This is a genomic window from Epilithonimonas lactis (assembly GCF_900110605.1).
In the GTDB taxonomy this organism is placed as follows: Bacteria; Bacteroidota; Bacteroidia; order Flavobacteriales; family Weeksellaceae; genus Epilithonimonas; species Epilithonimonas lactis.
The window spans coordinates 346,028-403,698 of record NZ_FOFI01000004.1 but is presented as its reverse complement, the minus strand read 5'-3'; the positions used below and the strand labels follow the sequence as shown (position 1 = coordinate 403,698).

The following is a 57,671-nucleotide window of genomic DNA, read 5'->3' as shown; positions in this document are numbered from 1 at the left end:
GTCTGATTATGTATAATCCTGACGGCTTTATGTCGGCACAAATTATGGATACGCATCGGGAAAACTTTCATCAGGAACATTGGACCAATGCTACGCCGGAAGAATATACACAGGAAGGTTCAACCTATCTTGCGTATTCGGGGCCGTTCAAAACGGATGATGAAAAACAGCTGGTGAGTCACACGATGTATATCTCACTTTTTCCCAACTGGACGGGGCAAACGCAGAATAGAATCGTTATCTTTAAAGATGGTTTTCTGCATCTAGAAAGTGAGAAACCATTCACCAGCAATTTACGATTGGTGACTCATCAACTGACCTGGAAGAGAGTTTGAAAGAATCTGATATTAAAATTAAAAAAATGAAAGCAATCGTTATTACAAAACCTGGAGGTCCTGATGTATTGGAATTGCAGGATTACCCTACTCCAGAAATATCCAGAGACGAGGTTTTAATCGAAGTGAAAGCCGCAGGAATCAACCGTCCAGATGTTTTCCAGCGTGAAGGAAATTATCCTGCTCCTGAAGGTGTTGCTGCAGAAATTCCAGGATTGGAAGTCGCCGGAACCATTGTAAAATGCGGACCCGATGTCGTAGATTTTACCGTTGGCGACAAAGTCTGTGCACTTCTCTCTGGTGGCGGTTATGCAGAGTACGTTAGCGTGAGAGAAGGTCAATGTTTACCGGTTCCGGCAGATTTAAATTTTGCTGAGGCGGCAAGTTTACCAGAAACAGTCTTTACCGTTTGGTCTAATGTTTTTCAGAGAGGAAATCTTCAACCTGGAGAAACCCTTTTGCTCCACGGCGGAAACAGCGGAATTGGAATCACGGGAATTCAGATTGCTCACGCATTGGGTTCAAAAGTAATTGTCACGGTTGGTTCGGATGAAAAAGGCCAGAAATGTATTGAACTTGGCGCAGATTCTTACATTAATTATAAAACCCAGAATTTTGAAACTGAATTGCAAGATGAAGGCGTCGACGTCATTCTGGATATGATTGGCGGTGATTATCTTGCTAAAAACATCAACATTCTGAAACCTGAAGGCAGATTGGTTCACATCAATGCGGTAAGTGGCAGTCACGTAGATTTAGACATTTGGAAAGTGATGACCAAACGCCTAACCGTTACAGGAAGTACTTTGAGAAGCCGTGAATATGAATTCAAAAAACAATTGGCTAAAGAAATTCAGAAAAATGTCTGGCCTTTGATTGAATCTAAAAAATTCAAACCTGTCATTTTCAAAACATTTCCTTTTTCAGAAGCTGCGGAAGCGCACAGATTGCTTGAAGACGGTTCTCACACAGGAAAGATTATTCTTGTGAGATAGTAGAAATTTAAAACTGATAACCAATGAAAAGAGATGCGGTCTTCTATTCGTCCCTGATTATGGCTTTCAGTGCAGGTTTTGTGGATACAAGCACCTTTACGGTTGCAGATGGATTATTCTCTGCCCATATCACAGGAAATTTTGTGGTTTTTGCTTACAAATTATCGAACCACCCGCAATTGCGTGATTTTAGCAATCTTGCCAGCTTTCCCGTTTTCATAATGGCAGTCATCTTGACCAGAAAAATGGATAGCCTTTATAAAAATGAAAAAGGAATATTTGCAGCCATCGGCATATTTTTGATTGTTGCAGGTTGTATTGCTTTTTTATTAAAACAAAATCATATTGCAACAGGATTTACGTATCATTCTATGCTGATGCTGATTGTCTTTTCGATGGGAATCCAGAATACGGTAACCCGTTTATACGCCAATTCTGCTTTTGGTCCGACGACAGTAATGACAGGCAATGTAACCAAAGCCATCCTTGATTTTTTCAATTACATCTCTACACAACATACCCTTGAAAAATTAGTAGAACTAAGGAAATCATTGGTACTTCTGACAGGTTTTTTGATTGGATGTGTCTTTGGCGCTTTGATTTCTGCTCGTTTCGGATTGGTTTCAATGTTGATTCCGGGTATTTTGATTTCTGCTTACTACATAATACCTACAAGAAAAGAATCTTTATCATTGCAATAAATTCTTTTATCATTTAAATAATCGTCCTTCTCAAGTAAAATTGTGAAGGATTTTTTTATTGTTAAAAATCAACATCATTAGGAGTTTTTCAATTAATAAAATTTGAAGTGAAAGTCTTTTTATCTCTCATCAATTTTCTTTACCTAAAGACACCAACTACTCCTTTCAAATTCCCACCGACTCATTTTGCCTATTCACCGAAAAGCACTTCAAAACCCCTTGATTCCGAGGTAGCTTTACAGTAGAAATAAAGACAAACTATCATTCATCACAAAAACTTATCATTATGAATACTGCATCATTAAGTTTCAAATACGAATTAGAAAAAAAAGAACCAAGAACCAACGACGGCGGAACTACAAGAGGTGCGTCCGTAAAAGATTTCCCAGCATCTATCGGTATTGCAGGCGTTTCTATGAGACTGCAACCGGGAAGTATGCGAGAGTTACACTGGCACGCCAACGCGGCGGAATGGGCTTACGTGATTTCGGGAACGGTTCGTACCACGATTATCCATCCGGACGGACATAGCTATACAGACAATTTTGAGCCGGGCGATGTTTGGTATTTTCCAAAAGGTTACGGTCACTCGATTCAGGCAACAGGAACGGAGGAATGTCATTTCATTTTGATTTTTGACAACGGTAATTTTTCCGAAGACCATACGTTCAGCGTGACTGATTTTGTTTCGTCTGTACCACCGGAAATTGTCGCTCAGAATTTAAATTTAACTTTAGAAGAAGTAGCGGCCTTGCCTCAGAAAGAAGCGTATTTCGCAGCCGGAATTGTTCCTGACGAGATGTCTTTCGTTGCTGAAACTCGCCCGAACGAATCTGACATCGAATTGACGAGTTTTCACCGTTATCCTTTGCATTCTCAACAACCGAGAATTGTTCCGGGCGGAGGTTTGCAAAGATTGGTGACGAGTAAAGAATTCCCAATCAGCAGTACAATGTCTGGTTCTATTTTGGAACTTCAGCCGGGCGCTTTGAGAGAAATGCACTGGCATCCGAATGCGGACGAATGGCAATATTTTATTTCAGGACAAGCTGAGATGTCAGTTTTTCTTGCAGAATCCAATTGTGTTACCGAGCAGTTCAGTGCCGGAGATGTAGGTTATGTTCCAATGGGAGCCGGACATTACATCAAAAATACAGGCGACACGGTTTGTAGAATTCTGATTGGTTTCAACAGCGGAAAATACGAATCGATTGATTTGAGTGAATGGCTGGCGGGAAATCCAAAAGATGTCGTCATTACTAATTTTGGTTTGAAAGAAGGTGAAATTGAGAACTTCCCGGCTGAGAAAGTTTTTATTCAGCCTAAGAAATAAGATTAGAACTCAATCTCTCTAAAGAATGGATAATTCCGGCATCAAAACAACCTCTTCCGTTTCATCTGATTCGATTAAGATGCAGGAGAGATTGGCCGTATTTCTGGCTTTGATTGCAGGATATATCGATGCAACAGGATTGATTCAGTGGAAAACGTATGTCTCTTTTATGAGTGGAAATACCACTTCATTGGGAGCCGCACTTTCAACAGGAAAGTACGGAATCATTATTACATCAATTACAGTCATAAGTTGTTTTCTAACAGGAATTTATGTTGGAACCTGCGTTTCATTATGGAAGCGGATTAAGAACCAAATATTAACATTTTATATAGTTTCCGGAATTCTAATTTTCTATTCAATTATTGCTTATTTTTATGATATCAATAATCTGTTATCCATTGCAATCGTCGGATTTTCAATGGGAATGATGAACACGATTGTAACTTCTGTAGGAAACCAAAAGGTGAATACAGATTTTGTGACTGGAACTTTGAACAGCCTGGCAAAGAACACCGCAATGCTGACGATGACGAAAGATAAAGCAGAAAAAAAGGAATATCAATCCAATGCCATTCATCTCTTGCTTTTGTGGATAGGATTTTTATCGGGTGCGTTTATCGCTCCTTTCCTACTCGATTATTTTGGAAAATGGTCTTTGATGATTCCTGCATTACTACTGATGATTTGCGGAGTATTGATTTCAAAAATTAACGCTAAAAACTAATATTATGTTACAGAAAAACGATGTTGCTCCAGATTTTACATTGTACGCAACGCCAGACCAGAAAATTACACTCTCCGAATTCAAAGGAAAGAATGTCATCCTTGCTTTTTATCCCGCCGACTGGAGTCCGGTTTGCAGCGACCAGATGGCTTTGTACAATGAAACTCTGAAGTTTTTTAAGAAATACGATGCAGAGATTTTCGGAATTTCTGTGGACAGCAAATGGTGTCATCTTGCATTTGCCCAATCCAGAAATTTACACTTCCCTTTACTCGCAGACTTTGAAGCGAAAGGAGAAATTGCCAAGAAATATGGTGTTTATGATGAGGAAGAAGGTGAATGTAAACGCGCACTGTTCGTCATCAACAAAGATGGCATCATCGAATGGAGTTATCTATCACCAACGGCCATCAATCCTGGTGCAGACGGAATTTTAGACGCTTTAGAAACCCTTAACACAAAATAAATTATGTCACTAAAACCATCGGTCAGCAACACTGACCACGCACAAGGCAACTTAGAAGCCTACCTCGTTATCGTAGAGTACGGCGATTATCAATGTCCATACTGTGGCGCCGCTTATCCGGTTCTGAAAGAATTGATGAAAGAATTTGGAAGTCAAATCAAATTTGTTTTCAGAAACTTTCCATTGTCTGAAATGCATCAATACGCGAGACCGGCGGCCATCGCAGCGGAAGCGGCCAATCTTCAGGGGAAATTCTGGGAAATGCACGATGCCATTTATGAAAACCAGAGAGATTTGAATGAGAACTTATTAGTGAAATTGGCGGAACATTTAAAACTGAACATTCCTCAATTTGAAAAAGATTTGGAAAGTACTGAACTGGCAGATAAGGTTGCCTCAGATTTTGAAAGCGGAATTATGAGTGGCGTGAACGGAACGCCTTCTTTCTTCGTGAATGGAAAGAAATTCGATGGTGGCGCGGAGGATTTGTTTGAACTTTTGAGGGAGAATACTGAGAGTTAAAATCACGAGAACTTTTGACACTTGAGAAATTTTAAGTTTCTATCATAACGTAAAGAAGAACACCTAAGCTACTTTCTGAAATCAAATCGTGTTTTACACTGAAACTGCAGCCCGACTTGAGTGGAAATCCTTTTTTGCGTGGCTTCGAGTTCTACTGAACTGAAATCGTCGAGCAAAAAAGATTGGGAACGGAAGGCGGAAATAGCTGCCCAAATAAAAATCATCAAAAAATGTACGATATTAAACTAGATGAACGGGAAACGAATTGAAGCATCCTACATTTGCTAAAGAATTAAGACAACAAAATATTAAAATAAATTAATCACAACATTAAAAAATTAAATTATGAGCACACTAAAATTAAAAGACGGAACAGAGATCTTCTACAAAGACCAAGGCGAAGGACCAGTTTTGATGTTTCACCACGGCTGGCCTTTATCATCAGATGACTGGGATGCACAGGTGATCTTCTTCCTTCAAAGAGGTTACAGAGTGGTGACGCACGACAGAAGAGGTCACGGCCGTTCCAGCCAGGATATTTACAATCACACGATTGAGCAGTATGCTTCTGACGCAGCAGAGTTGGTAGAATTCCTTGACCTGAAAGACGTGGTTCACATCGGTCACTCAACAGGTGGTGGTGAAGTTATCCGTTATGTGAATAAATATGCGAATGGAAGAGCGAAAAAGGCAGTTTTAATCAGTGCTGTTCCGCCAATTATGGTAGCGAGCGATAGTAATCCTGATGGTGTTCCGATGTCCGTTTTTGATGGTATCAGAGACCAGACTTTAAACAACAGACAGCAGTTTTACATCGATTTGACCATTCCTTTCTACGGCTACAACAGAGAAGGCGCAGATGTGAAAGAAGGTATACAAAGAAACTGGTGGAGACAGGGAATGATGGGCGGAATCTTAGCGCATTACGACGGAATCAAGGCGTTTTCTGAGACTGATTTCAGAGATGATTTGAAAAATGTTGATATTCCGGTTTTGGTGCTTCACGGTGAAGACGATCAGATTGTGCCTTACCAAAATGCCGCTTTGAAATCAATTAAATTATTGAAAAACGGAACGATAAAAACCTATCCGGGTTTCCCTCATGGAATGCCGACTACGGAAGCAGCGACGATTAATAAAGACCTTTTGGAGTTTATTGAGGCGTAGTTTAAATTCCAGCCTCTCTTTGGGCTCGATAAAAAATAAACCCTTGAATATCAGTGTATTCAAGGGTTTTGTTGTGGTCCCACCTGGGCTCGAACCAGGGACAACCTGATTATGAGTCAGGGACTCTAACCAACTGAGCTATAGGACCTCGTAAAATTGGTTAAATTTTGTGTTTGCAAAAATAGCAAAATTTCTCTATCTACAAAACGTTTTATGGTTTTTCTTGACACAATTCTATCAACACGCCATTGGTAGATTTTGGGTGCAGGAAGACAACTAATTTGTTATCAGCACCTTGTTTCGGTTCTTCGGAGATGAAAATGAAGCCTTCTTTTTTTAATCTTTCTATCTCTGCTTGGATATTTTCTACACCGAAGGCAATATGATGGATTCCTTCGCCTTTTTTGTCGAGGAATTTGGCGATTGGACTTTCGGGGTTTGTGGCTTCCAGAAGTTCTATTTTGCTTTCGCCAAGTTCATAAAAAGAGGTGGTAACGCCTTCTCTTTCTACGGATTCCTGTTTGTAATTTGATTTTCCCAAAAGTCGGGCAAACAAATCATCTGAATCTGAAAGAGACTTCACAGCGATGCCAAGGTGTTCTATTTTCATATTGTTTTAATTTTAAAAATAGTAAGGAGATAAATTTTTGATATGCTGATGCTGAATAAAAAAATTAACGAAAAGTTCGCTAAGATTTTTTTTAAATTAATTGAAAATATTTTTAAGGCTCGCAAAGAGGCTGACGCTCAACAAAGAAAAACAATAATGGTTCAATTAATAAATATCTGAATGCTAACTATTGGATGACAAAATTTGTTTGGATGACAAAACCCCTAGCCCCGATAGTAGTGGAAATCCTTTTTTGCTTTGACTTCCCTTTCTTTCGGATGACCAAATGTGGTGCAAAAAAGATTGCAACGGATAGCGGGATTAAGCTCCAAAAAAAACTTTGTCAAATCGGATAAACTTTGGCTAAGCCCAATCTTCGATTTGACAAAGTAAGTTTTATTTATGAATTGAATCCTTCTATGATTTTTGTGAAATCTTCGATTTTTAGCGCGGCGCCACCAATCAAACCGCCGTCTACGTCGGGTTGGGAGAAGATTTCTTTGGCGTTGTCTGGCTTCACACTTCCGCCGTAAAGGATGGAAACTTCGTCAGCAACGTCTTTTCCGTATTTGTCAGCAATCAGGCTTCTGATGTAAGCGTGGACTTCCTGCGCTTGCTCTGCAGTGGCTGTTTCGCCCGTGCCGATAGCCCAAACTGGTTCGTAGGCAATCACGACTTTTTTGATTTCCTCTGCGGACAAAGTGAAAAGTGCGGTTTCGGTTTGGTTTTTTACGACTTCGAAATGTCTTCCGGATTTTCTCTCCTCCAACTTCTCGCCGTTGCAATAGATTGGCGTGAGGCCTTTGTCCAAAAGGGCTTTCACTTTTCTGTTCGCGTGGCTGTCGGTCTCGCCGTGGAAAGTTCTTCTCTCGGAGTGCGACACCAAACTTCCGTCTGCATCGATGGATGACAACATATCCACAGAAATCTCGCCTGTGTACGCGCCACTCGCATATTCTGAAACGTCCTGAGCGTAAACGCCTACTTCGCCATTTTTGAATACTTCTTTAGCAGAAGCCAGATACAATGCTGGCGGAGCGATGAAAACCTCGCAGTTGGTAGTGTTGTTTTTTTTGTATTCTAAAAGCTGAGCCATCAATTCTTGTGCTTCAGCGTAGTTTTTGTTCATTTTCCAGTTTCCTGCGACAATGTTTTTTCTCATTTTGATATTAATTTAAATTCCAAAGGTTTTTCAGTAAGATGTAAAATTTGTGCTCGTCGTCGCTCACTTTGTTGTCCGCTTTGATGAGGGATTTTGCGAATTGGATGAAGTCTTTTCTTTCTTGCTCGGTAGAATCTTCTTCGAAACATTTGGCGTGGAACTCGAAGTGGTCTTGCCATTGGTCAGATGTCAGTTGCGCGATGATTTCCAACTCGTCGTCCAAATTGAGACGGAAAGGAAATTCCTCGGTCATATATTCCTGAACTTTGAGTCCTTCTTCTGGTTTTATGATTCCATCGACTGCGGACAAAATCATCAGTAAGTGATAGCCAGCGATTGGTTTGTTTGATTTTCTCATTATATAATATAGATGTTAGATATTAGACTTTGAATGTTAGACTAATACAATATTTATTTTTTGATTTTAAAAGTCACTAATTGTTTTCAGCATTTCAAATTTAAGATTATTAATCCAAATAATCTTTTGCTCCCAATTTTTCAGCCACTTTTCCTTTCTCCAAAATCAAGATGAAAGGATTGCTTCTGGCGATGGTTTTGATGGCAATCTCGTCCATCATATAGTTTGGGACTTGCTTGTAGAAATCAGGTTGTGTGCTTACGCCGATTACTTTTGCTTTTTCTGACAACGCTTTCGTCTCCGTTTTTTTGACCAATTCTGCGTCGGCTTCTTTTGGTTTGTAAGTGAAAATGATGATAACTTTTGGCTCTTTCAGGATTTCGTCTGTGATGTTATTTCCGTTTGTGTCCTCGATTTTAAACTTCGAGATTTCGGATTCGTAGCCTTTTTTCACGATTTCGGAAGTGGTTTTTCCTTTCTCGATTTGCCAAGTCGTATCTTTCCAATATTCCTTATTGATGTATTCGTCCTGGTCCACTTTTTTGACCTCGTTGGTTTTTGAATTTTTCAATGAATAAAAAGTCTTGTATTCAGACGGATTTTTATTGATTTTATCTTTCTCCGAAGCCAAATCTGTCCCAATCGCATAAGCTCGGAAATCAATCATCGGTTCGTGGAAAAGTCCGCGGTACATCACGAAAAACATTACCAAAACGAAAACCCCCAACAACGGTAGTTTTCCAAATCTCACGACTTCATCTTCTTCTCTTTTTCTATATAGAACTGCCAAGATTATCAATAAAACCAAAAGCGTAATATCTTTCCAAAACGATTGCCAAGGCGTGAATTTCAAAGCGTCTCCGAAACAGCCACAATCTGTAACGACGTCAAAGTAAGCGGAATAGAACGTCAGAAATCCAAAGAAAAGACAAAGTGCAATCAAGGCATAAATGGTTTCTTTAAGCTTGATTTTCATTAATAACATAAACCCTAAAATCAGCTCCAGCAAAACCACGATGATTGAAAATACCAAAGCATATTTCTCCAAAAATGGCAAGTCAAAAACGATGGGCGAAAAATATTCTTCCAGTTTGAAAGAAAATCCCTTGAGGTCCACCGCTTTCACAAATCCGGAAGCGATGAATATGAGTGCGACAATGTAGCGTAAAACTGCTTTCATAATTTTAGAGATGGAAGTTAGCGGATGGAAGATGGATGTTGACAATATTATGCATAGATTAATCTTTTAGTTGGTTTCTGAATCCAATGATTTGATTCATTAATTGATATGATTCATTATATAATTCTTTGAATTTTTCTTCTGAAATATAATTCCTATTTTTTGCTTTATATAAACACGTTACGACTTCTGCCAAAGACCGAATCGAAAAACCTAAAAATCTTTTAAACTCAGGATTGGATTGTAAAATTGAGCCCTCAGAAATATTCAGTGCAATAGAATCCACCGCTCTTCTTAGTTGAGAAACCAAATTGAACATTTCATCTTTTGGAAAATCTTTGGAAATTTGAAATATTGTTTCTCCAAAATCCATAGATTTTTGCCAAATTATTAATTTTTCAAATTTAAAACTCATCTTAATACATAAATTACCTTTCCACAGAATTCTTAATCTTCCCGCTTCTGACTTCCCACTTCCATCTTTATTAAACAGAAAACTGCATAATTCAACATATCAAAGTAGTTCGCATCCAAACCTTCCGACACCAAAGTTGCGCCGTTGTTGTCTTCAATTTGTTTGGTTCTAAGTACTTTTTGATAAATCAAATCGGTGATGGATGAGATTCTCATTTCGCGCCAAGCTTCGCCGTAATCGTGGTTTTTGCGTTCCATCAAGTCCTTTGCTTTTTGAGCGTATGAATTGTAAAGCGCCATCGTTTCTTCTGGATTGGCGTTCAGTTCATCAGAAAAACCTTTTTCTAATTGAATCAATCCGATGATGGAATAATTGATGATGGCGATGAATTCGTCTTCCTCACTTTCGTCCACCATTTTCACGTCGGTCATCTGCAAAGTACGAATTCTATTGACTTTGATATAAATCTGGTCGGTAATAGAACTTGGACGAAGAACGCGCCACGCGGTTCCATAATCCTTCATTTTTTTCTGAAATAAGTCCCTGCAAACCGTGATAACGTCGTCAAACTGGGCGGAAGTATTGTGCATAAATCTGTCTAATTGGTCAAAGATACAAATTTTGTTGTTTTCAAATTTTGATTGCCAACCGGAAAAATTAACTATTTTTATGATTCCAAATTTTCCTTAATAAAATCGCCATCTTTTGAAACATCAAAAAAATTTTTAGCGATTGAAAATGAACATCAAACAATTAAATCCAACCAATGAAAATAGCCATTTCACTTTTTCTAATGTCTTCACTTTTTGTCAACGCTCAACAAAAATCGGAACTGACAGCAGAAATGGCAAACAAGCTAGCATCGATGCCTTTGAAATGCATCAACCAAGAATATCCGAACAAGACCGCGCACGTCATCAATTCTGAAAAAGATGCAGTCCTGACGCCGAAAGAATTGCACCCAAGTTTTTACGGCTGTTTCGATTGGCACAGCTCTGTGCACGGACATTGGATGTTGGTGAGATTATTAAGGACGGAACAAAATTTGGAAAATACAGACCAAATCATCTCTATTTTAGAAGCATCATTTTCATCAGAAAAAATTAAAGAAGAAGCGAAATATTTTACAAAATATCAAGTCGCGCAGAATTTTGAAAGAACTTACGGCTGGGCTTGGATTCTCAAACTGGATGAAGAATTGGCAAAATGGAATCATCCAAAAGCTAAAATCTGGCATCAGAATTTGAAACCTTTGACAGACGAAATCCTAAGACTTTGGAAAGCTTATTTGCCAAAACAAACCTACCCAAACAGAACTGGCGTTCATCCAAACACCGCATTTGCAATGTGTTTCGCCATTGATTGGGCGAGAGAAACGGACGATAAAACCTTCGAGAAAGAATTGTCTGAAAAAGCCAAAATTTTCTATTTGAACAACACAAAAACGCCAGCTTATTTGGAGCCTGACGGAAGTGATTTCTTCTCGCCAAGTCTGGAAATTGCAGAATTGATGAGCAGAATTTTGCAACAGAAAGAATTTGAAAAATGGCTCAACGATTTCTACGAGAAAAGAAGTTTGGAAAATATCGAAAAAATTCCCATTATCAGTGATTTGAGCGATTATCAAACCGTTCATCTGGTTGGATTGTCGTTTTCGAAATCTTGGGCAATGAAAAATATTGCGAACGCTTTACCAGAAGGAAATAAGCTTAGAAAAAGATTTGAAATTACGCGGGAAAAATTCATTGAGAATTCGCTTCCGATTATTTTTCAGGGAAATTATGGTGGCGACCATTGGTTGGCGAGTTTTGCGGTTTATGCGATGACCAATTAGAAAAACGATTTTATCATTAAACTTGTTTTAAAATATTCCCTATTTAAAATTTAAAATGAACTTTTCTGTTACCAATTCCCAAAACGATAATTCTTTTTCCATCAATTGCAATGGCAGATTGGTTGATTTGTCGAAGCCAAAATTAATGGGAATTTTGAACCTTACGCCCGATTCTTTTTCGGATGGCGGGAAATTTAATAATGAAAAAAATGCGCTAAAACAAGCAGAAAATCTCCTGAAAAACGGCGCAACTTTCATCGATATTGGCGCACAATCCACGCGACCGAATGCGGAATATTTGAAGGCTGATGAGGAAATCCGAAGAATTGGAAATGTGATTTCATTAATCAAAAAAGAATTTCCGGAAAGTTTGATTTCGCTGGACACATTTTATGCAGACGTTGTGAAATTTGGTTTTGATGAAGGAATTGATTTGGTGAATGACATTTCGGCGGGACAATTTGATTCTGAACTTTTGAGTGTGGTTTCGAAAACGGGTTTACCTTATATATTGATGCACATCAATCCGAGTTACGAATCGATGCACGAGAAAATTAAGTTTGATGATATTATTTTGTCTATCAATCGATTTTTCTCAGAGAAATTATTAGAATTAAATCACAAAGGAATCAAAGACATCATCCTCGACCCAGGCTTCGGATTTGGAAAAACCGTTGATGACCAATACAAAATAATAGATGAATTTGAATACATCGGTTTTGGAAAATATCCTATTCTTGCAGGAATCTCGAAGAAATCATTTATCTACAAACCATTGGGAAAACAACCCAATGAAGTTGAAAAAGAAACTTTAGATTTACATTTAAAATTAATAGAAAAAGGCGCAAAAATCATCCGTTTGCACAATCCAGAAACTTTGAAGCTCTGAGTATGAAAAGATTACTATTGTACATCAGGAAAGTTCTCAAGAGATCTTTTGATAACATTCATAATGAAAGGCTGAAGGAAAACCTTCTGCAGGCTGTTCCATTTTGGATTGGCTCTATCATTACGGGAATCATTGCAGTTTTGTACGCTCAGATATTTGCTTTTGGCGAGCACACACTCAATAAGATATTGAATTGGAATCTTTGGATGATCTTCATTATTGCGCCCATTGGTTTCGTGCTTTCCTGGTGGCTGGTAAAAAAATATGCGCCGTTTGCAAAGGGAAGCGGAATTCCGCAGGTGATGGCCGCTGTAGAACTCGCCAATCCAAAAGACAATCATTTGATCTATAAATTATTGAGTCTAAGGATCATCATTATAAAAATTCTTTCAAGTTTCGTTTTGGTTTCTAGCGGAGGCGCAATTGGACGAGAAGGACCGACCATTCAGATCGCTGGTTCTGTCTTCCGAAAAGTTTATGAGCTCCTACCCGACTGGTGGCCAAAAATTTCTAAGAAAAATATGATTTTGACCGGTGCGGCAGCTGGACTTTCCGCCGCCTTCAACACACCACTTGGAGGAATTGTTTTCGCGGTGGAAGAATTATCGAAGACGCACATCAACTATTTCAAAACTGCTTTGTTCACGGCGGTTATCATTGCTGGACTTACAGCGCAATCTTTTGCTGGATCTTATTTATATCTTGGATATCCAAAAACGAGCGATGTGACACTTTGGATCATGTTCCCCATTATTTTCGTTTCAGGGATCTCGGGGATTCTCAGCAGTCAGCTTTCTGTGGCAATGTTGAAAATCAACAGATTGAAGAAAAAATTAAAGACCGACCTGTCAAACATTATTTTCCTGGTGATCTGCGGATTGATCGTTGCGACCATTGCCTATTTTATCAACAGAGATATTCTTGGTTCGGGAAAAGATATCATAGAACGAGTCCTTTTTACAGATCAAAAGACAGAGGCGTGGTACGTACCGATTCTCAGAATGTTGGGTCCGGCATTAGCTTTTACTTCTGGTGGCGCAGGCGGGATTTTTGCGCCGGCACTATCTACAGGCGCAACTTTAGGAAGTGTCTTTGCAAATGTGATGAATCTTACAGACAATGAAACCAATGTCTTGATCCTTGCTGGGATGGTTTCTTTTCTCACCGGAATTACGCGCGCTCCATTTACATCTGCAATTTTGGTTTTGGAAATGACGGACAGACATTCATTGATATTTCATTTGATGTTGGCGGGCATGATGTCTTCAATATTTTCTGTCTTGGTAAGCCGTAATTCTTTGTACGAGGCACTGAAAGTGAATTTCATTAGTGATATTAAAAGAGAGTAATGGTTGTATTTTGTATTAAGCTATTGTTATTTTTATAAAAAAGTGATAATAAATTAACGCTTGTTAAGTTTTTTTTCATAATTTTGAAATGAATCAAAAAATAAATTTTTATTATGAAAAAAATTCTATTCTCTTTGTTTGCAACGGCAGCACTATTTTCTACCGATGCATTGAAGGCACAAACTGTATTATTCGAAGACAACTTTGAATCTTATACAGACTTTGCGATTGCTAATGTAGGAAATTGGACACTGATAGATGTGGATGCCAAACCTACATTTGGATTTAATGGTGTTACATACCCCAATGCAGGTTCACCAAAAGCCTTTCAGGTTTTTAATTCAACTTTGACAACTCCACCATTAGACCCAACTGAAGCATCTGATTGGACGGCTAGATCTGGAGAAAAAACAATGACTAGTTTTGGTGCAAATTCTGCTCCTTGGAGTAATGACTGGTTGATTTCACCACAAGTTCAGATTACAGCAGGTGCAGGTGCAACTTTAAGTTTTTGGGCGAAAAGTTGTGATGCGACTTATGGCGAAGAAAAATTTAAAGTCTTGGTTTCTACAACAGGAAAAGCAGTTGCGGACTTTACAGCAATCTCACCAGTGATAACAACTCCTGCTGATGTTACGTGGTACGAATATACTTATAGTTTAAATGCATATTCTGGACAACAGATCTATGTAGCTATCCAATGTACGTCTGACGATCAGTTTGGATTTGCAGTTGACGATTTCAAAATCGTAAGTGCAGTTCTTCCAACGGTTGCTCCAAATTGTGCTACTCAAGTCGCACCAGCAAATGCGGCGACAGGTATTAATTATCAAGCTCCAGCAACCTTATCTTGGACGGCACCGACTACTGGTGAAGCACCAGCAAGTTATGATGTGTTTTTAGGAACAGCTGCAAACCCTACAACATTGCTGATCAATACAACAACAACTAACACTACTGCATCTGGACTTTTGCCATCAACTACCTACTATTGGAAAGTGATATCTAAAAATTCTGCAGGATCTGCAACTGGTTGTACAGAATTTTCGTTTACCACGTCTGCTAATCCGGTAGCACCTTATTGTGGTCCTCTTGTTTACTCTAGTGGCGTTGAGCCAATCACCTCAGTTGTATTTGGTGGTATGACGAACACGTCTCCAGCAGCTATTGGCGGAACAGCACATGAAGTATTCTTGGACAAAGTAGCTCAGGTCAATCAGGATGGAACTTTCGAAATTAAGCTACAAGGTAACACAGATGGTGCTTCTTTTACAACTAAATTCATTGTGTTCATCGACTGGAATCAAGATGGTGATTTCTTAGATGCTGGCGAAACTTATTTCGATACTGCTGCAACTACCATTCAGGTCGTTGGTTCTACAGGTGTTGATGGAAAAGAAGCTGTTGGGAACATCGTGGTTCCGGCGAATGCACTCCTAGGAAATACCAGAATGAGAATCAAGAAAAACTTTAGCGCTACAACCTTCTATCCTAATCCATGTTTTTCAGCTGGTACACTAGCTGCAGGGGCAAATACTGGATATGGACAAGCTGAGGATTACACCGTAAATGTGGGAGAAAAATTGGCTGTTTCTGATGTGACTAAAAATAGCATCAAAGCTTATCCAAACCCAGTGAAAGATATCTTCAACATCGAGGCTCAAGGTAAGATCAAATCTATCAGAGTATTTGATGTCACTGGAAAACAATTGTTGACCAAAGAGATCAACGAGGCTAAGTCTCAAATCGATTTCAGCAAATTCAACTCCGGCGTTTATGTTGTAACAACAACTATGGAAGATGGTTCTAGTACTTCTAATAAAGTAATCAAGCAATAATCATTTTTAAAATCAAATTTTAATCCCGTCAATTTTGGCGGGATTTTTTTATGCTAAGTGTTTGTAGTTTAGAAAAAAGTTGTACTTTTGCAACTCGAATTTTTAATTAATAAATTAACATTATGAACAATTACGAAACTGTTTTCATTTTAACTCCCGTTCTATCTGATGCTCAGGTGGAGGAAGCAGTGAAAAAATTTGAAGATCTATTGACTTCAAACAATTGCGAAATCGTTGCCAAAGAAAATTGGGGACTTAAGAAATTAGCTTATCCTATTCAATTGAAAAAGAATGGTTTTTACACACTGATCGAATTCAAAGGAGAAGGAACTGTAGTTGCAGATCTTGAAACTGCTTTCAAACGTGATGAGAGAGTGATCCGTTATTTAACGACTAAACTTGACAAACACGCTATCGACTATGCAGTAACAAGAAGAAGCAAAATCAAATCTGCTAAAGCTTAATTATTAACCTTTTAAAATTTTAAAATCATGGCAATAGATGATATGGCAAAACAAGCCTCTGCTGGAGGTGAATCTGAAGTAAAATTTCTTACTCCACTTGATATCAATACAAAAACTGATAAAAAGTACTGTAGATTCAAAAAATTCGGAATTAAGCATGTAGATTACAAAGATGCTGACTTCCTTTTACAATTCGTAAACGAACAAGGTAAGATCTTACCAAGAAGATACACAGGAACTTCTCTTAAATACCAAAGAAAAGTATCTGCAGCTATCAAAAGAGCGAGACACCTTTCTTTGATGCCTTACGTAGCAGATCTTTTGAAATAACACAAAAATAAATAAAGGAAGTAGGTTCGCCTGCTTCTTTTGTTGCTGAATTAATATTAAATTCTAACGAAGTGATGAGAAACCCGGAATTTAAAATCCGGAACTCAGAACTCTAAAACGGACAACAACAATGGAAATTATCCTAAAACAAGACGTAGAGAACTTAGGACTTGAGTTCGATACAGTAAATGTAAAACCAGGTTACGCTCGTAACTTTTTACTACCTCAAGGTTTTGCTTTATTAGCAACGCCTAAAAACAAAGCAGCTCTAGAAGCTACTTTGGAATCTAGAAAAGAAGAAGAAGCTAAATTGGTAGCTACTGCAAACGGTGTAGTAGATCAATTGAAGAAAACATCTGTAACGATCCCTGCAAAAGTAGGAACTGGAGACAGACTATTCGGTTCTATCAACAATGCTGACCTTGCTGCTGCTTTGGCAAAAGCTGGTGTGAACGTTGATAAAAAATATATCAAAATTCCTGGAAACACGATCAAGAGAACTGGTACAGTAACAGCTCTTATCAGACTTCACAGAAATGTAGAGTACAACTTCGATTTCAACATCGTTTCTGATGCTCCAGTAGAAGCTCCTAAACCAGCTGCTCCTAAAGCTAAAGTTGAAGAAGAAACTCCTTCTGAAGAAGCTTAATCATAAGTTTTCAAACAAATAAAAAAAACCACTTCAATTTTGAAGTGGTTTTTTGTTATAAATAGATTTCTTAAGATTTCTTCGGTTTCCAAGAATTAAAAAATGCTTTCACCTTCTCCAGGCTATAGCCGCTACCCTCTTCCAAAACTGAACTGTCCTGTGTGTGGATCTGTTTTCCATTTTCATCCAAAACGATGAAAACTGGATATCCAAATTTTTCTCCAGGATTTCCGTAGCTGGCAAATGTTTTTTCATTTTTATTCTCAGGCGACCAGTTCAAATGGTAATAGACGAAATTGTCGTCAACCAAATTTTTAAGTTCTGGCGTTTGCTGCACGTAATTATTAAATCTCAAGCACCAGATGCACCAATTCCCGCCCGCTTGTATGATGATATTTTTATGTTCTTTTTTAGCAAGCTTGATGGCATTTTCAATATCTGTACTGGCATTTGCTTCAGGATGATAAGGCTTTGGTAATTTGGCAACTTCTTCTTTTGCCGCTTTCTTTTTTGCCTCAAGCTGTTCTTTCGTGAGTGGTGTTCCCGTAGTCTGTGCATTGGCAACATTGATTGTCACTATGCTACCGACCAAAAGTGACTTTATAATCGTTCTTTTCATTTCCAAATAAATATTGATTTAACAACATCAAATTTAAGCAATTATCCCGCCATTTTCAGTATATTTGCCAATAAACACAATAGTTTGAATCAATTTCTATTCAGCATATTACTACTTATTTCACGATTACCACTGAAAATATTATATGTATTTTCAGATATCATGTTTTTCATCAATTATTATATCGTTGGATATAGAAAAAAAGAAGTTTTGGAAAACCTCAGAAATTCATTTCCCGACAAGTCTGATGAAGAAATAAAAGACATTTCAAAAAAATTCTTCTCCAACTTTTGTGACTATCTTGCCGAAATGCTCAAAGCTTTCACCATCAGCAACGTAGAATCCAGGGTGAGGATGCAACACCTGAATCAAGAACTTTTTCATGAGGCTAAAGCAGAAGGTAAAAATATCATTCTCCTTTCTGGCCACGTTTTCAATTGGGAATGGTTCAATGCATTGGCGACCATCATTCCACAAAAAGATTGTCACCCAGTCTATCGTAAAATGAGCAGCACATTTTGGGAGCAGAAGATCAAAATGATCCGAAACAGATTCAACAACAAATCTTTGGAAGCCAATGATGTGATCAAACATATTTTTCGAAATACAAACGACGGAAATTCTATTTATATGTTTGTCGCCGATCAAACCCCAAATGTTAATTCTGTCAACTACGGACTCAAATTTCTTAATCAAAAAACGCCTGCGTTTGTAGGTTATGATAAGTTATCTACTAGAATGGATATGGTCTTTATCTATTGTGAGATGAAGAAAGTGAAACGCGGATTCTACCAAGTGAACTACCACAGGATCTATCCAGATGGCGAAAAATTTGTGGAGCATGAAGTTGTGAATAAATTCCATAGGTTACTGGAAAACACCATCAACAAGAGACCCGACAATTGGCTTTGGTCGCACAGAAGATGGAAGAACAAAGATTTCATAAAAAATTACCAGGAATAGATGACGTTTGCAATTGCTATACTTAATTGGAATGGTAAAATTTGGCTCGAGAAATTTCTTCCTTCCGTTGTCCAATATTCCCCAAATGCCGAGATCTATGTCATTGATAACAACTCAACAGACGATTCTATTAAGTTTTTAAAATTAAATTTCCCGTCGGTCAAAATCATTGAAAACAAAAGTAATTCTGGTTTTGCAGCAGGTTACAATGAAGGTTTAAAGTTCATTAAAGCTGATGTTTATTGTCTTCTAAATTCTGATGTGGAAGTGACAGAGAACTGGATCGATCCAATTGAAAAACTGTTTGCAGAAAACAAAGATATTGCAGCAATCCAACCAAAAATTCTGGATTACAATCAAAAAGACAAATTCGAGTTTGCCGGTGCTGCCGGCGGGATGATAGATAATTTGGGTTATCCATATTGCCGCGGACGAGTATTCGAAAATATAGAATTTGACAACGGTCAATATGACGACGAAACGGAGATTTTCTGGGCTTCCGGTTGTTCATTGTTTATCCGTTCCGATGATTTTTGGAAGATGAATGGTTTCGATGAGCGGTTCTTTGCGCATCAGGAAGAGATCGACCTTTGTTGGCGATTGAAAAATGAAGGTAGAAAAATATATTATTGTGGGAAATCTACAGTTTATCACGTTGGTGGTGGAACTTTAAAGAAAGAAAATCCAGAAAAAACCTATCTTAATTTCAGAAATAATCTGTCGATGATGCTGAAAAATCTTCCAGCTTCGAAAGTATTTTTTATCTTATTTTTCAGATTGCACCTCGATGGTTACGCCGCTTTTTATTTGGCTTACAAAAATGGATGGCGATTTCTTTGGGCAGTTTTGAGGGCGCATGTCTACTTTTATATTCAGCTTCCCAAGTCGATACAGCTGAGACAGAAACATCAGATCGATCCATATTATCAAACAAAGTGGTTGATGTTCAAACATTTTTTAGGATCAAAAAAAATAATTAAAGAATGAATTTCATTGCCTTAGATTTCGAAACCGCGACACACGAAAAAAACTCGGCTTGCGAGCTGGGAATTTGCATCGTGGAAAATGGCGTCATCAAAGAGACCAGATCTTGGCTGATAAAACCACCTTCATATCCTTATTTCAATTATCACAATGTCGCCGTGCACGGCATCAATCCAGAAGATGTGAGGCACGCTCCTACTTTTGGTGATATTTGGTATGAGATAGAAAATCTAATGTATGGAAATCTCATGATTGCCCACAACGCATCATTTGATGCCAATGTTCTCCGTGGTTGTCTCGAACATTATGGTTTTTTTACTCCGAAAATAAATTATCTCTGCAGCATTGGCGTTGCGAAAAAGGCCTGGAAAAATCTGAAAAGCTATGGACTGAAAAGCCTGGCAGAACAGCATCAGATCAACTTCAATCACCACAGAGCAGACGCTGACGCAGAAGTTTGCGCCAAGATCTCATTATTGAGTTTCGAAAGATTGATGATCTCGAGAAATGATGAGATCAAAGAAGTTTTTGAAAAGAAAATTAAGTTTTTGTAGAATAGTTAAAGATTTGGTTTGATATCAATTACTCAAAACTTCGGAGACCAAATTAAACTTTGGAATTCCAACATTGAAGGTTCCTTTCTCAGCATTTTCAAAAACATAATGTCCTTCCATATTTCCAACACCTGATTTCAAAATCACATTAGAAAAGTAATTGAACTTCTCGCCACCTTCTATCACCGGCGTCAGTCCAATCACACCAGCACCTTCAACTTCTGTAAATCCAAAACCAAGGTCATAGATCATCCACCTTCTCGACAAAAGCTTTACAGGAACAACTCCAAGATTCTCAATCTCGATATTATAACGGAAAACAAAACGGTTCTCAGATGGGTAACTGTTGAAGTTATCGTACTCAGTGGTGACACTGACTCTTATTTCGGATGTATTTTTAGAGACCATTTCTGCTAGATTTTAAAATTGAGATACAAATATCCCGCCGATTATTGGATTAGATAATTACAATTTGGTTAAATCCATCGTCAATGTACATTTTCGTTTTATTCAATCGGTTAATTTTCTTAATTTTGTGTATCTAAAAAAGTAAAAAGAAAGAAATGAATTCCTACAAAAACCCATTGGAAGAGCGCTATTCCAGTGAAGAAATGCTATTTAATTTTTCGCACAACAACAAGTTTCGTACTTGGAGAAAACTTTGGATCGCTCTCGCTGAAATCGAAAAAGACCTTGGCCTAGAAATCACAGACGAGCAGATCGCTGAATTGAAAGCCAATGCAGAAAATATCGATTATGACAAAGCGGCAGAATACGAGAAGAAATTCCGCCACGATGTGATGGCTCACGTTCATACTTATGGTGACGTGGCGCCTTCTGCCAAAGGAATTATCCACTTAGGAGCGACTTCGGCTTTTGTAGGAGACAATACAGATTTGATACAGATCCGTGACGGACTTTTGATTTTAAAGAAAAAATTGGTCAATGTGATGAAGAATCTCGCTGATTTTTCGATTCAATATAAAGACCTTCCGACATTAGGATTCACACATTTCCAACCAGCTCAGTTAACAACTGTTGGAAAAAGAGCAACACTGTGGTTACAGAGTTTAGTGTTAGATATCGAAGAGCTTGATTTTTTCTTAGAAACTCTACGTTTCAGAGGCGTGAAAGGAACAACAGGAACGGCTGCAAGTTTCCTAGAGCTTTTCAATGGCGATTATTCTAAAGTAAAACATCTTGACAAAGAATTGTCAAAAAGATTCGGATTCGAAAAAGTTTTCGGCGTTTCAGGTCAGACTTACGACAGAAAAATTGATGCTAAAGTGGTGGCTTTATTAGGAAATATCGCTCAGTCTGCACATAAATTCACCAACGATTTACGTCTGCTTCAAAATTTGAAAGAAGTTGAAGAACCATTCGAGAAAAACCAAATCGGTTCATCGGCAATGGCTTACAAGCGCAATCCAATGAGAAGTGAAAGAATCGGAGCATTGGCAAAATACGTGATGTCTTTGACAACGAGTTCTGCAATGGTCGCTTCAACGCAATGGTTTGAACGAACGTTGGATGATTCAGCCAACAAAAGATTGACAATTCCACAAGCGTTCTTGGCAGTTGATGCAATCTTGTTGATCTGGAATAATATTATGAACGGAATCGTAGTTTATCCAAACAGAATCAACAAACATATCGAAGAAGAACTTCCTTTTATGGCGACAGAATACATCATTATGGAAGAGGTGAAAGCTGGTGGCGACCGTCAGGAAATCCACGAAGTGATCAGAGTTCACTCAATGGAAGCTTCGAAAAAAGTGAAAGAAGAAGGTAAAGAAAACGATTTGATCGAAAGGATTTTGAATGATGAAACTTTAAAGCTTGATAAGTCAAAATTAAAAGAAGTTCTGGATCCGAAAAACTTTATCGGTTTTGCACCAATTCAAACGGAGGAATTCATTGCGAATGAAGTGCAGCCGATTTTGGATGCGAACAGCGAATTGATCGGTTTGGAATCTGACCTAAAAGTATAATATGTGCAGCTTCGGCTGCATTTTTTTGTTAAAATAAATCTAATAAATGATTTTAGAATGAAAGCTAAAATCTCATATCTATAAAAATGAATAAAAGAATTTTCGTAGAAAAAAGAGGAATTTTCGATGTAGAAAGTCCAAAAATTTTTGATGAAGTAAAAGCGGTGGTTCCGTCGATCCAGAGTCTAAAAGTGTACAACGTTTATGATATTTTTGGATTAAATGACGGTGAATTTGAAAAAGTGGTTAACAGCACTTTCGTAGACCCGGTTACAGATATTTTAATCGAAGAAAATCCTGCAGAAGGAGTTTACTTCGCATTGGAATTTTTACCCGGACAATACGATCAGCGTGCAGATTCTGCTCAGCAGTGTATTGCTTTATTGACCGGAAATGAGAAATCAAAAGTACGAAGCGGTAAGTTGATGCAGTTTGAAGGCATTTCAGAAACTGATTTGACAAAAATCAAAGACCTTTTGATCAATAAAGTGGAATCTCAGGAAAAAGATTTATCAACACTGGATATTCCTGCAGAAGAAGCGCCTGCAAAGGTTTTGGTTCACGAAAACTTCATCGCTTTTGATGATGTTCAGTTGGAAGAATTCTTTAATTCTCACGGCTTTGCATTGGGATTGGATGATTTGAAATTCATTCAGGAATACTTTAAAACTGAAAAGAGAAATCCTACAGAAACTGAACTGAAAGTTTTAGATACATACTGGAGTGACCACTGCCGTCACACAACATTCGAAACAGAGCTGTCAAACATTGAATTTGAAGGTCAGTTTAAACATACATTGGAAACTATTTTCAATGATTACATCGAAAAAAGAAAATTCTTAGGCCGCGAATTAAAACCGATTTCTTTAATGGATTTGGCAACCGTTTGCGGAAGGTATTTCCATAAAACAGGCAACCTGGATAACCTAGTGGTTTCTGACGAAATCAACGCCTGTACGATTCAGATCGAAGCTGAATACGACGGTAAAAAAGAACCTTGGTATTTATTGTTCAAAAACGAAACGCATAATCACCCGACAGAAATTGAACCTTTTGGTGGTGCTTCAACATGTTTAGGAGGTGCAATCAGAGATCCTTTGTCCGGACGTTCATTCGTTTTTCAGGCAATGAGATTAACTGGTGCTGCTGATGTTTTGGAACCTGTAAGTTATACATTACCAGGAAAATTACCTCAAAAAACAATCACAAAACAAGCGGCGAACGGCTATTCTTCTTACGGTAACCAAATCGGTTTAGCGACTACAATGGTTTCTGAAATCTACGATGAAGGCTACAAAGCAAAAAGAATGGAGGTTGGTTTCGTTACCGGCGCCGTTCCTGTGGATTGGGTAAGACGTGAAAAGCCGGAAGCTGGAGATTCGATCATCATTTTAGGTGGTGCGACTGGTCGTGACGGTGTTGGTGGAGCGAGCGGAAGTTCAAAAGAACAGGACGAAACTTCTATCCACACAATGAGTTCTGAAGTTCAGAAAGGAAACGCTGTGGAAGAACGCAAAATCCAGAGATTATTCAGAAATCCTGAAGTAACGAGATTGATTAAAAAATCAAATGACTTCGGAGCTGGAGGTGTTTCCGTAGCAATCGGTGAAATCGCTGATTCTTTGGAGGTTAATCTAGATGTTTTGCCTTTAAAATACGAAGGTTTGAACGGAACCGAGCTTGCCATTTCTGAATCTCAGGAAAGAATGGCGGTTGTGGTTGAACCAAAAGATAAAGACCAATTCATCAAATTCTGTGAAGCAGAAAACATTGTGGCTGTAGAAGTTGCAAAAGTGACAGATTCCGGAAGAATGCAGATGTTCTGGAAAGGCGATAAAATTGTTGATCTTTCAAGAGAATTTTTGGATACCAACGGATGTTCAAAAAGTCAGGAAGTTAAGATCACGCATCTTAATGAAGTGAAAGAAGAAACTCCGGTTTTCAACGAAGAGAATTTCTTGAAAATCCTTGCAGATAAAAACGTTGCCTCTCAAAAAGGTTTGTTGGAAATGTTTGATTCATCAATTGGTGCGACTACAGTTGCGATGCCTTTAGGTGGAAAATACCAGCAGACTTTGATGGAAGGAAGCGCTCAGACGCTACCGATTTTGGGAGCTAAAGATATTGAAACCGTTTCCTTTGCAAGTTGGGGATTTGATGCTGAAATTTCAAAGCAAAACTCACTGCTGGGAGCGTCTTATGCTGTGGTTGAAAGCGTTGCCAAAATCGTTGCGATGGGTGGCGATTATAAAAATATAAGATTAAGTTTCCAGGAATATTTTGAGAAATTAGGTCAGAATCCTGAAAAATGGGGCAAGCCTTTGGCTTCGCTTTTGGGAGCTTATGACGCGCAAATCAACTTCGGTTTAGCGGCCATTGGAGGTAAAGATTCAATGAGTGGAACCTATCAGGATTTGAATGTCCCACCAACGTTGATTTCATTCGCTTGCGCTAATGGAGAAAAGAAAAATGTCATCTCTCCGGAATTTAAACAGGCAGGAAATAAACTGTATTTCTTTAACCATACTCCTCAAGAAAACGGACTTCCAAACTATGAAAATCTGAAGGCAGTTTTTGAATTGATTTTCGAAAATATCAAGGCTGGAAAAATCGTTTCTGTGAAGACTGTGAAAGAAGGTGGCGTTGCTGTTGCCTTAGCCAAAATGAGTTTTGGAAACAGATTGGGTGCTGATATTACAGTTGATGAGAAATTATTATTAGCGAAAAATATTGGAAGTTTAATCATCGAATCCAAAGAAGAATTAAGCACTGTTACACTTCAATTCATCGGTGAAGTTAAAGATTCTAATATTCTTAAAATCAATGATTCTGAATTTGCGATTGAAAAATTATTAGCAGCAAATACAAGTACATTTGAGAACCTTTTCTCAACAGTTGAAAAAGAAAAAATAACGGTTGAAATCGATGAGAAATTAAACTCGATCAACCCAAGAAATATCATCATAAAAAAACACGGAATTGCTCAGCCAAAAGTATTTGCACCGATTTTCCCGGGAACAAATTGCGAATATGATACGCTGAATGCATTCCAAAAAGAAGGCGCAATTGTAAGCAGCTTACCGTTAATCAATATCAATCACCAATTGTTGGATGAAAGTATTGATGCTTGGGTAGAAGAAATCAAAACGTCTCAAATCTTAGCATTCTCCGGAGGTTTCTCTGCGGGTGACGAACCGGACGGTTCTGCCAAGTTTATCGTGAATGTTTTGAAAAATGAAAAGATGAGAAATGCTGTTCACGAATTGCTCGACAGAGACGGAATGATTATCGGAATCTGCAACGGTTTCCAGGCTTTGGTGAAGTCAGGATTGTTGCCGTACGGAAGAATCAAGGATTTGGATGAGAACTCTCCTACTTTGGCTCACAACGCAATCAGAAGACACATTTCTCAGATGGTCAATGTGAAAGTTCTGAACGACGAATCGCCTTGGCTGAAAGGAATGAAAGACCAAGTTTTCACCATTCCAATTTCTCACGGTGAAGGTCGTTTTATGGCGTCAGAAGCCGAAATTCAGAAGTTGTTTGAGAACGGACAGATTGCTACTCAATATTTGGATTTGGATGGAAACGTCGCTCACGGAATGCCTTTCAATCCTAATAACTCATTATTCGGAATTGAAGGAATCACAAGTCCGTGTGGAAAAATTTATGGTAGAATGGGACATCCGGAACGTTTTGCAGAAGGTTTGATGAAGAATATTCCAACTGCGAATTACCACAATATCTTTAAAAACGGCGTTGAATACTTCAAATAAAAATAACAAGAAATCGGCTGTCATCAATGGCAGCCTTTTTTCTGATTTGTCGGGATTCTACAACGAAGTTTCCAATGTCTTTATGAAAGATGAAGATTGGAAAGTCGGGACTTTGGATGGTTTTGATGATATTCTTTATGGATTTCATGGTGAAATCATTTGGAAAGATTCTCAGAAGTCAAGAGAGGATTTAGGTTTTAATTTGACTAAAGAATTTTATGAAAATAAAATCAAACAAGGAAAACCTTTTAATATTGAATTGATTCAGCAAAAACTGGATGATTTGATTGTTGGAAACGGACAAACTTTATTCGAAATTTTAGTTGAGATTATAGAATCGCACAAGAATATTACATTAATTTTGGACTGATTTAAAACAAGACAATGAACAAGATGATTTATGGATTATTCTTCGGAGACAGCATTACTTACGGCGAATATGATGGTGTTTTTGGTGGCTGGGTCGATATTTTGAAACGATATGCTTTGCAGAAATATAATGAAGGAAGCACGAATGAACTGATTCTTTTCAATCTCGGAATTGGTGGCGAAACTTCGGAAGGTTTGGTCAAAAGAATTCCGCACGAGATGAAAGCCAGAAACTCCGCTGACGGAAACATCGTATTCATCGGTTACGGAGCCAATGATTTGGCTGTGAAAGATGAAAATCAAATGATAGACGCTGAACAATTCAAAGCAAATATCGAAACCGCAATTCAACATGCAAAGCTTTATTCAAACGAAATTTACTTGGTCAGCATTCTTCCAATCTCTGAGAAAATTGATTCAAAAATCTCAACAACAGGAAAGATTAGAACGAACGAAGACGTTTTGGTTTACAATCAAATCCTTAAAGATATCGCAACTGAAAACGCGTTGAGTTACATCGATTTTCATTCGGCTTTTTTGGAAGACAAAGAGATTCTGCTTTCCAAGGACGGCGTTCATCCCAACGAAAAAGGTTATGGAATGATGGCAGAAATCGCCATTCCAATTATCGAAAAATATTTGTAAACATTCATCAATAAAGGCTTAAAACCTTTCTCAAATCTGGGAAGGTTTTTTCGTGAATTCATTTTTAGCACAGTCTTTGAATCAATCATAAAAATCTAAGATTATGAGTGCGGGAAATAATATCACAACAGTGTTGCTGAAAATATTAAAATGGCTGGGAATTACGATTGCTTCTATCCTATTTCTAATGTTCATCATTCCGATTCTTTTTCCTGGGCAGATTTCGAATCAGGTCAAAATATTCGCCAACAAACATTTGGCTGGCGAACTCGATTACAAGAAAACACACCTTAGTTTTTTTCGTCACTTCCCTTCTCTCACTGTTTCTGTGGACGATTTTCTATTGAAAGGCTCCAAACCTTTTGAACAAGACACGCTTCTCGCGGCTAAGGAAGTTGCGGCTGGAATCAATCTTAAAAATTTGATTTTCGATGGCGAGATAAAAATCGATGAAATCTATGTGAATGATGCTGTGGCCAACGTTTTCGTCAATTCCAAAGGGCAGGCGAATTACAATGTTTATGTTTCCAAACCTTCCGAAAAACCGAAAGATACGACGGAAGCTGGAGCATCTATCAAATTAGATTTAATCAAACTGAAAAACTGGAACATCAAATACAATGACCACGCAGCCAATGTTCTGGTGAATGCGAAAGGTCTTAATTACACAGGAAAAGGTGGATTGAGCGAAGATATTTTCGACCTTGAAACCGACCTTGGAATCGACAAACTTGATTTTGCATTAAATAGAATTTGGTACGCAAAAGAAAAATCACTTCACGCCGATTTGATTACGAGAATCAACACCAACGCCTTGACTTTTGTCTTGAGAAAAAATGAGTTGAGAATCAATGAACTGCCTTTAAAATTTACAGGATTTGTGAGTATTTTGAAGGATGGTTATAATTTGAATATCAATGCGGCTTCAGAAAAAACGACGATTAAAGATATGTTGTCCGTTTTGCCACCGCAATATTTTAGTTGGGTGAAAGACACGAAAATCGAGGGAAATAGTGATTTGTTCTTTAGTTTAAAAGGCCGATTCAGCGAGCCGAAAAACCAGAAACCCGATTTGAAAGCCAGTCTGAAAGTGAACAACGGTTTCGTTTCCAACAGTAACGCGCCAGTGCCGATGAACAATCTGAATCTGGATTTGAATGTTGATTTACCTTCTCTTGATACAAATAAACTCCTACTCGATTTGAGGAATTTAAGTTTCGACCTAGGAAAAAACAATAAGTTCCGAGCCGTTGTGAGAACACAAGGAATGGACGAAATGAAAATCAATGCCAACATCAAAGGAGGAATTGATTTGGCGACATTGGATTCAGCTTTGGGATTGAAAGATATCGAACTGAAAGGTTTGATGAATACGGATATTCAATCCAACGGAATTTTCAATTTAGATAAAAAATTATTCCCAAAAACGAAAGGTTATCTGAATCTGAAAAATGGTTGGCTGAAAACCAAATATTATCCGAATGCGATTCAGAACATCAATATTTTAGCGAATATTTATAATACGGATGGGACTTTCAAAAGTCTGGGCGTAAAACTCGACCCGTTCAAATTTGATTTTGAAGGCAATCCTGTTTTCGTGAATGCTGATTTGCAAAACTTCGAAGATTTGTTGTATAAAGTCAGAGCAAAAGGTGTTTTAAATATTGGACGAATCTATCAGGTTTTCAAGAAAGAAGGCTTCGATGTCAGTGGTTTGATAATGGCGGATTTATCTTTGAATGGTCGTCAAAGTTACGCGACAACGGGACAATACAGCAAGCTTGATAACCGAGGAAACTTAATCCTGAAAAACATCAAAGCCACGACGGAATATCTGCCGAAATCGTTCTTCATCAAAGAAGGAAACTTCGAATTTGAAAATGAAAAAATGTGGTTCCGAAAGTTCTTTGCGAACTATGGTAAATCCGATTTTGCTTTGAATGGTTATCTTTTAAACACCATCAATTATTTCATCGAGAGAAAAGGTACTTTGCACGGGAAATTCCATCTCAAGTCCAATTATATTTTGATTGATGAATTTATGGCGCTGAAAGAAGGCGACAATAAAGATAAATCGCGGGCTGTGGAATATGCCAAAGAGGAAAATCCAAAAAGCAGTGGCGTTGTGATTGTTCCTACAAACCTGGATGTTTCGTTGGAAGCAAACGCCAAAAAAGTCGAGTTCAAAGGACTTGGTTTGAATAATCTGGTTGGTTTGGCTTCTGTCAACAAAGGCGAAGTTTATCTTAAGAACACAACTTTCGATATTGTCGGGAGCCGAATGGGAATCGATGCGAGATATCATAACGAATCACCGATTACAGCCAATTACGATGTTGCCTTGAAAGTTGATAACTTCGATGTTCAGCGAGCTTACAAGGAAATCGATATGATTCGTGAAATGGCAACTGCAGCCAAAGATGTGAAAGGAATTGTGTCTTTGGATTACAAACTGAAAGGTGATTTTGATGCGAATATGAAACCGATTTATCCATCATTGGAAGGTGGTGGAAATGTGAATCTGAAAGATGTCGAAGTTAAAAACCTGAAAATGCTCTCAGCCGTCGGAAATGATATTGGCGCAAATGCCTTCAACAATCCTGATATGAAGGGCGTTGACATAAAAACAAATATTAAAAACAATTTGATTCACGTGGACCCGTTTACTTTCAAAGTTTCAGTTTTAAGACCTTCCATCAGCGGAACCACAAGTTTCAATGGCCTACTCGATTTCCGAATCCGAGTTGGATTGCCACCAGGCGGATGGATTGGTTTCCCTGTTGTAGTCACTGGAACGCACGAGAAACCGAAAATCAAAATCTTCAGCAAGACCGGGCAGGGAATTTTGGAAGCGCTTTACAATACAAAATCCAATAAAGTCATCCGTGAGGAAAAACGGGCTGAGAAAAAATCCCGAGCGCAACAACGGAAAGACAAACGTGCGCAGGAAAAGAAAGCTGAGAATGCGGAGAAGCAGGTTAGTAAAGATGTGAAAGAGAAATAATTTAAAAGCTCCAATTATAATTGGAGCTTTTTTGATTGCTAGTGCGAGCGTTAATTATTTCTAGTAAATAATCTCAATAACTTGAACATAAAAGACTTTTCTTCAAATTTATTTTTTTCGTTAACATCATTTCTTACTATTAATTGTTGTGCAGTTTTTTTTGCATTTTCCATAGCGCGCAAATAATACTCCATTTCAGAATCGAAATATAAATTTATTAATGCTCCAAAATTTAATTTATTTTGATTCTTGTCTAAAAAAGGCTGAATTGAAAAATCGTCACTTTCTCTGTTATTATCTCTGTACCAAATATGTCCGTAATCATCTCCATTGGCTACTAAAAATATCATCCCGCCAGCGTGACTTAATTCAACTACTTCAAGAAGCCCATTGTAAATTTCACTTTCAATTTCGGGATTAAATGGTTTAGAAACATCTCCCCAAGTTGAAGCTGTCAACTCGAGAAAATAATCATTATTAAGTTCAAATTCTCCATTTCCAATTTTTAATATAAATTCTTTATAATCATCTGGAATAACGATTCCATATCTATTTTCGAAACTCTTTAGAGCTTCAAATTCTATCGGAGGATTTGGATTAAACTTTCCAAAAGGAATTAATTCTTTATAAAGTTTGATTTTGTTTTTTAAAGATTCTATAAATGTCATTGTACAAAGTTCTAATTTCTGAGTCATAAAAATAACATTAGTCCCAACAACGTCAATAACAACCGCCACCACCCAGGTCAGAACTGGTTAAAGCTGGTTGGTCAAGTGGTCACAACCCGTTCCGAACCACCTATGACCACTTCACCAACTGGTTGCAGGTGGTTACCCAAGTGGTTTCGGGCGGTCCTTGACCACCCAAAGGCGGTTGGTTAAGGGGCTATGACCATTTAAGAACCAGCTTAAGGGTGGTTCCGAACCAGCTGCGACCATTTTAAAACCGGGTAAAGGGTGGTTCGGAACCGGGGGGACCCCCCTCCTGAACCACCCCCCCCCCCTCAGAATTTTGCATTTATAAGAATGATGAGTATTGATGCGCATTGTAACAATTTATTCCGAAGTTGTAAATGAGAACAATGCAAAAAATCAAAAAATGAATTATTTGTGAACAAAATTTTTTGGTAATTCAGGAAAAGCTTTATTTTTAGGCAAAACAAAAACAATGTCATACTATCCACTCACCAGCATACCCGATTATTACTCCATAGACAGCCTATTGACCGAAGAACACAAGCTTATCCGAGAATCTGTACGCAGCTGGGTCGAAAGTTTTGTGATGCCTAAAATAGATGAGGCAGCACAAGAACACACTGATATTCCGGGGTTGATGAAGGAATTGGGTAACATTGGAGCTTTGGGACCTTACATTCCCGAGGAGTATGGCGGTCCGGGATTGGACCAGATTTCCTATGGTCTAATAATGCAGGAGTTGGAAAGAGGCGATTCGGCAGTTCGTTCGGCGGCTTCTGTACAATCTTCATTAGTGATGTTCCCTATTTTTGAATTTGGTTCTGAAGAACAAAAAAAGAAATATCTACCAAAATTGGCATCAGGCGATTTGATCGGCTGTTTCGGTTTGACGGAGCCAAATCACGGTTCTGACCCATCCTCAATGGAATCGAAATTCACAGACCAGGGCGATCATTATCTTTTGAATGGTGCTAAAATGTGGATCACAAATTCTCCAATTGCCGACATCGCAGTGATCTGGGCAAAAGGCGAAGACGGAAAAGTCCGAGGAATGATCCTGGAACGCGGAATGGAAGGCTTCACCACACCAACCACGCACAACAAATGGAGTTTGAGAGCTTCCAAAACGGGAGAATTGGTTTTCAACAATGTGAAAGTTCCAAAAGAAAATATGTTGCCGAATGTTGAAGGTTTGAAAGGACCACTTTCTTGCCTAAACTCAGCGAGGTATGGAATTTCGTGGGGCGTCATCGGCGCGGCAATCGACTGTTATTGCACAGCTGTACAATATTCCAAAGAGAGAAAACAATTTGGAAAACCAATTGGCGGATTCCAGCTTCAGCAAAAGAAATTAGCTGAATTTCTTACTGAAATCACGAAAGCACAATTGCTTTGTTTCCAGTTAGGCAATCTGAAAAATGCACATAAAGCTTCGCCTGCACAAATCTCGATGGCAAAAAGAAACAACGTGAAAATGGCGATCGACATTGCCAGAGAATCCCGTCAAATGCTTGGCGGAATGGGAATCATGGGTGAATTCCCGATGATGCGTCACGCCGCGAATCTGGAATCTGTGATTACTTATGAAGGAACGCACGACATTCATTTGCTGATTACAGGAATGGACATTACAGGCATCAATGCCTTTGGATAAGACCAAATCAATCTTATATATTTTTAACAAAAACCTGCGGAATAATTTCGTAGGTTTTTTCGTTCATAACTTATAAATATTCAAATGAGAAAATATCTTTTCCTATTTATTCTAATTTCGGGTCTAAGTTTTAGCCAAAACTTCTCTACCAAACTTTCTAATGCAGCGCTTGAGTTGACCAAAGATAAAGTGGTTTATGACCCTGCGTATTTTGTTTTGAAATATCCGAACGGCGATGTTCCCGCGGACAAAGGTGTCTGCACCGATGTTGTGATTCGTGCTTACCGAAAATTGGGAATTGATCTGCAAAGGGAAGTTCACGAAGATATGGTGAAGAACTTTTCAAAATATCCGAAAAAATGGGGATTGAAAAGAGCTGATTCAAATATCGATCATCGCAGAGTTCCAAACCTGCAGGTATTTTTTGCTAAATTTGGAAAGGTGAAACCAATCACGAACAATCCCAATGATTACGTTCCTGGCGACATCGTAACGTGGGATCTGCCAAAAAATCTGACACATATCGGAATTGTTGTTAACAAGAAATCACCTGACGGGAAACGTTATCTGATTGTCCACAATATTGGCGCTGGGCAGGTTTTGCAGGATTGTTTGTTTAGCTGGACGATTACGGGACACTATTTTTATCAGTGATAATCGATGAGTGATAATTGATATTTTAAAATACTTATGAATAAACTTTTTCAAATATTATTGTTGAGTTTTTGTTTCTTGGTTCAGGCTCAGAACATCAAAATTGTTCAAAAACCGATTGATTATTCTAAAGAAAAAGTTAAGTTGAGTTTGGAATATATGAAGGAACATCACGGTTTGGATCAGAAAACCCCGAAGATCACACCGAAGATCATCGTATTGCATTATACAGCTGGCGGAACGGTAGAATCCAATTTCAAATATTTTAACAATCTTCATCTTGAGAATCAACGATCGACTTTGAAAAAACAGAGTTCGCTCAATGTTTCTTCGCACTACATCATCGACAGAGACGGAACAATCTATCAATTGGTTGACCCAGAACTATTCGCCAGACACACGATTGGTTTGAACTATTGCGCCATCGGCGTCGAAAATATCGGGAGCAAAGCGCAACCTTTGACCGACAAACAAGTGGAAGCCAACGCAGAACTGGTAAGATTCTTAACCAAAAAATATCCGATTGAATACGTTATTGGACATTCTGAATATGGCATTTTCCGCAATTCAAAACTTTGGAAAGAATCTGACCCGAAATATTTCACAGGCAAAGCTGATCCAGGTGATGATTTTATGAAAAAGGTTAGAAGCAAATTGACGGATTTGAAGTTGAAAAGTAAGCCATAATTTAATTCTTTCTCTCGCAGATCAGGCAAATTTTGCAGATTAATCTTGCATCTGCTCTATCAGCAAAATCTGCGAGAGACTACCAATATTTACCAACTCACTTTCTCCTTTTCCTCAAACGGAACATCAGGATTCAAAATTTCTGCAATCAGATTTCTGATGGAATCTTCCACTTCAGAATCTTCAATATCAATGAAATTAAGATTTTGCGGACCATTATTCACTTCTGCGAAAGACCAGATTGCGGTTTCTACATTTTCTGGTTTAATGTTGAGTGAATTGGTGATGCAATATTTATAGATCGAAAGTTGCAAAGCTTGTTTGTAGTCGTCGTTAAAAAATAATTCCGGCAATTTCTCTTCTTTATTCTTTCCTAAACTAACAGTTAATTTTTTAGGTTTTGCGGTTTTATAATCAATCACTCGAGTCACTCCGTCCAAGCGGTCAATTCTGTCGATGAAACCGTAAAAACTGATTTTGTCGGTTCGGTTCTCATCAAGATAAAAATCACAATTGATCTCTTTTTCGAGGTCGATAATCGTTAACGCCGAGCCATTTTTCACCAATTCCAGATCGTACTCTACAATGTTTCGCACTACCCTTTTGGCGATTTCTTTGTGAATGAAATTCATTCCGCGTTCGTAGAATTCCGATTGGTGTTTTAATTTTTCAATAGCATCTTCTATTGATTCATCCACTTTTTGAAGTAAATCTTCTAAAACATTAATTGATAGAATTTTACCTTTGATTGGTTCGTGCAAAAACTGCAAAGCGTAATGCACCAAATTTCCATAATTTCTTTGAGAAAGTTCTTCCTCGATCTCGTTGGTTTCTCTCGTTTTTAGGATTTGATTGAGGTAAAAATCAATCGGATTATAAAGATAAGTCACAAGATGTGAAGCTGAAACGCGGTTTTTCCATTCGTTCAGAAGTTGCATTACGGCTTCATTCTTCTCGATTTTCATCAGTTCCTGCGAGATTGGTTCGGAAGTATTTTCGATGATGATATGTTCGATGTTGTGTGGACTTTCCATTTCCAATTGTGTGATAAAACGGCTTTTCTCACCTGTGTTGACGCCAGAACTCAAAGCGTTATAAAGCAGATGGACATTTTCTGAATTTTGAATTAATCTGTAAAAATGATAAGCGTAGATGCTGTCATTTTCAAGAAAAGTATTCAGACCGAAATTCTTGCGGACATCAAACGGAATGTAAGTATTCTGAGTATTTCCAAGTGGTAATTTTCCTTCGTTAACTGAAAGTAGAATGATATTTTTGAAGTTCAAAAGTCGAGTTTCCAAAAGTCCCATAATCTGAAATCCAGCTAATGGTTCTCCCACAAAATCTATGCTTTCTGTGTTTACCAATTGATTGATGAGCACTTCTAAAGTCTCAATTTTAATATCAATTTTATAAGGCAACAACTGATTTTTGATGACTTTGAAAACCTTTTCAAAATGCGCCACATTCTCGTACTGAATATCATCCAATTCTTTGAACTTCAATTCATAACAGAATTTAATTAATAAATCCAGGAAATTCTGAGTTGATTCCGGTTTTTGAAGAAGCTGGAAATAACTGAGTTTTCCGAGCAATTCTGCCAATAGATTTTTGGAAATATAAACAATGTTCCGTTCCTCGATCTTTGCAATGAAATCTTGAATGATCGCTCCATCGATCTCGTCATTTGGAAGTTCTTCCAAGATTGGTAAAACGTCGGCGTAATAATAGCTGGAAGATTTTTTCTCCTGCTGTTTTTGTAGGTAAAAAAGTTTCTTGATCGCGTTGCTGAATGATAAATTCTTCAAAGGAAAACCCATCGTAATGTTCACGCTTTCAACAGAAGTCAAGCTGTCCAAAACGGCTGGCAGAAGATTTTCATCCAACAAGACCAAAGCCGTTTCTGACAATTCTTCTTTCGGGATTTTCTTCAGAAGTTCTGGTAAAACCTTTGCCTGAACGATGTTTCCGGAGACTTCGTAAGTTTTGATATTTTTTGGTTGAGAGAATTGGTCATCGATCCAATTGAAATTTCTGTAAAGGTCGAATTCTTTCCACGTGATGGTTTCTCTTAGGAATTTTCCGGATTCCTGTCTTGCATCATCAATGTAATATTTGTCTGCCTGGAAGTAGGTTTCGGCCTTGTTCCATTGCAGTAATTTTCTGACGAGTTGCTCCTCAACTCTTGATAATGCGTTGAAACCACAAAAAACAAAGTGATTTTGAGTCGATTTAGCAAAAGCTTCTAATTTTGAAAATGCTTCCTGATAGATCATTCCGGAAGTGGCGATATTTTCTTTCCTTAGGTCTGATTTTAGAAGCGGAAGGAACTCGTTCATTTTTCGCCAGAAATTGAGATTTCTTTTTCTTGCATTGTCCTCATCGCCAAGGTCTTCACCCCAGTTTTTGATGCGTTCCTCGTCCAACATCCATTCGAGGATCTTTTGGTCGTTTTCTGAAAACTTCATCATATCGTCCCAATCTTTTTGCAAAGTTGGAAACCACTTGAGGAAGCCGGAAAAATCTTCGGAAGCATCAACTTTTTGATACGTTCGGTAAGCGAAAAGCCAAAGTGCGATTCCCTTGATCTCCAAATCTTCGGAAAGTTCTGCGATGAGTTCGTCAATCGTGACAAAGTTTGGCAAAAGGCCTTGGTATTGCTTTTCCTGCAAGATCCTTTTGATGAAAACCATTGGACGCTTTCCCGGTAAGACGATGTCCAACGCGGAAAGGTCTTTGTGATTTTCTAATAATTCTGAAATGATCCTGTGGAGAAACTGCATAAAAAAAGCCTTTTGAAGTAAAGGCTCAATTTAATTAATTTTCGTTGATTTTGAAAATATATTTGATGACTGCAGTGAATTTTAACGCAAAGGCGCAGTGATACTTTTTTAATTACTGAAAATATTTTTAGGTCGCAAAGGTCTTCGACAGACTCAGTAATGAAATGTACTGTTAATAATTATTTTTCAAATTCTAAAAACCCATTTTGTCATTCCGTAGGAATCTCAACCAATATTAAAATAAAGTATTTAGATTCCTACGGAATGACAAACTGACTGCTGATTTTTGATTTATGATTTATGATTTTAAAACGAAAGTTTCTTACTGTATCTGCATTTGTTTGGAAGACAAAACCCATAGCCCCGATTGCAGTGGAAATCCTTTTTTGCGTTTGCCGAAAGTTATATTTATAAGGAAATCGTCTTGCAAAAAAGATTGCAACGGAAAGCGGGATTAAGCTCCTTAAAATTATATCAATCCTACTCCACAACTACATTCTTCTCATAGTAAGTATTTGTTCCGGCGGTGTCTTTTCCGGTGTAGAATTTGAAGGTGTAAGTTCCTGTTTTCACGGGTTGGAAATTGATACGGCTTCCGTCTACGTAAGTGCCGTCCAGGCAAGCTTCGTTGGTTTTGAAAGCGAAGTTGGCGACGGTCCTAATGAAATCGCTGGTGTAGTTGTAATCGTAGCTGTAGATGCCCTCGCAACCGCGGGTGAAGGTGGAATAGACTTTGATTTCCTGCGTCACGCCCAAAGTCATCGTGTCCATCGGGATTTTGACGCTGTCTATTTTGGTGGCGAAAACCTCTTGAATCTGTGGATAATCATCATTGTCGTTGCAGGAAATTAGGCTTGCAAAAGACAGGGAAATCATTGATAAAATAAGTGCTTTCTTCATCATCGTTTCTTTTATTAATTATTGAAATTACCTTTTGATAGATATACGACTTTTTTGGTGTCAAAGAATTCTTCTTCGAAATAATTTTTGAGTTGGAAGATTTCGCATTTGATGCCTGCCAGTTCTTCGCCCAGATCTCCGCCTTTGAGATAAAGGACGCCATTGTGTTTTGGGTTGAATTGCTCTTTCTCGAATTTACCTCTCAGCCAAGTGAGGAAAACGGGCATTTGTGTAACCGCACGACTCACCACGAAATGGAATTTCTCTTTCAGTTGTTCCGCTCTCATATGATGCGCAGTGACGTTTTTCAAACCGAGACTTTCCGCAACGCCTTTTACAACAGTGATTTTTTTGCCGATGCTATCAACCAAAGTGAATTGCGCATTTGGGAAAAGAATCGCCAAAGGAACCCCCGGAAAACCGCCTCCTGTTCCGATGTCGAGAACTTTGGTGTTGTCTGCAAACTGCATCACTTTTGCAATTCCGAGAGAATGGAGAATGTGCTTTTCGTAGAGACTGTCCGTATCTTTTCTGGAGATGACGTTGATCTTCTCGTTCCAATCTTTGTACAATGTTTCGAGCTCGGCGAACTGGTCTTTTTGCTCGCTGGTGATATCGGGGAAATATTTTAAAACTAATTCTAATGACATAGAGCGAAATTATGATTTTAATAGTAGTTAAACAAAAAACCATCAAAATAATTTTGATGGTTTTGAAATTTCGAAGTTTTAATTTCCTACCTTAAAACTTTCTTGGTCATCGTTGTGTTTCTAGAATTCGCTTTTATGATGTACATGCCTTCTGACAGCTTCGTTTTGTCTATCAATACCTCTTTTTTTGTTTTTTTTGTACTGAAAATCAATCGTCCAACAGAATCGTAAACACTTACATTGTCCAAGTTTTCATCTGATCTTACTATGAAGTTCTGGTTGTCCTTATAGATCTGAATTCCTTTCTTAATCGAGTTATCTGTACCCAATGTCTCCAATGATCTGTAGATCACCTCAAATCGGTCCTCATATTGTCCTGCGTTGCTTGCGAAAACGTAAGGTCCAGAACTTAGATTGATCACTTTATTTAGATATCTATCTCTCAAATATATGGTTTGTTCGCTAGAGAAAATTCCATCCTTATCCGTAAGAGAAATCGTATAATTACCAGCGATAGAAGCTTTCATTCCCACTTTCACAGCATCATCTGGCGTGAAGTTTTCTTGTCTTCCTTGGATTCCCAGTTTTCGAGCGTCCAAAATACTCCAGAACGAATCACTTCCTATAGACATCAGTTCTGTATCCAGACCATTGTCATAATTGTTGGTAGCGTTGGCAACGTAGCCGATCAATATTTCATTGTTTATATCCTCAGGAGATTTGAATTCTAACCAAAATCTGTTTTTCTGACTAGCCTTATTATCAACACCTTTGTTGAAGAAATTGGCAGTGCTGGCAGTTCTCATATTATTTTTAAAGGTCAGCGGTTGGTCTTTTCCTGCGGCTTTTGTTTTCACGATGAATGCCTGTCCAACGGATGCATATCCATTTGGCTTTTTGCCATTGTACCCAAAATAAGTAGCAGATGTTCCGCCTACACCATTGTAGATCGCATAGTTGTTACCTGTGTAGTTGTTACCTTGCTGGGTTTGAGGCTGACCATCATTATTGGTCCAACAGTACGCTATTCCAAATATCTTTGAACTATTTTGGTTGAAAAGCTCATCAAGGTCAAGATTTGATGGATAAGGATTTCCAACCATATTGTAACCACGTCCAGAATTTGTATATTTCAATGTGTGCGAGTATTCACCGTTCTGTGGCACTCCAGCAAATTCAAATTTCGAAGGTGTCGACTCTGTTGTAATTGTTGTCGGAAAACTATTCTTGCCACGGATCGCATAACCTCTTGCTGGTTGGAATACGGAAGTGGAATTCAATGTGATCTCGTTAGCAATGCTGTTTACAAAATAATCATTTGACTCATTATAAACAAAAAATCTGTTCCAAGGTGTTCCTGTTCCTGTTGTTGTAGCCTGATTGTAACCATCAGAAAATTGATATAGATTCTGTCCACTTACTGGTGACGACCAATAATTATAACCCATTTGTGGTATCAGGGCTGTTTTTTTCACTGTAATATCGCCAGTATTCTGAGCTTCGTTGTTTTGCAGAAGATTTCCGTTGTCTTCTATGGTGAAGGCTGTTGCATTTGCTTTGTTGATGATCTTACCGTTCACCGTTACAGAGTTCTTCGCAGCGATCTTCAGACTAGCGCCAGAATTTATCGTCAGATCATTCGTTATTAAATTACCATCTATTGCTGTATCGTAACTTGTATTGATGATTGCGTTTCTGGTTGCAGAAGGCGCTCCATTGCTCCAACTTGGAGGTACTGTATTTTGCCAGATCGTATCAGCAGATGCATAGACCTTGTTGTAGGACACACCACGGATCTCGATTCCAGATGCACCAGTGTAATACTGGAAAACAAAATTGCTATTAGTTTTATACCAATATATTCTTACAAACAATTTTTCGTTGGCAGACAATTGAAGGTTTGGTTGAAAGTTGAAATCATAGGTTGTTTCCGCTTCATTGAATTTTCCAGAAGATAGAACACTCACCCCACTCGAAAAATCAGCAGTTTTGGAATATCTGATCTCATAATCGATCGCACCACTTCCTTTGAAACTGAATACCTTCGGTTCCAATACTTTAGAAGAACTGATATTATCAAGTTCGAACTGAAGATATTTTGATGTATTTATGTTAGCACTACTTTCCAAACCGGATGCGATAAAAACAGGTGTTGACCAAGTAGCTTTACTAAATGAAATACCAACTGCATTGATCTTGGTAGATGCTACAGAGCTATTGGTTGGCGTTGCAGAAAAGTCATCTTTGTCCCAACGAATTAGTGTTGATGATTGATTAGCGACAATGTTAATCTGGACAGTTGCAAGATTAGATTCACCTTTAGCATTTGTGATCTTGTACGTGAAAGTATCTGTTCCGATGAAATCCTTTGCAGGCAAGTAATTGATGGTGTTGTTCGAGTTGAGTGTGGCAACACCATGAGAAGGTTGCGAATTTATTTTTAATTGATCGATAGTGTTGCTATAATCATCATTGATCAGGACAGATACATTGACATCGTCGTTTGCAGTTGTGCTCGCAGAATCATCATAAGCTATTGGTGTAGATGAATTGTACTCCAAAATCCCATTGAAAGTTGGCCCTACCGAATTGTTAGGATGGAATTTGATCTGAAGCTCATCATTTGTAGAATAAGCATAGAACCTTAGATAAATGACCTGGCCTTCCGTAGCGATAGGTTTTGGGAAATTGGCGATTGAAAAAGTGGTCCAAACTGTACCAAGTAATGTTTCTGATAATACTTCCTTCGCGTCAGTAAATTCTTTGTCAAGGGAATATTCAGCTCTGATTTTTGAAGAATTTCCCTGCATTCTCATGACGATATTAAAATCGGATAGAGTCAATTTGTAGCCATTCTCCGGCTTGATGGAAAATTGAAGATACTTACTTTTATCAATGGTCAAAGACGTTGGCCAGCCACCAATTCGAAACATTTTTTGATTGATATTATTTTCCCAGTAATCTCCTGAAGTAAGATTCAAAGTGGATGTCAGCTTGTCTGATATGGCTTTGCTATTGTAAGGATTTGGATCAGCCTCTATTTTGTTCCATCTAACCAATGGTGAAGGCACATTATCTACAACTGTCAGAGAGACAATAGCTTCATTGGATTCTCCATTGGTGTTGCTCACCCTGTACTTAAAACTATCTGTACCCAAATATCCTATCGCTGGTTTGTAAGTAACATTTGTGGTCCCATTTTTGGTAATAGTCCCATGCGCTGGAGATTGTGTAATGTTGATATTGCTAAAACTTGTAGTCGAAACATCATTCAGCAAAATATCAAGATCACTATAGTTATTTTTGATTGCGGTAAAAGCATCATTTTTTGCTGTTGGAGGCATTGGGACGTCCGCTGTGACGGTTCCGATGATGTGAGGCGCAGCGCCCATATTGTCATTGGAGATATGGAAAGAATTGTTATTCCCGTCGTAGATGTACAATCTGATATACATTGTTTTTCCAGAACTGATAATTGGATTCACAAAATTACTGAGAGTCAAAGGTTTCCAACCAGCATTAGAAGCCACGAATTTGGTAAGTGTTTGTGGATTGCTAAAGTCAGCATTGCTACTGTATCGTACTTCTACTTGTTGATTTGGATGGTTTGCTCGGTATGTCAAATTAAAACTCGAAAGATTGATTTGATAACCCGTTTTTGGCGCAACCGTAAACTGAATATAATTGTTGGTTTCGATGGTTGCAGAAAGTGGAATATTTGAGATCTCGAAGAAACTCACACCCCAGTTCAGCGATGCAACACCGTATCCGGAAAAGTTACTGCCCGCAGTCATGTTGGCGGAAGTAGGTGCCGATGGAGTTAAATTATTTTGGTTCCATCTTACCAATTCTGTCTGCGCAGAAAAAAGATTTGCAATTAGAATTGCAAATAAAACATAGAAATTTTTTTTCATCATTTGTTGTTTTTAAAAATCAACATTGCAAATTTAAACAGTTGTTTAATTATCTTATCTTGACATTTGATAAGAAAATCTGTTTGTTAAAAAATTAAGATTTATATGAAAAAAGACGTTTTGAGTGTTCGAATCTTCAAAAAGTCCAATTGTATTCTGAATAATGAGTTGGCAATATTATTACAAATATTACAAAAAGAGACTACCCCTGAGGATAGTCTTTGGTGGAAAACGAAAAAACTATCCCTCGGGATAGTCTCTGTTCATGGGATGTTGTAGGTTTGTAAGGTTTAGTTTTCGCTTATTTTCTTAAATAAGTCCTTCCTATCCTTGATGTCCAAAATGCTATAAATATTCTTGATATGATATTTGACTGTGCTTTCTGTAATGAAGAGCTCATCTGCTATTTCTTTGTTAGAAAATCCTTGGGCCATCAACTTGAGAAGTTCGATTTGACGCTCGGTTAGTTTTTCAGAATTAAAAAACGATAATTCATTATTTACAATTTTTCCGTTGAAATGAGAATTTTGCGAATAAGAGTCTAAATGCTCTTTCATCTCTTTTATTTCAACTTTCATTCTCACTTTATCGTTTTTCAAACGTTTACTTCTCAAAAAAGAATAGATGATGAATGCTATCAAAACCATCGCTACAATAGTTGCGCCAATCTTTTCCCGGAAAACATCTTGGTGTTCCTCTTCTTGGTCTTTTTCAACGTAAGCTTTGTCGATGATATGCATTTCGGAGATTACGTTGCCTTGGTCTTCCAATTTTCTCAGCGAATCCAGCTTTATTCCCAGAAGATAAGCATCATTAAAAAGCTCATGCTCTTTGTAGATGCGCTCCATCTCTGCGGCCAAAAAAACTTTGTACTTCAGGATGCCACATTTATGCGAGATCTTCCAACCTTCATGGTACATCTTTTCCACAGCTTGGATGTCTTTTTTATGACTATACAGGTCCATCAGTTTGCAATAGACCACGGGCAGATTGCATTGATCTACTTTTTGAATGATGGCAAAGGACTCGGTGTATCTTTTTTCAGCCTCGTTGTATTGGTTTTCCTGTAGCAAAATGTAGCCTTCTTGCATTAGCAAATAAGCTTTGTTTTCCGGTAAAACATCCAGATAGTTCTTCTCTGCAATGCGCTTCATCACCTCGCGGCAACTCTCGAAGTCTTTGGTGTCGAAGTAAACGAATGCAAATTCGCACTCGATCCGCATGGTCAGCAGACTTTCTTTAGATGATTTTTTAGCAATCTTCTTGGACCTTTCGAGGTAATCGATGCACATGAGATAGTCATTCACACTGCGATACGTCGTGGCCATCAGGAAGAGCACATTGGCCTCTTGATTTTCGTTAAGTTCATTTGAAAGTAGAAGTTCTGACAGTTTCTTCTGGGAGATCAGGTGTTTTCCTTCCCTATTGTATGCGGTGATCTCATTTTCCAAAGAATCCATGTTGATGTCTTTAGCGTGTAGAGAGCTGACAAGTATCAAAAGTAATATCGTCAAGTAATGGGTAAAAATCTTATTCATTATTGCTTATGAAAGTTTCTTCAATATCTATTAATTTCTTAAAATAATATTATATTAAAAATTCCATTCGCAAAAATAACCAATTATTAAGATATATAATTGGGTAGAAATACTTATTTTTTTTAATTATAGCGATTCGACCTGTAAAAACCGTTTTGATGCAAAATATTCCTAAATAATCTGGGAAACAATCCATGCGTTTTAGATTAAAAAATTATATTTGTCATTAAATCTAATTATACAATAGTTTCATGAGTAAAATTTCGGACAGATTGAACAGACTGAGTTATTCTCAGACTTTCGTGATGAGCAACAAGGCGCGCGATATGAAGGCCGCAGGAATAGATGTGATCAGCTTGACTTTGGGAGAACCAGACTTCGATGTTCCCCAGAAGATCAAACAAGCTGCTTTTGATGCGATCAATGAGAACTACAGCCACTACTCTCCTGTTCCGGGATTTTTGGAATTAAGACAAGCCATAGCCGCAAAACTAAAAAGAGACAATGGATTGGACTACAAACCAAACCAGATCTGCGTTGCCAATGGCGCAAAACAGTCAATCATCAATGTTCTCTCGGCGATCGTGAATGATGGCGATGAAGTGATCCTACCTGCGCCATATTGGGTTAGTTATGATGAGATGGTAAAATTGGTTGGCGGAACTTCCGTTTTCATCGAGACTTCCATCGATACAGAATTTAAGTTTACGGCTGAGCAATTGGAAAAAGCCATTACACCGAAAACCAAAGTATTGCTTTACAGTTCGCCTTGTAATCCTTCCGGAAGTTATTATACGAGAGAAGAATTGGAAGCTATCGCGAATGTTGTTGCCAAATATCCGCATGTGACCATCATTTCAGATGAGATCTACGAGTTCATCAATTATGAAGGTGAACATGTTTCTATCGCTAGTTTTCCACAAGTTTATGAGCAAACCGCTGTGATCAACGGGATGAGCAAGGCTTTTGCAATGACAGGCTGGAGAATCGGTTATTCTGCCTGTCCGGAATGGCTGGCAAGTGCTTGTGACAAAGTTCAGGGTCAAATGACCAGTGGAGCCAATACCGTTGCACAAAGAGCGTCTATCACTGCGATGCAAATGGACCCATCAGAATTGCAATACATGATCACGGAATTTCACAAAAGACGTGACCTTGTTTTTGAATTGATGAAAGATATCAAAGGTTTCAAATGCAACCTGCCGAAAAGTGCTTTCTACTTCTTCCCAGACATCTCCTATTTCATCGGAAAAAATCTGAATGGAACCGAGATCAAAGATGCTGACGACTTCGCTATGTTCCTTTTGGAAAATGCACACGTTGGTTGTGTTGGCGGTGTAAGTTTCGGCAGTCCAGAATGTATCCGTTTTTCTTATGCAGCTTCGGAGGAAGACCTAAGAGAGGCGATGAAAAGAATTAAAGATTGTGTAGAAAAATTCTAATCTATCAATCCAAATCATATCAAAAACACCACTCAACCGTGGTGTTTTTTTATTTTAATAATTTTTCTACAAATGCCTCACCACCTTTTGGATTGAGATGATCCTGATCACCAAAATAGTCATCATTGTTGATGAAAGATAATTCATAATCTATGACCTTCAAACCATTGGAAAGGAATAATTGGTCGGCGCCATAATTTCTTTTGCCAACTATTTTCAGATAAGTTTCTGAAGCTGGAAATTTAATTCCTATCAATTCGATGCCATTGACTTTGCATAATTGGATGATTTCCAATAATGTCTTTTCTAATTTTTGACTTCTATTTTTTGTTGGAAATTGTCCTGCTACTCTTTCTTCTGACCTTTTGATCTGCTCTTTTTTCGAAAGCTTGCTCCAGATGATATCATTTGAAACATCTTTTTTTCCAACTACAAGATTTTCAACTTTTTGCTCCAGATAGTTTCTGAATAATGGATTGACCTTCAATTGAAGAATTGGAGAGTAATATTTCAAATACTTCTCTTTGATGTAATTAGGCGTAATTTCGGAAGTGTAGATGATGCTTTTATCGGTGTTGTTATTCGCATCTCTGTAAGGACTCAGCGTATGACCATCGACCGTGATGTAGATCGTTTTTACCTTGTAACGATTTTCTATCAGATAATTGATCTTCCTCTTAATATCAAAATAAGAATCACTGTTTGAAGAGAAATTATAAACCTCAAATTTCTCAGCAAATTGATCAAGAGGCATTCCATGTGAGTCCGCCATGATGAATGAGTGATATTTTTTATTGGGAAACTCTTTGTAACCTTTGTAATAATTATCATTGGCAAACACAAACACGACTGCATTGAACAAGAATACGATCATCAAAAAAATAAAGAGATTAGAAATAAACTTTTTCATATCTGATATCTTTAAAATTGAAAATAGATGAACTCTACGGTTTCTCCAAAATTGCCATAAAAATAGATCACCAAAAGAATGATCGCGTAACTAAGCCATCGCGTGGATTTTGAATTGATTCTCTTCATCCCTTCCAAAGCATATTGGCTCTCACGACCTTGCCATTCGATCAATAAAAATAATAGGATCAGTACGAAAGTGGTCCAAGCATTTTCCATTCCCTCAAATTTGGGATAGCTGAAGATCGAAGGTTGGAGGATTCCATTAATATAACTGATTGCATGACCAATATTTTCTGCCCGGAAAAATATCCATGCGAATACGGTTAGAGAAAATGTAATTACAATCTGCAAAAATTCTTTCAAGGATGGAAACATTCTACCCTGCGCTACAATCTCCAAATTGTTCCGGTTGGTTTTCAAAATGATCGACGGTAATATAAATAAGGCGTGCAAAAATCCCCAAACGATAAATGTCCAATTCGCACCATGCCAGAATCCACTGACGAGAAAAATGATAAACGTATTCCGGATTCGCATCCAATTGCCGCCCTTGCTTCCACCTAATGGAATGTACAAATAATCTTTGAACCATGAGGAAAGCGATATATGCCATCGTCTCCAGAATTCGGCGATATCTCTAGAGAAATATGGGAATGAGAAGTTCCGTAAGAGTTCGATTCCAAATAATCTTGCTGTTCCCAAAGCAATATCTGAGTAACCAGAAAAGTCTCCATAGATCTGAAAAGTAAAGAATAAAGCACCTAGAACTAGCGTACTTCCATTCATATCTGCAGAATTGTTGAAAATGTAATTGGCATATTCTGCACAGTTATCGGCGATCACAATTTTTTTGAAAAGTCCCCAAAGTATCTGTCTCAATCCATCTACAGCTTTTGAATAATCGAAGGTTCTTTGTTTTTTGATTTGAGGAATAAGATGAGTCGCTCGCTCAATGGGACCTGCAACTAGAAGTGGAAAAAAGCTTACAAAAACGGCATAATCTACAAAGTTCCGCTCTGCTTTTATTCTATTTTTATAAATGTCAATGACATACGAAAGACCATGAAAAGTGTAAAATGAAATTCCAACGGGCAAAATAATATTCAACATCAATGGACTTACTTTCCATCCAAAATGAGAAACACTTTCTGCAAAAGATTCTGCAAAGAAATTATAATATTTAAAAACGCCTAAAAATCCAAGGTTGATAATTATGCTCAACCAAAACCATATTTTTCGATGTTTTTGATCTTGTGAATCCTCCATCTTCAGACCAGTAAAGTAATCGAGCAATGTCGAAAACAACAGCAGAAACATAAATCGCCAATCCCAACACGCATAGAAGAAATAGCTGGAAATCAGCAGTAATGCATTTTGAAGCTTGAGATTTCTGTTGGTGAAAAACCAATACAGAATAAATACAATTGGAAGGAAAACCGCAAAATTGAGAGAATTAAAAAGCATTCTTTTGATTCAGTGTTTTCAAATGTAGTTCGCTCATCGTGTTTTTTTAGCTTATGCTTTTCAATCGAGCGAAATTATTAAAAAAAATGCAAACATATCAAAGCGGAAGTAAGAATTTTCCATTTGAAATTTATCAGAAAAGTTTGACTCGAATAAATTTTTAGTTAATGATTTGTTTGAAATTTGATTGATAAATTTAAAGAATTTGGTAGTCAGTAAGTAACCTGGCGATTCAACATGTCGCAATTCCTTGATAACACCGTTAGTTTCCAGACTTTCATCTTGATAGATTTTATAAATCGATATTTAATATTCAATTCACAAAATCTTTGTAATTTCGCACTATCAAAAAATAACAATTAAAACTTAAATATTATGTCATTAGTAGGAAAATTATTCCCAAATGTAGCGATTGATGCAATGAGCGAAATGGGCGACGATCTTAAAATCAACGTTTTTGAAGAAGCAGTAAACAATCAGCAAAAAGTGATTTTGTTCTGGTATCCAAAAGATTTCACTTTTGTTTGTCCTACAGAATTGCACGCTTTCCAAGAGGCTTTACCAGAATTTCAAAAAAGAAATACAGTGATCATCGGTGCATCTTGCGATACAAATGAAGTACATTTCGCTTGGTTGAACACACCAAAAGACAACGGCGGAATCGAAGGTGTAACTTACCCGATCCTAGCTGACACACACAGACAATTGGCAAACATCCTTGGAATCGTAGATCAGGATTTAGATTACGATGAAGAAGGAAACGAGGTTTACACAGGTTCTAACGTAACTTACAGAGCTACTTATTTGATCGACGAAACTGGAAAGATCTTCCACGAGTCTGTAAACGATATGCCACTTGGAAGAAACGTTAAAGAATATCTTCGTTTGATCGACGCTTATTCTCACGTTCAAAAACACGGTGAAGTTTGTCCTGCAAACTGGGAAGAAGGGAAAGAAGCAATGAATGCCAACAGAACTGGTGTTGCAGAATACTTCAGCAAGAATTAATATAACAATGAAAAAATGTAACAGTTTAACAATAAATTGATTATTGGATAAATTGTAAACTGCTACATTGCTAAATTTATAAAATTATGTACATAGAACTTACAGAAGACAACTTGCAACAGATTGTAAGTGAGAATGATAAAGTGATGGTTCAGTATGGTGCAACGTGGTGTGGAAACTGCAGGATTATGAAACCAAAATTCAAAAAATTGGCTTCAGAAAATGACGAGATTCCTTTCTATTACGTAGATGCAGAGAAATTGCCAGAAAGCAGAAAGTTGGCGACAGTTGACAATTTGCCAACGTTTGCAGTGTTCGAAGGTGGCGCTTTGAAAAGCCAGGTTCAAACAAACAAAGCGGATAGTTTGACTACATTATTTTCAGAGATTAAGAATTAAAATTAAATCGTTTCTATTTTTTTTAATCATTTAATTTTTTTAATCCTTAAATCTAAAATAATGAAATTACCCATCATAAGACAGTTTTATCAAAACCAAACGCCAGAAAATCTGGAAGCGACTTTGGAAGTTTTGGAAAGTTTTTCAGAATTCCGAAATGTTTCTGAGGAAGATCTGAACGTTGCGGGAGAATTGATTACCAACATTTGCGGTGCGCTTGAAGTTCACGCAAACGTCAACAATGGAATGAGCGAAAAAGATGCGCTCAACTCATTTGCTCAAAAAGTAATGGGATCCATTGATAAATAAAAGTTAACTTTTATATGATATTGAGGCTTTAGAATCATTTCTAAAGCCTTTTTTATTAAATTTGAATAAATCAAAAACTATGAAGGATTTTATCAAAGCACTTCCAAAAGCTGAATTGCATTTGCATATCGAAGGAAGTTTCGAACCAGAGCTGATGTTCGAGATTGCCCAAAGAAACCAGATCGCGATTCCTTACAAAACCATCGACGAAGTCAAGAAAGCCTATCAATTCTCTTGTCTTCAGGATTTTCTTGATATTTATTACGCTGGAGCTGGCGTTCTGATCCACGAGCAGGATTTCTATGATCTGGCGATGGCCTATTATCAAAAATGTTATGAAAATAATGTGATTCACACCGAAATAATGTTTGATCCACAAACACATACAGAACGTGGAATTGCTTTTGAAACGGTGATCAACGGTTTGCAAAAAGCAAGAATCGATGCAAAGGAAAAGTGGGGAATCAATTCGTTATTCATCATGAGTTACCTGCGACATTTGTCCGAGGAATCGGCGTTTGAAACTTTGAAACAATCACTTCCTTATAAAGATCTTATCACAGCTGTAGGATTGGATTCTTCCGAAATGGGAAATCCGCCAAGCAAATTCAAAAATGTGTTTGAAGTGTCTGTCAAAGAAGGTTACATTCCCGTTGCCCACGCTGGCGAGGAAGGTCCAACTGAATATATTTGGGAAGCCATCGACGTTTTGAAAGTTGCAAGGATCGACCACGGAAACCGATGTTTGGAAGATGAAAATCTGGTTCAGGAAATCGTCAAACGAGATTTGGCTTTAACAGTTTGTCCGCTTTCCAATCTGGAATTGAGAAATACCGATGTGCTGACCAATCATCCTTTGAAAAAGCTTCTGGATAAAGGCATCAAAGCAACTGTGAACTCTGATGATCCTGCATATTTTGGTGGTTATATGAATGCGAATTTCGTAAAGGTTCAGGAAGCTTTAAATCTTTCAAAAGAAGAGATTGTAACATTGGTGAGAAATTCTTTCAACTATTCTTTTGCAACGGATGAGCAGAAGGAAATTTATTTAAAGAAAGTGAATGAAGTTGTTAATGAAATTAATAGTTAAAAATGAAAATTAAAAATATAATATTCGATTTCGGAGGTGTTGTGATGGATTGGGATCCGAGGTATTTTTTCAAAACCTATTTTAATGATGATGAGAAGATGGAATTTTTCCTCAAAAACATTGCGGTAGATGAATGGAATATCGAGCAAGACCGAGGCAGAACTTTGAAAGAAGGAACCGAATTTCTAATAGAAAAACATCCAGATTGGGAAACAGAGATCCGTGCATATTATGACAACTGGACCACCATGTTGAAAAGCGACATTCCAAAAAATGTTGAAGTCCTGAGAAAACTGGAAGGCAAATTTCATCTTTATGGATTGACGAATTGGTCTGAGGAAACGTTTCCTTACGCTTTGGAAAACTACGATTTCTTCAAAGTATTCGAAGGAAAGATCGTAGTTTCTGGAACAGAGAAACTCATCAAGCCAGATCCGGAAATCTTCCAAGTTTTATTGAATCGCTATAATCTGAAAGCTGAGGAATCGGTTTTCATTGATGACAATGCAAAAAATATTGCCACTGCGAAAAATCTAGGTTTTGCAACAATCCATATCAAACCGGAAACAGATCTGGGAGAAGAATTAAGAAACTTGGGAATCAATTTTTAAGGATCATCAAACTCCTTTTATGATTTTGGAAACCATAATGTTCATAGAGTTTTTTCGCTTTGTCATTATGGTTTTCGATTTCTAGAAGTACGACTTTAAAGTTCTTTTCAACCGAATAATCTTTAACAAATTCCAGCGCTTTTTTGCCTAATGATTTTCCCTGAAATTCTGGCTTGATGAACAACTCATCCAAAAACAAGATCTCACCACCAAATTCGAAGCTGAAATATTTTACAAGAATAATGTAGCCCGCAATTTGACCTTCGAAGAGGATTTTGAAGCAACCGCCATATTTTTCTTCATTAATGAATTTGGCGAAGTTTTCATTCGTCACTTTTTCATCAAAAGGATAAAGATCGATGGCGTAGAAATCCTTCATCATTTGAGACAACTCAGGGATATCTGTAGTTTTTGCTTTTAAAATTTCGTAGTTCATTTTTTCTTTTTTTCTCTCCAAAGCCAAGGTTCGATTGAATCTTTATTTTGCCAAAGTCCTACTCTATTTTTTCGGGCTTCAATTTCCAGTTTTGCATAAACCGGATCTTTGGAATATTTTGTGAAATGCCAAGCCATTCCCAGCTTTATCATTTCCTGATTCACGTTCTGCTTTTTATCATTGATGACAACTGCGATCAATCTTTTGTATCGGTCATATTTCTCACCTTTGATCGTTACAATTCTTCCGAAACAAAGATCTGACAAGGCGATTTTAGCATTATTTCCAAAAGCCTGCTTTCCTCTTTTCTCAGGACAATCGATGTGCGCCAAACGGATTTTTGTAGGAACATTATTGTAAAGAATTTCCATCGTATCACCATCCATGATTCCGATGACTTTTGCAGAAAATGTTTTGTTGGAAAGCTTTTCTGCGAGTTTAGTTTGCGAAAAGACCTGAACAGAAAGTAATATCAGAAAGAGAAAATATCGCATTGAGAAATTAGATCTCAAATTTTTTCTTTGCCAATTCTTTTCTTACTCTACTCAAACTTTCGGGCGTGATCCCGAGATAAGAAGCCACCATCCATTGTGGTGCTCTCAGCATTAGATTGGGATATTTTTTCAGAAAATCCATGTAACGTTCCTCGGCCGTTGTGCTGATCAACGCGTTGACACGATTTTGCAGACTCTTGATATGATTGAACATCAATCTTTGGTTTTTCTCTGCAACATCTGGGTAGATCTTGGACAGATTTTCAAAGAAACCTTCTTTCGTAATGATCACCGTACTTTCCTCGATAGCCTCTATGTAAAATCTGGATTTCTCGTTCAGCAATTGGCTTGTCGTATCAGAAATGATCCAGTTTTCCGGTGCAAATTGGATCACGTGTTCTTTCCCAGCTTTGTCGATAGAGTACATTCTCAACAGACCTTTTTCCACGAAAAAAGTAGAATCGGAAATCTCGCCTTCTCTTAGGATGATCTCGTTTTTCTTCACTTCTTTGATCTCGTAAAAAGTAGAGCAAACCTCAAGACTTGCAATAGGAACGCCTAATATTTGCGAAAGGTGGTTGCGGAAATTATGATATTCCATCTATGATTATGTTTGAATGTAATAGTTTTGATTAAATCTGATCCAGATCAATACTTTGGTGAGAAGCGTTATAAATTGCTTTTCCATTTTCCAAGGCGATCAGCTGCGGACTTTGATGTGTAACGTCGAAACGACTTTCAATTTCGTTGGAGATATCACGATTCACGATCAGATCCAAGAAATAATAAGTTTGCTCTTTATCAGAATTTTCCATCTGCTTTTCGAAAGACTTCAAAACCGTCTTGCTGATAAAACAGCGTGTCGAGTGTTTGAATATCAATACCTTTTGCTGAAATGAGCGTTCCACAGCGGCATCCAGATCTTTCATGGATTCCAGTTTTCTCCAAAGTGTTTTGGTTTGATCCTGCTCCTCTTTCTTTCCGAATATTTGGTCTAAAAATCCCATCAAATTAATTTGAGTAAAAATAAGATTTTCCCGTCAGAATAGAAAATGTTTTTTAGTGGTGATGAAAAAGGTGTCCGGTCAACGCCAATGCGACCCCAACCATCACAAGGATGATCTTCTGCCAATCCATCTTGTGATTCTTATTGCTCTCAAAAATGATAACGCTTGAAATATGTAAGAAAATACCGCCAACTACGGCCAGGAAATATACCTTCAGGTCTTCATCAAAATATCTTCCTAGCAGCATTCCCAATGGTGAAGCCAAAGCAAAGACAGAAACGATGACCCAAAATTTAGTAGAGAAATTCTTGCTGTGTGCCAAGAAACTTCCCAAGACAAAAGAAATTGGAATGTTATGAAAGAGGATTCCCAAAAGGTAAGGCGAAAATGTCTCCTTCTCGTGTGACAAAGGAATTCCCTCGATAAAAGCGTGAACGAACAATCCAGCGATTAACGCAATCGGAATGATCGAATGATCATCAGAATCATGATGAACGTGGCCGTGCTCAAAACCTTTGGTCAGATTTTCCAACAGCATTTGTATCAAAACACCAAGGATTACAAAAATCCCAATATTATGGCCGCCGGTTTCATAAACTTCTGGAAAAACCTCGTTGAGACAGATCGTGATCAGAAAACCTGCACTTAGAATGAGGAGATTCTTCGCAAACTGTTGCTTGCTTCCGAAATATTTTCCTAGAAAAACACCGACCAAAACGCTTAATATGAGTAGTAAAATTATTATCATAATCCTTAGTTTGAAGCTGGAAGTTGGAGGTTGGAAGTCTTTCCTCTTCCGCCTTGCGCCTTCTGACGTTTAAACAAATTAATACACCTTGGCGAACTCGATTCGTCAAAATCATTCAGCTGATAATCGCCCCATCTTTTGACCAATTCAAAACCAAATTCCTCAGCATATTGTAATATTTTTTCTGGTCGAGTCAATTTGACCCTTTCGAAAAAATGAAACTTTTTGCCTTGATCTTCAAAATCAATTTCCTTCATGATGTACTCGCCTTCGATATGTTTTTTGATATTAAAGATAATATGCTCTCTTTCTATAGAAGCTGTTGGCGTGATGACGCTTTTAACATATTCTGCATTAAGAAAATCGAGGACAAAATAGCCTTCGTCCTTCAAAACATCTGAAACAGAGCGAAACACACTTCTATCTTCCTCTTCCGTTTCGAAATAACCAAAACTGGTGAACAGATTGAAAACTGCATCCACAGGCTCACTTTTAATCTGATTTCTCATATCGTGAACCTGAAACTTCAAAGTCTCTGTCTCGAATTGTTTATCAAAATTGATACTTTGCTCAGAAAGGTCAAGTCCCAAAACATCATAACCTAACTTATTAAGGTAAATTGAATGTCTGCCTTTTCCGCAAGCAAGATCTATTATTTTTGAATTTTTCTCAATTTTTAAAAAGTCTGTCAAGAGATTCAGAAATTCTTCCGCTTCCTTGTAATCGTGATTTTTGTAAAGTATGTGATAATATGGCGTATCAAACCATTCTTCGAACCATTGCATTTTGCAAAAATAGTGAAAATTGGCGTGAGACAAATAGAATATAGATGATAGATTTTTCAAATCAATTATCATTTATCGATTATCATTCATTAATTTTGCAGAATGGATATAGAAAATCTTCAGATACAGGTCAAAACTTTTTTTGGATTAGAACAGATTTTGGCAGAAGAAATCAAGAAATTGGGAGGTAAAAATGTGGAAGTCAAAAACCGTGCAGTCACTTGCGAAGGCGATTTGGGTTTCCTTTACAAGCTCAATTATTCTTGCAGAACCGCCGTTAAGATCATCATTCCTATCATGGAATTCAAGGCTTATAATGAAAGTAAATATTATGATAAATTGTTCAAATTTGAATGGGACGAGTTTTTGGAACCAAACCAGACTTTTGCCATCGATGCGACTGTAAATTCTGAAAGATTCCACCATTCTCAGTTCATGACCTTGAAAATGAAAGACGCCATCGTCGATTATTTCCAAGATAAATATAAGATGAGACCGAGCGTCAACAAGGACCATCCGGACATCAAATTCCATCTTCATATCGATAGAGAATTAGTAACAATTTCTATCGATAGTTCTGGTGATCCACTTTTCAAACGTGGCTACAGAAAGGAACAAACCATTGCACCGATCAACGAAGTTTTGGCTTCAGGAATGTTGCAACTAGCAGGTTGGGACGGAAAAGGCAACTTTCTTGATCCGATGTGCGGTTCCGGAACATTATTGATCGAAGCAGCAATGATCGCCATGGATCTTCCAGCGCAGACTTTCAGAAGAAATTTCGGTTTCCAAAACTGGAAAAACTACGATGCAGAATTATTCAAAACCATCAAAGATGTGCGATTGAACCGTGTGAGAGAATTCACCGGGAAAATTGTAGGTTACGATATCGATTATGATGCTTTGGACATTGCGAGAGTCAATATTGAGGCTGCCGAAATGGAAGATGTCATCACACTTAGAAACAAAAACTTCTTCGAATCTGAGAAAGACCTATTCCCTTTGTTGATGGTTTTCAATCCGCCATATGACGAGAGAATTTCCATCAATGATGATGATTTCTACAAAAAAATCGGTGATACTTTCAAACAACATTATCCAAACACTTTGGCTTGGCTGATCTCTGCCGACCTTGATGCGCCAAAGAAAATCGGATTGAGACCATCAAGAAAAATCAAATTGTTCAATGGTAAATTGGAAACAAGATTCCTGCAATATGAAATGTATGATGGTTCTAAGAAAGGGAAATATATAAATAAGGAAGCGGAATAAAAGATGAATATTCTTGATTTTTTATTTGATGCGTTGTCAGTTCTTGGCGTGTTTGGAAATAGCGAAGAGAATAAGGCTGACATTGATCCAATCAATAAAAAATTGAGTTTAATTTCTTTAGGATTAATATTAATTTCTGTTTTGTTAATTTATATTTTCAGAACAGAAATTTTTGAAATTGAAAATTTATTCACAACACTTTTGTGGAGTTTCACTGGTTCAATTTTCATATCATTGATTTCATTAATAGTTCTCAATCATTTTAAAATAATTCATTCATTGATGATACCGAGCTTTGTATTTAGTTTAATTTCAAGTTCTATTTTTCTTGCCATCATTTTTCTATTATTCAAAATTTAATTTCAATATTTTTACAATAATTTCCAACTTGAATCCAACAATCTCCATCATCATCGCCATCTTCAACAGAAAAGACGAATTGTTCGAGCTTCTTAATTCTCTGTCTCATCAAACGGATAAAAATTTTGAAGTGATAATCGTGGATGATGGTTCCAAGATCGCGCTCCTACCAACAGTAGAATTATTTGAAGAACAATTGGACATCAAATTTTTCCGAAAAGAAAATTCCGGGCCTGGACTCTCCAGAAATTATGGCGCAAAACGCGCGAAAAATGATTGGTTGGTTTTCGTAGATTCTGATGTCATCGTTGAGACAGATTACATTGAAAACATCAAGAAAAATCTTACTGATAATCCTTGCGATGCTTTTGGTGGCGCAGACAAAGCGCACAAAGGTTTCAACCTGATGCAAAAAGCTATCTCCTACTCTATGACCTCGGTTTTTACGACCGGTGGAATCCGAGGAAAGAAAAGCGCCGTGACCAAATTCCAGCCTAGAAGCTTCAATATGGGTGTGAACAAAGATATTTTCCTGAAAGTTGGCGGCTTCTCCGAAATGAGAATCGGAGAAGATCCAGACCTCTCGATGACGCTATGGGAAAATGGCTACACGACAATGTTCTATGACAACATTGGCGTTTACCACAAACGCAGAACAGACTTTGGAAAATTCTCCAAACAGGTCTATCAATTCGGGTGTGCGAGACCGATTTTGAATCACAGACATCCACATTACACAAAGCTCACTTTTTGGTTTCCAAGCGTATTTCTCCTAGGTTATTTAGTTGGAATTATCCATTATTTTGTTTGGGGAAATGGACTGATCCTCGCTTTGTACGGACTTTACACATTTCTCGTTCTTTTCCATGCGATGGTCGTAACTCGGAATATCAGTATCGCTTCCATGGCAGTGATCTCTACCTACATTCAGATGTTCTCTTACGGCTATGGTTTCCTCAAATCCTGGTTTCTCATCAATATTCTGAAACAATCGCCACAAGAAGCTTTCCCAAAACATTTTCATTGATTTAATTAACATTTAATTATAAGTAGATATCCTTGATTGGAACATCTTTTGTGAATTTTATTTTTTAATTTAATTCATAAAACTATGTCAAAAAATATCGCTGACCAATTTGTTGAGATCCTCGTAAAAACGGGAGTTAAACGCATATATGCTGTCACTGGTGACAGCCTTAATTTTTTAAATGACGCTATAAAACGTGAAGGTTCCATCAAATGGATCCATGTGAGACATGAGGAAGTTGGCGCTTTCGCTGCAGCTGCTGAAGCTGAGTTGGAAGGCCTGGCCGTTTGTGCAGGAAGTTCGGGTCCAGGTCACGTTCATCTCATCAACGGCCTTTACGAAGCTAACAGAGGCAATGTCCCTGTTTTGGCAATCGCTTCGACTTGTGAAAGTTCAGAATTTGGAACTTCCTATTTTCAAGAGACCAATACGATCAAATTATTTGATGACTGCTCGGTTTATAATCAAATTGCAACAACGCCAGAACAAGCGCCAAGAATGTTACAAGCCGCTTTGCAACACGCCATTTCACAAAAAGGTGTGGCAGTTTTAGGAATGCCTGGTGATCTTTTCGAAGCCGATTCGGTAAAAAACATCAGCTCAG

Annotated in this window: 58 protein-coding genes and 1 tRNA gene (2 of these 59 running past the window's edge); 36 read left to right on the top strand and 23 right to left on the bottom strand. The window is 37.8% G+C overall.

Annotated elements, in window-relative coordinates; genetic code table 11:
* The 8 genes from BMW39_RS15805 to BMW39_RS15770 form a co-directional block, all read left to right on the top strand.
* On the top strand, window positions 1–335 hold the 3' portion of the coding sequence (locus tag BMW39_RS15805) for a lipocalin-like domain-containing protein (RefSeq protein ID WP_034974809.1). The gene continues 109 nt to the left of window position 1, outside the view; the window shows 335 of its 444 coding nt (coding positions 110–444); the start codon falls outside the window, past its left edge; it ends in the stop codon at window positions 333–335.
* A gap of 26 nt (window positions 336–361) precedes the next feature.
* Window positions 362–1,330, top strand: a complete 969-nt coding sequence (locus tag BMW39_RS15800; RefSeq protein WP_034974908.1) for an NAD(P)H-quinone oxidoreductase — start codon at window positions 362–364, stop codon at window positions 1,328–1,330.
* Window positions 1,331–1,353: 23 nt separating this feature from the next.
* A complete protein-coding gene (locus tag BMW39_RS15795; protein ID WP_034974807.1) occupies window positions 1,354–2,031 on the top strand; it encodes a YoaK family protein in 678 nt (225 codons plus the stop codon).
* 286 nt (window positions 2,032–2,317) lie between these two features.
* Window positions 2,318–3,364, top strand: coding sequence for a cupin domain-containing protein (locus BMW39_RS15790; RefSeq protein WP_034974805.1), 1,047 nt, complete (start codon window positions 2,318–2,320; stop codon window positions 3,362–3,364).
* 25 nt (window positions 3,365–3,389) lie between these two features.
* Complete coding sequence (locus BMW39_RS15785; RefSeq protein ID WP_051879897.1) at window positions 3,390–4,091, top strand: YoaK family protein; 702 nt, start codon at window positions 3,390–3,392, stop codon at window positions 4,089–4,091.
* A 4-nt stretch (window positions 4,092–4,095) separates the two neighbouring features.
* Window positions 4,096–4,557 carry a redoxin domain-containing protein gene (locus BMW39_RS15780; protein WP_034974803.1) on the top strand — a complete coding sequence of 154 codons (462 nt, stop codon included), beginning with the start codon at window positions 4,096–4,098 and terminating at the stop codon, window positions 4,555–4,557.
* A gap of 3 nt (window positions 4,558–4,560) precedes the next feature.
* Window positions 4,561–5,079, top strand: a complete 519-nt coding sequence (locus BMW39_RS15775) for a DsbA family protein (RefSeq protein WP_034974801.1) — start codon at window positions 4,561–4,563, stop codon at window positions 5,077–5,079.
* A gap of 345 nt (window positions 5,080–5,424) precedes the next feature.
* Window positions 5,425–6,246, top strand: coding sequence for an alpha/beta fold hydrolase (locus BMW39_RS15770; protein WP_034974799.1), 822 nt, complete (start codon window positions 5,425–5,427; stop codon window positions 6,244–6,246).
* Between the two features lie 74 nt (window positions 6,247–6,320).
* Here BMW39_RS15770 and BMW39_RS15765 read toward each other — a convergent pair.
* From BMW39_RS15765 to BMW39_RS15735, 7 genes are all read right to left on the bottom strand, one after another.
* Window positions 6,321–6,394 (bottom strand) — tRNA-Ile (locus BMW39_RS15765).
* Between the two features lie 63 nt (window positions 6,395–6,457).
* A complete protein-coding gene (gene mce / locus BMW39_RS15760; RefSeq protein ID WP_034974797.1) occupies window positions 6,458–6,856 on the bottom strand; it encodes a methylmalonyl-CoA epimerase in 399 nt (132 codons plus the stop codon).
* Between the two features lie 400 nt (window positions 6,857–7,256).
* Window positions 7,257–8,018 (bottom strand): triose-phosphate isomerase, encoded by a 762-nt coding sequence (gene tpiA, locus BMW39_RS15755; protein WP_034974795.1) that lies wholly within the window; start codon window positions 8,016–8,018, stop codon window positions 7,257–7,259.
* Window positions 8,019–8,025: 7 nt separating this feature from the next.
* The gene (locus tag BMW39_RS15750; protein WP_034974793.1) at window positions 8,026–8,376 is read right to left on the bottom strand and encodes a tellurite resistance TerB family protein; all 351 of its coding nucleotides are present in this window, start codon (window positions 8,374–8,376) and stop codon (window positions 8,026–8,028) included.
* A 109-nt stretch (window positions 8,377–8,485) separates the two neighbouring features.
* Window positions 8,486–9,556 carry a BT_3928 family protein gene (locus BMW39_RS15745; RefSeq protein WP_034974791.1) on the bottom strand — a complete coding sequence of 357 codons (1,071 nt, stop codon included), beginning with the start codon at window positions 9,554–9,556 and terminating at the stop codon, window positions 8,486–8,488.
* Window positions 9,557–9,614: 58 nt separating this feature from the next.
* Entirely contained in the window at window positions 9,615–9,971 is a 357-nt protein-coding gene (locus tag BMW39_RS15740) for a four helix bundle protein (RefSeq protein ID WP_034974789.1), read from the bottom strand.
* A gap of 32 nt (window positions 9,972–10,003) precedes the next feature.
* The gene (locus BMW39_RS15735; RefSeq protein ID WP_034974788.1) at window positions 10,004–10,561 is read right to left on the bottom strand and encodes a DUF1599 domain-containing protein; all 558 of its coding nucleotides are present in this window, start codon (window positions 10,559–10,561) and stop codon (window positions 10,004–10,006) included.
* 176 nt (window positions 10,562–10,737) lie between these two features.
* Between BMW39_RS15735 and BMW39_RS15730 the strand changes: the two genes are divergently transcribed.
* From BMW39_RS15730 to rplI, 7 genes are all read left to right on the top strand, one after another.
* Window positions 10,738–11,805, top strand: a complete 1,068-nt coding sequence (locus tag BMW39_RS15730) for a DUF2891 domain-containing protein (RefSeq protein WP_034974785.1) — start codon at window positions 10,738–10,740, stop codon at window positions 11,803–11,805.
* Window positions 11,806–11,860: 55 nt separating this feature from the next.
* Complete coding sequence (gene folP, locus BMW39_RS15725) at window positions 11,861–12,694, top strand: dihydropteroate synthase (protein WP_034974783.1); 834 nt, start codon at window positions 11,861–11,863, stop codon at window positions 12,692–12,694.
* Between the two features lie 2 nt (window positions 12,695–12,696).
* Window positions 12,697–14,043 carry a chloride channel protein gene (locus BMW39_RS15720; RefSeq protein WP_034974782.1) on the top strand — a complete coding sequence of 449 codons (1,347 nt, stop codon included), beginning with the start codon at window positions 12,697–12,699 and terminating at the stop codon, window positions 14,041–14,043.
* Between the two features lie 113 nt (window positions 14,044–14,156).
* Complete coding sequence (locus tag BMW39_RS15715; RefSeq protein WP_051879896.1) at window positions 14,157–15,881, top strand: T9SS-dependent choice-of-anchor J family protein; 1,725 nt, start codon at window positions 14,157–14,159, stop codon at window positions 15,879–15,881.
* Window positions 15,882–16,003: 122 nt separating this feature from the next.
* Window positions 16,004–16,345 (top strand): 30S ribosomal protein S6, encoded by a 342-nt coding sequence (gene rpsF / locus BMW39_RS15710; protein ID WP_028122361.1) that lies wholly within the window; start codon window positions 16,004–16,006, stop codon window positions 16,343–16,345.
* Between the two features lie 27 nt (window positions 16,346–16,372).
* Window positions 16,373–16,675 (top strand): 30S ribosomal protein S18, encoded by a 303-nt coding sequence (rpsR, locus tag BMW39_RS15705; RefSeq protein WP_028122362.1) that lies wholly within the window; start codon window positions 16,373–16,375, stop codon window positions 16,673–16,675.
* 130 nt (window positions 16,676–16,805) lie between these two features.
* Window positions 16,806–17,324, top strand: coding sequence for a 50S ribosomal protein L9 (rplI, locus tag BMW39_RS15700; protein ID WP_034974780.1), 519 nt, complete (start codon window positions 16,806–16,808; stop codon window positions 17,322–17,324).
* A 70-nt stretch (window positions 17,325–17,394) separates the two neighbouring features.
* Here the strand turns inward: rplI and BMW39_RS15695 are convergent, their stop codons facing one another.
* Window positions 17,395–17,943: a thioredoxin family protein gene (locus BMW39_RS15695; RefSeq protein ID WP_034974777.1), complete on the bottom strand. Its 549-nt coding sequence runs from the start codon at window positions 17,941–17,943 to the stop codon at window positions 17,395–17,397.
* Window positions 17,944–18,027: 84 nt separating this feature from the next.
* Here BMW39_RS15695 and BMW39_RS15690 point away from each other — a divergent pair, with 84 nt between their 5' ends.
* From BMW39_RS15690 to BMW39_RS15680, 3 genes are read left to right on the top strand one after another with little or no spacing between them, the layout of a single operon-like run.
* Window positions 18,028–18,906 (top strand): lysophospholipid acyltransferase family protein, encoded by an 879-nt coding sequence (locus tag BMW39_RS15690; protein ID WP_034974775.1) that lies wholly within the window; start codon window positions 18,028–18,030, stop codon window positions 18,904–18,906.
* Entirely contained in the window at window positions 18,907–19,893 is a 987-nt protein-coding gene (locus BMW39_RS15685; RefSeq protein WP_034974774.1) for a glycosyltransferase family 2 protein, read from the top strand.
* A complete protein-coding gene (locus BMW39_RS15680; RefSeq protein WP_034974772.1) occupies window positions 19,890–20,444 on the top strand; it encodes a 3'-5' exonuclease in 555 nt (184 codons plus the stop codon). The genes BMW39_RS15685 and BMW39_RS15680 overlap by 4 nt, the downstream gene beginning before the upstream one ends.
* A 24-nt stretch (window positions 20,445–20,468) precedes the next feature.
* Here the strand turns inward: BMW39_RS15680 and apaG are convergent, their stop codons facing one another.
* On the bottom strand, window positions 20,469–20,852 hold the full coding sequence (gene apaG, locus BMW39_RS15675) for a Co2+/Mg2+ efflux protein ApaG (protein ID WP_034974770.1): 384 nt from the start codon (window positions 20,850–20,852) through the stop codon (window positions 20,469–20,471).
* A gap of 155 nt (window positions 20,853–21,007) precedes the next feature.
* Between apaG and purB the strand changes: the two genes are divergently transcribed.
* The 5 genes from purB (at window position 21,008) to BMW39_RS15650 (ending at window position 30,229) form a co-directional block, all read left to right on the top strand.
* Window positions 21,008–22,435: an adenylosuccinate lyase gene (purB, locus tag BMW39_RS15670; RefSeq protein ID WP_034974769.1), complete on the top strand. Its 1,428-nt coding sequence runs from the start codon at window positions 21,008–21,010 to the stop codon at window positions 22,433–22,435.
* An 86-nt stretch (window positions 22,436–22,521) separates the two neighbouring features.
* Window positions 22,522–26,211 carry a phosphoribosylformylglycinamidine synthase gene (locus tag BMW39_RS15665; protein WP_034974767.1) on the top strand — a complete coding sequence of 1,230 codons (3,690 nt, stop codon included), beginning with the start codon at window positions 22,522–22,524 and terminating at the stop codon, window positions 26,209–26,211.
* Window positions 26,195–26,581, top strand: a complete 387-nt coding sequence (locus BMW39_RS15660; protein WP_051879895.1) for a ribonuclease inhibitor — start codon at window positions 26,195–26,197, stop codon at window positions 26,579–26,581. The genes BMW39_RS15665 and BMW39_RS15660 overlap by 17 nt, the downstream gene beginning before the upstream one ends.
* A gap of 14 nt (window positions 26,582–26,595) precedes the next feature.
* Window positions 26,596–27,225 carry an SGNH/GDSL hydrolase family protein gene (locus BMW39_RS15655; protein ID WP_083391941.1) on the top strand — a complete coding sequence of 210 codons (630 nt, stop codon included), beginning with the start codon at window positions 26,596–26,598 and terminating at the stop codon, window positions 27,223–27,225.
* A 103-nt stretch (window positions 27,226–27,328) separates the two neighbouring features.
* Window positions 27,329–30,229, top strand: a complete 2,901-nt coding sequence (locus BMW39_RS15650; RefSeq protein ID WP_051879894.1) for an AsmA-like C-terminal region-containing protein — start codon at window positions 27,329–27,331, stop codon at window positions 30,227–30,229.
* A gap of 50 nt (window positions 30,230–30,279) precedes the next feature.
* Here BMW39_RS15650 and BMW39_RS15645 read toward each other — a convergent pair whose 3' ends face one another.
* The gene (locus BMW39_RS15645; protein WP_131474303.1) at window positions 30,280–30,924 is read right to left on the bottom strand and encodes an SMI1/KNR4 family protein; all 645 of its coding nucleotides are present in this window, start codon (window positions 30,922–30,924) and stop codon (window positions 30,280–30,282) included.
* 472 nt (window positions 30,925–31,396) lie between these two features.
* On the opposite strand from BMW39_RS15645, the gene BMW39_RS15640 reads away from it, so the two are divergent.
* From BMW39_RS15640 to BMW39_RS15630, 3 genes are all read left to right on the top strand, one after another.
* Entirely contained in the window at window positions 31,397–32,578 is a 1,182-nt protein-coding gene (locus BMW39_RS15640; RefSeq protein WP_034974764.1) for an acyl-CoA dehydrogenase family protein, read from the top strand.
* Window positions 32,579–32,662: 84 nt separating this feature from the next.
* Window positions 32,663–33,232, top strand: coding sequence for a DUF1287 domain-containing protein (locus BMW39_RS15635; RefSeq protein WP_034974763.1), 570 nt, complete (start codon window positions 32,663–32,665; stop codon window positions 33,230–33,232).
* A 36-nt stretch (window positions 33,233–33,268) separates the two neighbouring features.
* The gene (locus BMW39_RS15630) at window positions 33,269–33,919 is read left to right on the top strand and encodes a peptidoglycan recognition protein family protein (RefSeq protein ID WP_034974762.1); all 651 of its coding nucleotides are present in this window, start codon (window positions 33,269–33,271) and stop codon (window positions 33,917–33,919) included.
* An 89-nt stretch (window positions 33,920–34,008) separates the two neighbouring features.
* Here BMW39_RS15630 and BMW39_RS15625 read toward each other — a convergent pair whose 3' ends face one another.
* From BMW39_RS15625 to BMW39_RS19670, 5 genes are all read right to left on the bottom strand, one after another.
* Window positions 34,009–36,702, bottom strand: a complete 2,694-nt coding sequence (locus BMW39_RS15625) for a PD-(D/E)XK nuclease family protein (protein WP_034974760.1) — start codon at window positions 36,700–36,702, stop codon at window positions 34,009–34,011.
* Between the two features lie 480 nt (window positions 36,703–37,182).
* Entirely contained in the window at window positions 37,183–37,602 is a 420-nt protein-coding gene (locus tag BMW39_RS15620) for a hypothetical protein (protein ID WP_034974897.1), read from the bottom strand.
* Window positions 37,603–37,616: 14 nt separating this feature from the next.
* Entirely contained in the window at window positions 37,617–38,252 is a 636-nt protein-coding gene (gene rsmG, locus BMW39_RS15615) for a 16S rRNA (guanine(527)-N(7))-methyltransferase RsmG (protein ID WP_034974758.1), read from the bottom strand.
* A gap of 86 nt (window positions 38,253–38,338) precedes the next feature.
* Window positions 38,339–42,169: an Ig-like domain-containing protein gene (locus tag BMW39_RS15610; RefSeq protein WP_083391939.1), complete on the bottom strand. Its 3,831-nt coding sequence runs from the start codon at window positions 42,167–42,169 to the stop codon at window positions 38,339–38,341.
* 287 nt (window positions 42,170–42,456) lie between these two features.
* Entirely contained in the window at window positions 42,457–43,704 is a 1,248-nt protein-coding gene (locus BMW39_RS19670; RefSeq protein WP_311316405.1) for a helix-turn-helix transcriptional regulator, read from the bottom strand.
* A gap of 251 nt (window positions 43,705–43,955) precedes the next feature.
* Here BMW39_RS19670 and BMW39_RS15600 point away from each other — a divergent pair, with 251 nt between their 5' ends.
* Entirely contained in the window at window positions 43,956–45,146 is a 1,191-nt protein-coding gene (locus tag BMW39_RS15600) for a pyridoxal phosphate-dependent aminotransferase (protein ID WP_034974753.1), read from the top strand.
* A gap of 49 nt (window positions 45,147–45,195) precedes the next feature.
* Here BMW39_RS15600 and BMW39_RS15595 read toward each other — a convergent pair whose 3' ends face one another.
* Both BMW39_RS15595 and BMW39_RS15590 read right to left on the bottom strand, forming a co-directional pair.
* The gene (locus BMW39_RS15595; protein ID WP_034974751.1) at window positions 45,196–46,056 is read right to left on the bottom strand and encodes a hypothetical protein; all 861 of its coding nucleotides are present in this window, start codon (window positions 46,054–46,056) and stop codon (window positions 45,196–45,198) included.
* 11 nt (window positions 46,057–46,067) lie between these two features.
* Window positions 46,068–47,522 carry an MBOAT family O-acyltransferase gene (locus BMW39_RS15590; RefSeq protein ID WP_034974749.1) on the bottom strand — a complete coding sequence of 485 codons (1,455 nt, stop codon included), beginning with the start codon at window positions 47,520–47,522 and terminating at the stop codon, window positions 46,068–46,070.
* Window positions 47,523–47,897: 375 nt separating this feature from the next.
* On the opposite strand from BMW39_RS15590, the gene BMW39_RS15585 reads away from it, so the two are divergent.
* The 5 genes from BMW39_RS15585 (at window position 47,898) to BMW39_RS15565 (ending at window position 50,938) form a co-directional block, all read left to right on the top strand.
* Window positions 47,898–48,530, top strand: a complete 633-nt coding sequence (locus BMW39_RS15585; RefSeq protein WP_034974748.1) for a peroxiredoxin — start codon at window positions 47,898–47,900, stop codon at window positions 48,528–48,530.
* 86 nt (window positions 48,531–48,616) lie between these two features.
* A complete protein-coding gene (locus BMW39_RS15580; protein WP_034967960.1) occupies window positions 48,617–48,928 on the top strand; it encodes a thioredoxin family protein in 312 nt (103 codons plus the stop codon).
* A gap of 60 nt (window positions 48,929–48,988) precedes the next feature.
* On the top strand, window positions 48,989–49,237 hold the full coding sequence (locus tag BMW39_RS15575) for a DUF6952 family protein (RefSeq protein ID WP_034967957.1): 249 nt from the start codon (window positions 48,989–48,991) through the stop codon (window positions 49,235–49,237).
* 79 nt (window positions 49,238–49,316) lie between these two features.
* On the top strand, window positions 49,317–50,327 hold the full coding sequence (locus BMW39_RS15570; RefSeq protein WP_034974746.1) for an adenosine deaminase: 1,011 nt from the start codon (window positions 49,317–49,319) through the stop codon (window positions 50,325–50,327).
* 2 nt (window positions 50,328–50,329) lie between these two features.
* Window positions 50,330–50,938 (top strand): HAD family hydrolase, encoded by a 609-nt coding sequence (locus BMW39_RS15565; protein ID WP_034974745.1) that lies wholly within the window; start codon window positions 50,330–50,332, stop codon window positions 50,936–50,938.
* Here BMW39_RS15565 and BMW39_RS15560 read toward each other — a convergent pair.
* Genes BMW39_RS15560 through BMW39_RS15535 form a run of 6 tightly spaced genes read right to left on the bottom strand, consistent with a single transcriptional unit; the run spans window position 50,928 to window position 54,408 of the window.
* Window positions 50,928–51,374 (bottom strand): GNAT family N-acetyltransferase, encoded by a 447-nt coding sequence (locus BMW39_RS15560; RefSeq protein ID WP_034974895.1) that lies wholly within the window; start codon window positions 51,372–51,374, stop codon window positions 50,928–50,930. The two genes, BMW39_RS15565 and BMW39_RS15560, sit on opposite strands and share 11 nt — an antisense overlap.
* Window positions 51,371–51,868, bottom strand: a complete 498-nt coding sequence (locus tag BMW39_RS15555) for a thermonuclease family protein (protein ID WP_051879891.1) — start codon at window positions 51,866–51,868, stop codon at window positions 51,371–51,373. Before BMW39_RS15555 ends, BMW39_RS15560 begins: the two co-directional genes overlap by 4 nt.
* Window positions 51,869–51,875: 7 nt before the next feature.
* Complete coding sequence (locus BMW39_RS15550) at window positions 51,876–52,469, bottom strand: Crp/Fnr family transcriptional regulator (RefSeq protein WP_034974742.1); 594 nt, start codon at window positions 52,467–52,469, stop codon at window positions 51,876–51,878.
* 31 nt (window positions 52,470–52,500) lie between these two features.
* On the bottom strand, window positions 52,501–52,875 hold the full coding sequence (gene ytxJ / locus BMW39_RS15545) for a bacillithiol system redox-active protein YtxJ (protein WP_034974740.1): 375 nt from the start codon (window positions 52,873–52,875) through the stop codon (window positions 52,501–52,503).
* A 52-nt stretch (window positions 52,876–52,927) separates the two neighbouring features.
* Window positions 52,928–53,620 carry a ZIP family metal transporter gene (locus BMW39_RS15540; RefSeq protein WP_034974893.1) on the bottom strand — a complete coding sequence of 231 codons (693 nt, stop codon included), beginning with the start codon at window positions 53,618–53,620 and terminating at the stop codon, window positions 52,928–52,930.
* Between the two features lie 8 nt (window positions 53,621–53,628).
* Window positions 53,629–54,408, bottom strand: a complete 780-nt coding sequence (locus BMW39_RS15535; protein WP_051879890.1) for an SAM-dependent methyltransferase — start codon at window positions 54,406–54,408, stop codon at window positions 53,629–53,631.
* Window positions 54,409–54,510: 102 nt separating this feature from the next.
* On the opposite strand from BMW39_RS15535, the gene BMW39_RS15530 reads away from it, so the two are divergent.
* The 4 genes from BMW39_RS15530 to BMW39_RS15515 all read left to right on the top strand — a co-directional run.
* Window positions 54,511–55,680, top strand: coding sequence for a THUMP domain-containing class I SAM-dependent RNA methyltransferase (locus tag BMW39_RS15530; protein WP_034974738.1), 1,170 nt, complete (start codon window positions 54,511–54,513; stop codon window positions 55,678–55,680).
* A 3-nt stretch (window positions 55,681–55,683) separates the two neighbouring features.
* Window positions 55,684–56,040: a hypothetical protein gene (locus BMW39_RS15525; protein ID WP_034974737.1), complete on the top strand. Its 357-nt coding sequence runs from the start codon at window positions 55,684–55,686 to the stop codon at window positions 56,038–56,040.
* 28 nt (window positions 56,041–56,068) lie between these two features.
* Window positions 56,069–57,067, top strand: coding sequence for a glycosyltransferase (locus BMW39_RS15520; protein WP_034974889.1), 999 nt, complete (start codon window positions 56,069–56,071; stop codon window positions 57,065–57,067).
* 84 nt (window positions 57,068–57,151) lie between these two features.
* On the top strand, window positions 57,152–57,671 hold the 5' end (the start) of the coding sequence (locus BMW39_RS15515; RefSeq protein WP_034974734.1) for a thiamine pyrophosphate-dependent enzyme. 1,217 nt of this gene lie beyond the right edge of the window; the window shows 520 of its 1,737 coding nt (coding positions 1–520); the start codon lies at window positions 57,152–57,154; its stop codon lies beyond the right edge, outside the window.

Coding starts and splice junctions, on each gene's coding strand:
- BMW39_RS15655 (WP_083391941.1), top strand. CDS start 26,596: ATGAACAAGATGATTTATGGATTATTCTTCGGAGACAGCATTACTTAC.
- BMW39_RS15555 (WP_051879891.1), bottom strand. CDS start 51,868: ATGCGATATTTTCTCTTTCTGATATTACTTTCTGTTCAGGTCTTTTCG.
- BMW39_RS15680 (WP_034974772.1), top strand. CDS start 19,890: ATGAATTTCATTGCCTTAGATTTCGAAACCGCGACACACGAAAAAAAC.
- BMW39_RS15800 (WP_034974908.1), top strand. CDS start 362: ATGAAAGCAATCGTTATTACAAAACCTGGAGGTCCTGATGTATTGGAA.
- BMW39_RS15650 (WP_051879894.1), top strand. CDS start 27,329: ATGAGTGCGGGAAATAATATCACAACAGTGTTGCTGAAAATATTAAAA.
- rsmG (WP_034974758.1), bottom strand. CDS start 38,252: ATGTCATTAGAATTAGTTTTAAAATATTTCCCCGATATCACCAGCGAG.
- BMW39_RS15640 (WP_034974764.1), top strand. CDS start 31,397: ATGTCATACTATCCACTCACCAGCATACCCGATTATTACTCCATAGAC.
- BMW39_RS19670 (WP_311316405.1), bottom strand. CDS start 43,704: ATGAATAAGATTTTTACCCATTACTTGACGATATTACTTTTGATACTT.
- BMW39_RS15780 (WP_034974803.1), top strand. CDS start 4,096: ATGTTACAGAAAAACGATGTTGCTCCAGATTTTACATTGTACGCAACG.
- BMW39_RS15600 (WP_034974753.1), top strand. CDS start 43,956: ATGAGTAAAATTTCGGACAGATTGAACAGACTGAGTTATTCTCAGACT.
- BMW39_RS15525 (WP_034974737.1), top strand. CDS start 55,684: ATGAATATTCTTGATTTTTTATTTGATGCGTTGTCAGTTCTTGGCGTG.
- BMW39_RS15535 (WP_051879890.1), bottom strand. CDS start 54,408: ATGCAATGGTTCGAAGAATGGTTTGATACGCCATATTATCACATACTT.
- BMW39_RS15630 (WP_034974762.1), top strand. CDS start 33,269: ATGAATAAACTTTTTCAAATATTATTGTTGAGTTTTTGTTTCTTGGTT.
- BMW39_RS15610 (WP_083391939.1), bottom strand. CDS start 42,169: ATGATGAAAAAAAATTTCTATGTTTTATTTGCAATTCTAATTGCAAAT.
- BMW39_RS15530 (WP_034974738.1), top strand. CDS start 54,511: ATGGATATAGAAAATCTTCAGATACAGGTCAAAACTTTTTTTGGATTA.
- purB (WP_034974769.1), top strand. CDS start 21,008: ATGAATTCCTACAAAAACCCATTGGAAGAGCGCTATTCCAGTGAAGAA.
- rpsR (WP_028122362.1), top strand. CDS start 16,373: ATGGCAATAGATGATATGGCAAAACAAGCCTCTGCTGGAGGTGAATCT.
- apaG (WP_034974770.1), bottom strand. CDS start 20,852: ATGGTCTCTAAAAATACATCCGAAATAAGAGTCAGTGTCACCACTGAG.
- BMW39_RS15685 (WP_034974774.1), top strand. CDS start 18,907: ATGACGTTTGCAATTGCTATACTTAATTGGAATGGTAAAATTTGGCTC.
- BMW39_RS15635 (WP_034974763.1), top strand. CDS start 32,663: ATGAGAAAATATCTTTTCCTATTTATTCTAATTTCGGGTCTAAGTTTT.
- BMW39_RS15620 (WP_034974897.1), bottom strand. CDS start 37,602: ATGAAGAAAGCACTTATTTTATCAATGATTTCCCTGTCTTTTGCAAGC.
- BMW39_RS15560 (WP_034974895.1), bottom strand. CDS start 51,374: ATGAACTACGAAATTTTAAAAGCAAAAACTACAGATATCCCTGAGTTG.
- BMW39_RS15550 (WP_034974742.1), bottom strand. CDS start 52,469: ATGGAATATCATAATTTCCGCAACCACCTTTCGCAAATATTAGGCGTT.
- BMW39_RS15695 (WP_034974777.1), bottom strand. CDS start 17,943: ATGAAAAGAACGATTATAAAGTCACTTTTGGTCGGTAGCATAGTGACA.
- BMW39_RS15750 (WP_034974793.1), bottom strand. CDS start 8,376: ATGAGAAAATCAAACAAACCAATCGCTGGCTATCACTTACTGATGATT.
- BMW39_RS15730 (WP_034974785.1), top strand. CDS start 10,738: ATGAAAATAGCCATTTCACTTTTTCTAATGTCTTCACTTTTTGTCAAC.
- rplI (WP_034974780.1), top strand. CDS start 16,806: ATGGAAATTATCCTAAAACAAGACGTAGAGAACTTAGGACTTGAGTTC.
- BMW39_RS15775 (WP_034974801.1), top strand. CDS start 4,561: ATGTCACTAAAACCATCGGTCAGCAACACTGACCACGCACAAGGCAAC.
- ytxJ (WP_034974740.1), bottom strand. CDS start 52,875: ATGGGATTTTTAGACCAAATATTCGGAAAGAAAGAGGAGCAGGATCAA.
- BMW39_RS15795 (WP_034974807.1), top strand. CDS start 1,354: ATGAAAAGAGATGCGGTCTTCTATTCGTCCCTGATTATGGCTTTCAGT.
- BMW39_RS15715 (WP_051879896.1), top strand. CDS start 14,157: ATGAAAAAAATTCTATTCTCTTTGTTTGCAACGGCAGCACTATTTTCT.
- BMW39_RS15595 (WP_034974751.1), bottom strand. CDS start 46,056: ATGAAAAAGTTTATTTCTAATCTCTTTATTTTTTTGATGATCGTATTC.
- BMW39_RS15735 (WP_034974788.1), bottom strand. CDS start 10,561: ATGCACAATACTTCCGCCCAGTTTGACGACGTTATCACGGTTTGCAGG.
- BMW39_RS15575 (WP_034967957.1), top strand. CDS start 48,989: ATGAAATTACCCATCATAAGACAGTTTTATCAAAACCAAACGCCAGAA.
- BMW39_RS15590 (WP_034974749.1), bottom strand. CDS start 47,522: ATGCTTTTTAATTCTCTCAATTTTGCGGTTTTCCTTCCAATTGTATTT.
- BMW39_RS15580 (WP_034967960.1), top strand. CDS start 48,617: ATGTACATAGAACTTACAGAAGACAACTTGCAACAGATTGTAAGTGAG.
- BMW39_RS15745 (WP_034974791.1), bottom strand. CDS start 9,556: ATGAAAGCAGTTTTACGCTACATTGTCGCACTCATATTCATCGCTTCC.
- BMW39_RS15785 (WP_051879897.1), top strand. CDS start 3,390: ATGGATAATTCCGGCATCAAAACAACCTCTTCCGTTTCATCTGATTCG.
- BMW39_RS15570 (WP_034974746.1), top strand. CDS start 49,317: ATGAAGGATTTTATCAAAGCACTTCCAAAAGCTGAATTGCATTTGCAT.
- BMW39_RS15770 (WP_034974799.1), top strand. CDS start 5,425: ATGAGCACACTAAAATTAAAAGACGGAACAGAGATCTTCTACAAAGAC.
- BMW39_RS15565 (WP_034974745.1), top strand. CDS start 50,330: ATGAAAATTAAAAATATAATATTCGATTTCGGAGGTGTTGTGATGGAT.
- mce (WP_034974797.1), bottom strand. CDS start 6,856: ATGAAAATAGAACACCTTGGCATCGCTGTGAAGTCTCTTTCAGATTCA.
- BMW39_RS15790 (WP_034974805.1), top strand. CDS start 2,318: ATGAATACTGCATCATTAAGTTTCAAATACGAATTAGAAAAAAAAGAA.
- BMW39_RS15720 (WP_034974782.1), top strand. CDS start 12,697: ATGAAAAGATTACTATTGTACATCAGGAAAGTTCTCAAGAGATCTTTT.
- rpsF (WP_028122361.1), top strand. CDS start 16,004: ATGAACAATTACGAAACTGTTTTCATTTTAACTCCCGTTCTATCTGAT.
- tpiA (WP_034974795.1), bottom strand. CDS start 8,018: ATGAGAAAAAACATTGTCGCAGGAAACTGGAAAATGAACAAAAACTAC.
- BMW39_RS15585 (WP_034974748.1), top strand. CDS start 47,898: ATGTCATTAGTAGGAAAATTATTCCCAAATGTAGCGATTGATGCAATG.
- BMW39_RS15665 (WP_034974767.1), top strand. CDS start 22,522: ATGAATAAAAGAATTTTCGTAGAAAAAAGAGGAATTTTCGATGTAGAA.
- folP (WP_034974783.1), top strand. CDS start 11,861: ATGAACTTTTCTGTTACCAATTCCCAAAACGATAATTCTTTTTCCATC.
- BMW39_RS15625 (WP_034974760.1), bottom strand. CDS start 36,702: ATGCAGTTTCTCCACAGGATCATTTCAGAATTATTAGAAAATCACAAA.
- BMW39_RS15740 (WP_034974789.1), bottom strand. CDS start 9,971: ATGAGTTTTAAATTTGAAAAATTAATAATTTGGCAAAAATCTATGGAT.
- BMW39_RS15645 (WP_131474303.1), bottom strand. CDS start 30,924: ATGACTCAGAAATTAGAACTTTGTACAATGACATTTATAGAATCTTTA.